Below are 56,045 nucleotides of genomic sequence, written 5' to 3'. Positions count from 1 at the left end.
CGCAGCCGGTGCGCCAGCTGGCCGGCGGCGCCGCGCTCGCCGGCCTCGACATGCGCGCGCAGTTCGCCGAAGGTCTGCGCCTGGCCGTCGGCGAAGCGGATGAACAGCTCGCAGAAGCGCTCGACGCTGCCGGCGAAGCGCGGCAGGGTCGATTTCAGGTCGATGCCGGGCAGGTGCGGCAGCGATGCAGGCAGCGCCGGCTCGGCGTTTGCCGTCGCGGGCGTGTGCTGGCCGCGCTGCGTTACCCGCGACAGGGTCGCCACCAGCGCGTCGACGTCGATCGGCTTGGCCAGGTGCGCCTGCATGCCCGCGTCGAGCGAGCGCTGGCGGTCCTCGTCCATCGCATTCGCGGTCATGGCGACGATCGGCAGGTCCAGGCCGGCGGCGCGGATCGCGGCGGTCGCCTCGAAGCCGTTCATCACCGGCATCTGCAAGTCCATCAGCACCACGTCGAAGGCGGCGTCTTCCTGCAGCATGCTCAGCGCGGCGCGGCCATTGGCGGCGATCTCGAGCGTGGCGCCGGCGTGGGCCAGGATGAAGCCCGCCACTTCCTGGTTGATCTGGTTGTCCTCGACCACGAGCACGCGCAGGCCGCGCAGGGCGCCGGCCAGCGGCGCGCCGGCGGGGACCGGATGCGCCGTCCCGGCGCCGCCCAGCAGCCGGTCCACGGCCGCGCGCAGGCTGGCGCGGGTAAAGGGTTTGCCCAGCACGGCCGTCACGCCCAGCTCGTCGGCCAGCTCGGCATAGCGCTCGGTGTCGGGGTCGGGCGCCAGCAGGCAAAAGCGCGGCGCAGGCACTTGCGCCGCGCGCACGGCCGAAATCAGGGGCAGGCCGTCCAGGCCCGGCATGGCGCTGTCGACGAAGGCGATGTCGTAGCGCGCGCCGCGCAGCGCCTCGAGGGCGGCGGCGCCATCCGGCGCCGTGTCCACCCGCCAGCCGAAGGCGGCGCAGGCCGCGGCCAGGGCGGCGCGCGCGCTGGCGTTGTCGTCGGCCACCAGGACGCGCAGGGCGTCGTCTTCGGGGGCCGGCGCCTCGGGCGCGGCTTCCAGCACCGGGAACGACAGCGCGAAGCGGAAGGCGGCGCCGGCGCCGGGCACGCTGTCCAGGCGCAGGGCGCCGCCGGCCAGCTCCACCAGCCGGCGCGCGATCGACAGGCCCAGGCCGGCCCCGCCATACTTGCGCACGGTCGAGCTGTCAGCCTGCGAGAACACTTCGAAGATGCCGGCCTGCACCTCGGGGGCGATGCCGATGCCGGTGTCGCGCACCTCGAACGCCAGGCGCGCCTGGCCGTCGGCCTCGCCGCGCAGCGCGATCGACAGCACGATTTCGCCGCGCTCGGTGAACTTGACCGCATTGCCGACCAGGTTGAGCAGCACCTGCTCGAGCCGCACCGGATCGCCTTCGAGCAATGGCGGCAGGCGCGGATCGACCGCGAACGCCAGCTCCACGCCCTTGGCCCAGGCGCCGGGGCCGTGCAGCACCGCGATGCTGGCCAGGATCGCGTCCAGGCGCAGCGGGATGCGCTCCAGGGTCAGCTGGCCGGCTTCGATGCGCGAGAAGTCGAGCAGGTCGCTCAGCATGCCCAGCAGCGAGCGGGCGGCGGTGCGCATGCGCGCCACGTAGCCGCGTTCGCGCTGGCCCAGCCGGCCTTCCTCGAGCAGGCGCGCCAGGCCGACGATGGCGTTCATCGGCGTGCGCAGCTCGTGGCTCATGTTCGCCAGGAACTCGCTCTTGGCGCGGCTGGCCTGTTCGGCCAGGCGCAGCGCCGCCTCGAGCTGGACGCCGGTCGCGCGCAGCGCCGCCTCGGCCGCGACCCGGGTGCTGATGTCGCGGATCGTGGCCTGCATCATGCCGACGCCGCCGATGTCGACCCGGGTCAGCAGGATGTCGGCATGGAACACGCTGCCGTCGGCGCGCAGGTGCAGCCACTCGAAGGCGTCGCGGCCCTCGTCCAGGGTGCGCCGCATGTGCTCCAGCGCCACCTCGTTGCTCGGGCGGCCGTCGGCCTGCAGCAGCGGCGACAGGCTGGCCGGCGACTCGTCGAGCAGGGCGGCCGGGGTGGCGAAGCCGAACAGGTCGGCCGCCGCCTGGTTGGCGCTGACGTAGCTGGCGCCGTAGGCCAGCAGCAGGTGGGCGTCGCCGGCGGCCTCGAACAGGGCGCGGAACATCTCCTGGTGGTCGCGCTCGCGCTGCAGCTGGCGCTTGCGCTCGGTGACGTCGAGCACCACCGCGTTCACGCCCATCAGCCGGTGGTCGGGGCCATACACGGGGAAGTAGCTCGAGATCCAGTGCCGCGTGCTGCCCGGCGCCGATGGGGCGTCGCCGGTGGCCTCGATCTCGACCAGCGGCCGGCCGCTGGCGATCACGCGCCGGTAGTTCGCTTCGAACTCCTCGCCGATCGGCCCCAGCAATTCGGGCAGGCTGCGGCCGGCGTGGTCGCGCGCCGGGCGGCCGTTGATGTCGGCCAGGTAGTCGTTGACCATCACCACCCGCAGCTCGGTGTCCATGAAGCACAGGCCGACGGGGATCGAGGCATACACCGTTTCCAGCTGCGCCTTGGAGCGCTCCAGCTCTTGCGTGCGCTCGGCCACCAGCGTCTCGAGGCCGCGCCGGTGTTCCTGCAGCTCGGCGTCGACCCGGCGCAGCGCGTGCGCCACCGTCTCCACCTCGCGGATGCTCGATGACGGCAAGACCAGCGGCTCGCCGCGTCCGAGCCGCTCGGCGGGACCGGCCAGGCCCTGCACGGCGCGCGCGATCGAGCCGCCCAGGGCCCAGGCCAGGGCCAGGCTGATCGCCAGCAGGACGGCGATCACGGCCACCGTCTTGGCCATCGACTGCCCCAGCAGTTCGCCGGCCGCGTTGTACGGATAGCGGATCGTCACCACCCAGCTGTGCTCGGGCGCACGCGCGAAGGCCGCGTAGCCCGGCGCGACGCTACCCCGCGGCAGTTCGACGATGCCGGCGCTGCTGCGCGTCACGGCCGTGGCCAGCGCCGGCTCCATCGGCAAGCCCAGGTGCTGGCCGCCATCGGCGCTGCGCGAGATGGTCAACAGGTGGCGGTCGTAGATGCCGGCGATCCAGCCCTCCGGCAGGTGCTGGCTGTCGAGCAGCTCGGCCATGCGGCGCGGGCGCAGGTGCACCGACAGCACGAAGCGCACCTCGCCCTCGTGCCAGATCGGCACCTCGACCGACAGCGCATACTGGCTGCCGTCGTCCAGCCGGTGCAGGCCGGACGCCACGGTGTTGCCGGTCATGGCCACACGCCGGATGTCGTCCTCGTTGCCGGCGCGCGGCAGCGGCGCGCCGATGGGGTAGCGCGTATTGATCAACGGCATGCCGTTCGGCAGGCTCAGGACGAAGGCCTGGGCCGGGAAGTCGGGCCGCAGCAGGCTCTTGGCCACCCCGTGGATGGCGACCATGTCGCCCCTGGCCATCATCGCCGTATTGGCCAGCACCCGGGCGGCGGTTTCGCCGCTTTCGATGTCGCGGTCGACCGCCGCCGCCAGCACCTCGGCCACCGTCTGGGCGTCGCGCGACACGTGGGCGCGCTCGCGCACGGCGGCGTCGCGCGCCAGGGCGACGTAACCGACCAGGATCGGCAGCGCGCAGGCCAGCACCAGGATATAGAGCTTGGCGCGGATCGAGGGCAGCGAAAAACGGGCAAACGGCAAAGACGACTCCTGGTTTCAACACGGTAACGGGGCGCAGCTGCCATGTTAGCTGGCCCCATCCATGGCGCATAGCGCCTGTTTTGATTGCCACCATGCATCGTCTTCACTCTGCAACATGCTGGATCGGCCATCTTGTCCGGATAGAAAGCCATGAGCTCAGCGGTCGATGCCGGATTGTTACCGTTAGGCGTGGGCAACGAGGCGAAATCGAGACAGTATCGCGCGCCAGCACGATGCCGATAATCACTATTGTTCCCTCAGGCATTAAAATCCCTCTTGCAAGAATTAACCCAAGGGATGGTATGGCAAGGCCAGAGAAAGTCCGCCTCGGCGAAGTGCTGATGCAGCAGAAACTGTTGAGCGAAGAGCAACTGCAGCAGGCGCTCGCCGACCAGAAGCGCACCGGCCGCAAGCTCGGCCGGGTATTCGTCGAAAGCGGCTTCGTCACCGAAGACCAGATTTCGGGCGCGCTGGCGCGCCAGCTCGACATCCCTTACCTGAACCTGAAGTTCTACAACATCAACGCCGACCTGGTGCGCCTGCTGCCCGAGACCGCGGCGCGGCGCTTCCGCGCGCTGGTGCTGGAAGACCGCAGGGAGACGATGCTGGTCGGCGTATCCGACCCGACCGACCTGTTCGCCTACGACGAGATCGCGCGCCTGCTTAAAAAAGGCGTCGAGCTGGCGGTGGTCAACGAGACCGAGGTCCTGGGCGCGATCGACCGCATCTACCGCCGCACCGGCGAGATCACGGGCCTGGCGCGCGAGGTCGAGGCCGACCTGGGCGACGCCTCGATCGATTTCGGCGCGCTGGCCGCCAATCCGGGGCTCGAGGAAGCGCCGATCGTCAAGCTGCTGCAATCGGTGTTCGACGACGCGGCTCAGGTGCGCGCATCCGACATCCACATCGAGCCGCAGGAAGGCCGGCTGCAGATCCGCTTCCGTATCGACGGCGTGCTACACCTGCAGACCGAGGCCGACCTCAAGGTCGCCACGCCGCTCGCGCTGCGCCTGAAACTGATGGCCGATCTCGACATCTCCGAGAAACGCCTGCCGCAGGACGGCCGCTTCGCGGTCAAGGTGCGCAACCAGCGCATCGACGTGCGTATCTCGACCATGCCGACCCAGTACGGCGAATCGGTGGTCATGCGTCTGCTGAACCAGGTCGCCGCCCACCTGCGGCTCGACGCGATCGGCATGCCGGCGCGGCTGGTCGAGCGTTTTCGCGCCATCGTCGCCCGACCCAACGGCCTGGTGCTGGTGACCGGGCCGACCGGCAGCGGCAAGACCACGACGCTGTACAGCGCCTTGTCCGAACTGAACTCGGTCGAGAAAAAGCTCATCACGGTCGAGGATCCGGTGGAATACCGCCTGTCGGGCATCAACCAGGTGCAGGTCAACGACAAGATCGAGCTGTCGTTCGCGCGCGTGCTGCGCTCGGCGCTGCGGCAAGACCCGGACATCGTGCTGGTTGGCGAGATGCGCGACCAGGAAACCGCCGCCATCGGCTTGCGCGCCGCGATGACGGGCCACCTGGTGCTGTCGACGCTGCACACCAACGACGCCGCCTCGACTCCGCTGCGCCTGATGGACATGGGCGTGCCGCGCTATATGGTGAGCGGTTCGCTGCAGGCGGTGCTGGCCCAGCGCCTGGTGCGCGTGATCTGCGAGAGCTGCAGCGTCGACTACCAGCCGGCCGCCAACGAGATCGACTGGCTGCGCGCCGAACTGGGCGAGCATGCCGCGACCACGCGCTTTTATCACGGCAAGGGCTGCTCGCACTGCAACGGCACCGGCTATCGCGGCCGCACCGGCGTCTATGAGTTGCTGGAGATGACGCGCGCCGTCACCGACGCGGTCAACCATCCGGATCCGGGGCACTTCCTCAAGGTCGCCCACACCGAGATGCGCGGCGAGACCCTGCGCCGCCACGCGGTGAGCCTGGCGGTGCAGGGGCGTTCGACCATCGCCGAGGCGATGCGGGTCAGTAACCAGATGGACGACTGATCTCGAAGCCCATGCCATATTTCGCCTACAAGGGCCGCAACGGACGCGGCGAGCAGGTAACGGGCGTGCTCGAAGGCGCCGACAGCGGGGCCGTGGCCGACCAGCTGTTCGGCAGCGGCGTCACGCCGATCGAGATCACCGTCACCCGCAAGCGCGCCACGACCGGTGGCCCGGGCTGGCGCGAGCGCCTGTTCGAGAAGAAGGTCACGTCGATGGACGTGCAGCTGTTCAGCCGCCAGATCCATACCCTGCTCAAGTCCGGCGTGCCGATCATGCGCGGCCTGGCCGGGTTGCAGGAGTCGGCGATCAGTCCGGCGTTCGGCCGCGTGATCAAGGACCTGCGCGAGTCGCTGGACGCGGGCAGGGAATTGTCCGCCGCCATGATGCGCCATCCGCGCTGCTTCTCGCCGTTCTACCTGTCGATGGTGAAGGTCGGCGAGATGACGGGACGCCTGGAAGAAGTCTTCCTGCGCCTGTTCGACCACCTGGAATTCGACCGCGACATGCGCGAGCGGGTCAAGACGGCGCTGCGCTATCCGAGCTTCGTGGTGATCGCGATGGTCATCGCCATGGTGGTGGTCAACATCTTCGTCATTCCGCAGTTCGCCTCGGTGTTCAAGTCGTTCGGGTCCGAATTGCCGCTGATGACGCGTGTGCTGCTGGCCACCTCGGGCTTCACGGTCAAGTGGTGGCCGGCCATCGCCGGCGCCATGGCGCTGGCCTGGTTCGGGTTCAGGGCCTGGACCCGCACCGCGCAGGGGCGGTTGGCGTGGGACCGCCACAAGCTGCGCCTGCCGATCGCCGGCAAGATCATCCACAAGGGGACGATGGCCCGCTTCGCTCGCAGCTTCGCGCTGTCGATGCGCAGCGGGGTGCCGATCGTGCATGCGCTGACCGTGGTGTCGCAGACGGCCGACAACGCCTATCTGAGTTCGCGCATCGAGCAGATGCGCGACGGCGTCGAGCGCGGCGACAGCATCCTGCGCACCTCGACGGCGGCGAACGTGTTTACGCCGATCGTGCTGCAGATGATCGCGGTGGGGGAAGAGACCGGGTCGATCGACGACCTCATGGATGAGATCGGCCAGATGTACGAGCGCGAGGTCGACTACGAGCTCAAGACGCTGTCGAGCCAGATCGAGCCGATCCTGATCACCTTCCTGGGGGCGATGGTGCTGGTCCTGGCGCTGGGGATCTTCATGCCGATGTGGGACCTGGGGCAGGCGGCGATCCATCCGAAATAGGCGCACGCGGTGCGCGCTGTTGCAAAAAGAACGCATCGGCTTGAGTAAACTTAAAATTCCATCAATGAAACATTGCCTTTAAGCGATCCTTTTGCTCTCAAGACATCAAAGTTGCAGTTTCTCACGGTAGAATTGAGCAGCAAGTACATGTTCAGCAGGACGGCCACTCGTCCCCACCACCGTAACGGAGAAAAAAGAATGAAAACCAGTTTCAACAAAAAGGCGCAGAGTGGTTTCACCCTGATCGAACTGATCGTGGTGATCGTCATCCTGGGCATCCTGGCCGCGACCGCGCTGCCAAAGTTTTCCGGCCTGAACGGCGATGCGCGCATCGCGAGCCTGAATGCGGTGAAGGGTTCGCTGGCGTCGACCTCGGCCATGCTGCATGGCCGTGCCCTGATCAACCCGAATCCGCAGAACGGCGTGTTCCAGATCGAAGGCGGCATCAACGTTCCGATGGGAACCACCGGCTACGCGAATGCATCGACCGAGCTCGCTGCCGCCGCCGGATTGAGCACCGATGACTACACCGTCGCCGACGAAGGCACGGTGCTGAAAATCACGCCGAAGAGCGTGCCTTCCGCGCTCGCGACGACCTGCCATGTCACTTATACGGAAGCCGCCAGCGCCAATGCCGCGCCGGTCATCGCCCTGGCCAACAACCTGAAGTGCGAGTAAGTTTCGCCTGATGCACGACGGGCGCTGCGATTGCAGCGCCTTTTGTTTATGGACAGCCCGCGTGCTTGTGCTTTCTGACCACACTCGGCGGCCAACTTGCGCTGGATCAGCGATTTTTTACGATTCCGGCGCGTGCGTCTTGTCTATAATCAAGTCTTCAAAAGCCGACAATGTACGATCACCGACACAGCTTGCATGCGTTTGTTTAAGAAAGCGAAAAGAAGGGATGGCTGGCTGACCGTGGCGCTCCATCGCGATGGCATGGCGCTTGCAAGCGTCGAGCGTCATCCGGATGGCAAGCCGCTGGTGCATCTGGCCCAGTTCCTTCCGGGATCGACCGGAGCCGACGCGCTCGAGAAGGCCGGGCGCGACGTGCAGGCGCATCTGCGCCACTGCATCGCCTTGCTGTCCGGCGGCGAATACCAGATCCTCAACGTCGAAGCGCCGAACGTGCCGCGCGAGGAAATGAAGACGGCGATCCGCTGGCGCCTGAAGGACATCCTCGATTTTCCGGCGCTCGAGGCCACCATCGACGTGCTCGACATCCCGCTCGACGCCAACGCGCGCGCCCAGCAATCGATCTTCGCGGTCGCCGCCCGCAACACCGTGATCCAGCCGCGCCAGAAGCTGTTCCTCGACGCCAAGGTCGACCTGCACGCGATCGACATCCCCGAGATGGCCCAGCGTAACGTGTCGGCCATGCTGGAGCCGGAAGGGCGCGGCGTCGCCATGCTCTCGTTCGGCGACGACGGCGGCCTGCTGACCGTGTCGTATCGCGGCGAACTGTACCTGGCGCGCCGCTTCGACGTCACCCTGGCCCAGCTGCTCGAGCCGGACCACGAGCGCAAGCACCAGGCCTTCGACAAGATCACGCTGGAGCTGCAACGCTCGCTCGACCATTTCGAGCGCCAGTACTCCTTCATCAGCGTTGCCAAGCTGGTGCTGGGACCGTCGGCCGTGAGCGGCCTGGACGAGTACCTGTCGAGCAATCTGTACACGCCGGTCGAGACGCTCGACCTGGCCACGCTATTCGACCTGTCGCGCACGCCCGCGCTGGCGGACCAGGCGCAGCAGCAGCGTTTCTTTCTCGCGATCGGCGCCGCGCTGCGCGAAGGCGAGGCCGCATGAAGCAACAGATCAACCTGTTCAATCCGGCCTTCCAGCCGCAGAAGCAGGTACTGTCGAGCGCCACCATCGCGCTGGCGGTCGGCGCCGTGCTCGCCGGCGTCGCCATCCTCGCCGTCATCGGCAAGATGGAAACGGCCGAACTGCGGCGCCAGGCCGACAGCGGCGCCGTCCAGCTCGAGAAACGCCAGGCGCGCCTGGCGTCGGCCAACCGCGAATTCGTCCCGCGCCAGAAGGATGCGACGCTGGAGGCGCAGATCGCCGAGGCCAACACGCAACTGGCCGCGATGCGCCACATCTCCGGTGCGCTGTCGCGCGGCGAACTGGGCGACACGGGCGGCTTCGCCGGCTATTTCAGGGCGCTGGCGCGCCAGAGCGCGCAAGGCCTGTGGCTGACCGGCGTGACGGTCGGCGCCGGCGGCGCGCAGATCGGGATCAAGGGCCGCACGGTCGATCCGGCCATGGTGCCGGGCTACCTGAACCGCCTGACCCATGAGCCGCTGATGCAAGGCAAGTCGTTCGCCAGCCTGCAGATCGGCGAAGCCGCGCCGCTGCAGGTGCCGGATGCGGACGGCAAGCCCGCCACGCGCCCGGCGCCCTACATCGAATTCAGCCTGCAATCGGTGCCTGAGGAGCAGGGCAAATGAAGGAGCGGATCCTGACCCTGCGCGCGCGCATCGACGCGCTGTCGCTGCGCGAACGCGCCCTGGTGTGCCTGGCGGCGTGCGCGCTGCTGGCCTTCCTCGGCCACGCGCTGGTGCTGGCGCCGATGGAAGCGGCCCAGGAGGCGCTGCGCGCCCAGATCGCCCAGCAGCGCAGCGGGATGGCGGCCATCGACGAGGCCATCACCGGCCGCGTGCAAGCCTTCCAGCACGACCCCGACGCGCAAGCGCGCACGCGCCTGAATGCGCTGCGCCAGGAGATGGGCCAGCTTGGCGACCAGCTGCTGGCCATCGAGCACGGCCTGGTGCCGCCCGAGCGCATGGGGCCGCTGATCGACGGCATCCTGCGCGCCAACGGGCGCCTGAAACTGGTGTCGATGCGCACCTTGCCGGTCGAGCCGCTGGCGGGACCGGGAACGCCGGCGCCGGCGCCCGCGCCGGCCGCCGCCCCCTTGCTGTACCGCCACGGCATCGAAGTCACGGTGCGCGGCAATTATCTCGACATGGTCGACTACATGAGCGCACTCGATGCGATGCCGACCCGGATGTTCTGGGGCCGCGCCCAGCTCGACGTGGAGGAGTATCCCGCCGCGCGCCTGACGCTCACCCTGCATACCCTGAGCCTGGACCGACAATGGATGAAGCTGTGAAGAACCTGTTCCTGACCGTGCTGGCCTGCCTGGCGCTGGCCCAACCCGCGAGCGCGCAGGCGCTGCTCGACCCGACCCGCCCGCCGCCGGGCATGGACCGGATCGCGCCGCAGGCCACCGCCGCCGACGATGCGCCGCGCCTGCAATCGGTGCTGATCGCGCGCCATGCGGGCGGCCGTCACGTGGCCGTGATCGACGGCGAGACGGTGCGCCTGGGCGAGACCTTCAAGGGCGCGCGCGTGGCGCGCGTCAGCGCCAACGAGGTCGTGCTGGTGCGCGGCAGCGAACGCCAGGTGCTGCGCATGGACGCGCCGCTGCCGGGCATGACGCCGGCCGCCAAATGACAAGGGATTCCACCATGACGAAGCTTTTCGCGACTCCCTGCGCGCTGGCCGCGGCGCTGTTGCTGGCCGCTTGCCAGAGCGCGCCGCCGAACGCCACCTACGACGCCATCGCCCAGGAGATGGCCAAGGCCAACAGCCAGCCGGCGCCGCGCCCGGCGGTCGACGATGCGGTGGCCAATGCGCTGCTGCCGCCGGCCGCGACCCTGGCCAGCCAGCTGCCGAAAGCGCGGCCGGCGCTCGAGGAGCGCTTCAATGTCGCCTTCAACAACGTGCCGGCGCAGCAGTTCTTCCGCTCGATCGTGGCCGGCACCCGCTACAACATGCTGGTGCACCCGGACGTGAGCGGCAATATCAGCGCCAACCTGAAGGACGTGACCCTGGTCGAGACGCTGGAAGCGGTGCGCGACATGTACGGCTACGACTACAGGATCGATGGCGCGCGCATCAGCATCCGTCCGCTGACCATGCAGACCCGGATGTTCCAGGTGAACTACCTGACCGCCAGCCGGCGCGGGATGTCGAACACGCGCGTGTCCTCGACCTCGGTGGCGGACGCCGGCAATAACAGTAACAACGGCGGCAACAACAGCGGCGGGATGGGGCAGGGCTTCGGCAACCAGGACGGGCAGAACGGCCAGAACGGCCAGAACGGCCAGAACGGCAACAACCTGAACGGCCAGCGCCAGCTCAACAGCACCGACGTCCAGACCCGCTCCGACAACGACTTCTGGAAAGACCTGAAGGAATCGATCGTCGCCATCGTCGGCACGCTCGAAGGCGGACGCAGCGTGGTGGTCAGCCCGCAGTCCGGCGTGCTGGTGATCCGCGCCATGCCGGACGAATTGCGCAACGTCGATGCCTACCTGAAGGCGACCCAGCTGTCGGTGGACCGCCAGGTGATCCTGGAAGCGAAGATCCTCGAGGTGGAACTGTCCGACAGCTACCAGAGCGGCATCAACTGGGCCTCGTTCGCTTCGTTCCGCGGCGGCACCGCCAACCGCGTCTCGGGCGGCATGATCGCGCCCGGCGCGAACCTGGCGCCGCTGCCCTACGGCGGCGGCCAGCCGGCCGTGATCAACAACGGCTCGGGCCTGTCGGCCAGCACCGGCTTCTCGCTGTCGAACGCGGCCAGCGCGGCCGGTTCGCTGTTCGGCTTCGCCTTCCAGACCAATAACTTCGCGGCCCTGATCACCTTCCTGGAGTCGCAGGGCAGCGTGCACGTGCTGTCCAGCCCCCGCATCGCGGCGATCAACAACCAGAAGGCCGTGCTCAAGATCGGCACCGACGAATTTTTCGTCACCGGCATTACCAACAACATCAACACCACCAACAGCAGCACCATCGTCAGCCCGAGCGTGACGGTGCAGCCGTTCTTCTCGGGCGTGGTGCTGGACGTGACGCCGCAGATCGACGATAAAGGGAATATTCTGCTGCACGTGCACCCGTCGGTGAGCCAGGTCACGACCGTCAACAAGGACGTCGACCTCGGTTCTGGCGGCACCCTGCGCCTGCCGCTGGCGGCGTCGAGCACCTCGGAGCTCGACAGCATCGTGCGCGGCCGCGACGGCCAGGTGGTCGCGATCGGCGGCCTGATGCGCCAGGCCTCGAGCGGCGACACCGACCAGCTGCCGGGCGCCGACAAGATCCCGCTGCTGGGCAATCTGTTCCGCAACAAGAACCGCACGAGCCAGAAGCGCGAGCTGGTGGTGCTGATCAAGCCGACCATCGTCGAAGGGGCGAGCGACTGGAGCCAGGACATGCTCGACGCCGGCCGCCGCATCGAACAGCTCGATCCGCGCAGCCGCGGCCGTACTTTGGACGCGGACTGATGTACGCGGCGCACTTCGGCCTGCGCGAGCTGCCGTTCGGGATCACGCCCGACACCAGCTTCTTCTTCGGCAGCCCGCGTTCGCAGGAAGCGCTGAACACGCTGCTGGTGGCGACCCGCGGCGGCGAAGGCTTCATCAAGATCACCGGCGAAGTCGGCACCGGCAAGACGCTGTTGTGCCGCAAGTTCATGGCCACGCTGGGCGAGGGCTTCGTCACCGCCTACATCCCGAATCCCTACCTGGAGCCGCGCACCCTGATGCTGGCGCTGGCCGACGAGCTGGAAATCCCGCTCGAGCGCGACGTCGACCAGCACCAGCTGCTCAAGGCGATCAACCTGCGCCTGCTCGAGCTGGCCGGGCAGGACTTGCGTGTGGTGCTGTGCCTCGACGAGGCGCAGGCGATTCCGGTCGAAAGCCTGGAGGCCCTGCGCCTGTTGACCAATCTCGAGACCGAGAAGAGAAAGCTCCTGCAGATCGTCCTGTTCGGCCAGCCGGAACTGAACCGCAAGCTCGAACTCGCGTCGATTCGCCAGCTGGCCCAGCGCATCACCTTTCATTACCACCTCGGTCCGCTGAGCCGCGACGACCTCGATTTCTATGTGGCGCACCGCCTGCGCGTGGCCGGTTTTACCGGCGCGCGCCTGTTCTCGGGCGCCGCGATCCGTGGCTTGTATAAAGCCAGCGGTGGCGTGCCGCGCCTGGTCAACATCATGGCGCACAAGGCGCTGATGCTCAGCTACGGCCAGGGCAAGCAGCAGGTGATCAAAAGCCACGTGGCGATCGCCGCGCGCGACACGGTGGGCGTGACGCGCACGATCTGGACCTGGTTGCTAGCGGGCGCCGTCGTCGCCGGGGCGGCGGCCGGCTTGGCCTGGGCGTTGGCGCTATGAGCCTGATCAACAAGATGCTGCAAGACCTCGATGCGCGCGCCGGCCAGCCCGGCGCCGCGCCGCTGCCGGCCGACGTGCGCCTGGCGCCGGCGCCCGAGCCGAGGGCGAGGTGGATGCGTGGCGCGCTGGCGGGCGGGGCGGTGATCGCCGCCGCCGCTGCCGGCGTGATCGGCTGGCAGGACATGGGCGAGCCGCAGGCGCCGGTGGCTGCGGCTGCGCCGGCGCAGCCTGCGGCGCTCGCGCTGCCGGTGGCGGCGCCGGTGCCAGTGGTGGACGTTGCGCCGCCACCACCGCCGCCTGCGCCGCAGTCCGTGCCGGAGCCCGAGCCGGAACCGGCGCAGGCTCCGCCAGCACCGCCCAGGGACACCGCGCGTGCGTCGGCCAGGGCCGCGCCCGCGCCCGCGCCACGCAAGCCGGCGGCGCCCGCCGTCGTGGGCGGCCGCAGCGAGACGGCGGCGCAGCGCACCGAGAACACCTACCGGCGCGCGTTGCTGGCGCTGGAAGACGGCCGCGTCACCGAGGCGATCGCGACCCTGCAGGCCGCCCTGAAGCTCGATCCGCGCCATGAGGCGTCGCGGCAAACGCTGGTGGGCCTCCTGATCGAGGCCAGGCGGCCGGACGAGGCGATGCGCCAGCTGCAGGCGGCGCTGGCCCTCGATGCGCGCCAGCCTTCGCTGGCGATGTTGCTGGCGCGCCTGCAGCTGGAGCGGGGCGGCCCTGCGCTCGACACCTTGACGCGCACCCTGCCGCATGCGGCAGGCAATGGCGAGTACCACGCCTTCCTGGCCGGCGTGCTGCAGCGCGAAGGCCGTCATCGCGAAGCGGCCGGGCATTACCAGGCCGCGCTGCGCACCGCGCCGGGCAATGGCGTGTGGTGGATGGGCCTGGGCATCTCGCTGCAGGCCGAGAAGCGCGATCCGGAAGCGGTGGCGGCGTTCTGGCAGGCGCTGGGCAGCGGGACGCTGTCGCCCGAACTGACGGCCTTCGTCGAGCGCCGCCTGGGACAGCTCGAGCGCTAGCGGCCGGCCATTCATGTTGTTGTGATAGCATCGCCGGGTTCGTTTCATCCCTGGCATTTATTTGCAAACTCACGTGGCCACATCGACGCAGTTCGTCCCTCCAGCGGCGCCATGGCGCATGCGCATGGCGTTAGCGCTGTCCGTGCTGCTTCATGTGCTGTTATTGGGCATTCCCATGGAAGGGGAAGTCTTCGGGCTGTCCGGCCTGCGCTTCCCGTGGGAAGAGCGGCGGCTGGCGGCGCGCGATCTGCAGATCGTGCTGGCGCCCGCGGCGCCCGCTGCCGCGCCAGCGCCGATCCCGGCGCCTCCGACACCATCCGCCCCTGTTCCACGCAAGCCGGCGGCGGCTGCGCTGCCAGCAAGCGCGCCGGTCCCGCCGCCGGCAGCCGAGCCCCCCGCCCCAGCGCCATCCCGCAGCGACGCCATTGCAAGGGTGGCAGCCGATCCCGAACCCGAACCCGAACCCGAACCCGAACCCGAACCCGATCGCGACGCCGCGGAGCAGGCGCGCGAGGTCGAGCTGATCGCGCTCGCGCGTGAGCAGGCCGAACGCGAGGCGAGCGCGCGCGTGGAGGCCGAACGGATCGCAGCGCGTCGGCGGGAAGAGGCGCGTCTCGAAGCCGAGCGTCTCGAAGCCTTGCAGCAGGCGCAGAAGGCGGAACAGGAGGCGGCGGCGCAGCGCGAGGCCGCGCGCCAGGAAGCAATCCAGCAAGAGCAGGCGCGGCAGGAACAAGCTAGGCAGGAACAAGCGAGGCAGGAACAAGCGAGGCTTGACCAAGCGCAGCGCGAACAGGAACGTGCAAGCGAGGCCCAGGCCCAGGCCAGCCAGGCGGCGGCGCAACAGGGGCCGGGCGATCGGGGCCCTCCCGCGCAACTGGCGCCACGCGCCGAACGGCTGCGCGCGATCGCCGAACAGCTCTCACGCGAAGCCGCCGGGCGCGACCGTGCGGGCAGTGCGCCGGGTGTGCCGCCACCCACGGTCAGCGGCCTGCGCCGTGGCTGGCTGTTCGGACGCGCCGACCCCAACCAGGACCTGGTCCTGTATGCGCAAGCCATGGGCCGCAAGATCGAATTGAACCGGACGCTGGACATGGTGCGCGAAGCGGTGAAGCAGCCGCATACGCAGCCGGTCGTGACGGTGGCGGTACGCGCCGACGGTTCGGTGGAGAAGGTCACGTTCGAGACGTCGAGCGGGGTGCCGGCGATCGACGACGGCATCCGCAGGATCATCGCGAGCCAGGCGCCATACGGTCCGTTCCCGCCGGCGCTGGCGCGGCAGTACGACGTGGTCGAGATCCGGCGCACCTGGCTGTTCGACGTCGCCGTACGCTTGCAATAAATGTCATAAAGTTGCTTGACAAGAACTCGTCGTGATCCTAAAGTGATATCACTTTGATGTTATTTACACGAGGAGACAAGCATGCACGCAGCACATACGCGCCGTGAATCGGCGTTTTCGTCGGCAAATGGCTATCTGGCGGCCTGCGCCGGGATCGTCCTGCTGCTGTTGTCCGCCTATCTCTTCAAGAGGATGGCCGAGTCGTCGGACGGCTTGTGGTTCCTGCTCGCCAGCGTGGTGGTCGGCATCGGGGGCCTGTTGCTCCTGAGCGGCCTCTACATGCTGCAGCCGAACGAGAGCGCGATCCTGACCCTGTTCGGCAAGTACATCGGCACCGACCGCAGCGAAGGGTTGCGCTGGGCCTTCCCGTTCTACGTCAAGCGCCGCCTGTCGCTGCGCGCCCGCAACTTCAATGCGCCGACGCTCAAGGTCAACGACAAGCGCGGCAACCCGGTCGAGATCAGCGCGGCGGTGGTCTGGCGCGTGCGCGACACCGCCCAGGCCGTGTTCGAGGTGGACGACTTCGAGCGCTATGTGTCGATCCAGGCCGAAGCAGCGCTGCGCCACCTGGCGTCGCAGTATGCCTACGACGAAGGCGAAGACCTGGCCCCGGGCGAGACCACCTTGCGCGCCGGCATGGACGTGGTGGCCGATACGCTCAAGGGCGAGCTGCAGGCGCGCTTCGAGGCGGCCGGCGTCGAGGTGCTCGACGCCAAGCTGACGCACCTGGCCTATGCCGCCGAGATCGCGCAGGTCATGCTGCGCCGCCAGCAGGCCGAAGCCATCATCAGCGCCCGCGCTAAAATCGTGCATGGCGCCGTGAGCATGGTGGAGACGGCCCTGAAAGGCCTGTCCGAGCGCGGCATCGTCGAGCTCGACGACGAGCGCAAGGCGGCGATGGTCAGCAATCTGCTCGTCGTGCTGTGCTCGGACAAGGAAACCCAGCCGATCGTGAATACCGGCACCCTGTACAACTAGCAGCGAAACGGCATGGCAAGTCCCGGCAAAAAAGCGTTCCCCCTGCGGATCGATCCAGCCCTGTGGGAGGAACTGCAGCGTCTCGCGGCGCGCGACCTGCGCAGCGTGAACGCGCAGATCGAGTTCCTGCTGCGCGAGAGCCTGGCCCGCCGCGGCGTGAAAGTCGGGGAAGCAAAGACCAGAAGTGGTGAAGATGAAACGTAGTTCGAGCGGTGGCCTGGTCTATTCCACCGAGAGCGGGCGCATGTGCCCCGACTGCCGGCAGCCGGTCGCCGCCTGCGCCTGCTCGGCCGCGGCGCGTGTGGTCGGGGACGGCGTGGTGCGCGTCTCGCGCCAGTCGAAAGGGCGGGGCGGCAAGACGGTCACGCTGGTCAAGGGCGTGGCGCTCGATCCGGTTGCGCTGGCGCTGCTGGGCAAGCAGCTGCGCACGGCCTGCGGTTCGGGCGGCACCGTCAAGGATGGCGTGATCGAAGTCCAGGGCGACCATTGCGAGCTGGTGATGGATACGTTGACCAGGCTGGGTCACGCGCCGAAACGGGCCGGGGGCTGAGCTGCGGCGGCGGCCCGCCCGCCGGGCAAGAGCGGTCAAGAGGGCAGCCATGTGCTAAAGTGACATGATTGCTGGTTGCGGACGCGACCGGCACGCCTTGATCCGCGCATGGCGGACGAGGCGGCGCGTATTCCCCCGGTCAAAGCGACCCAAATAATAAACCCCGGGTGTCCCATGAATCTGTTCGAACATTTGGCTGTCCTGGCGCTGCTGGTGCTGGCGGCCGGCTTCCTGTCGTTGACCGAGATCGCGCTCGCCGGCGCACGCAAGATCAAGCTGAAACTGCTGGCCGAGGCCGGCGACGAGCGGGCCCAGAAGGTGATGTCGCTGCAGGCCCAGTCGGCCGACTTTTTCGCCGCGTCGCAACTTGGCCTGAACGCCATCGCCATCCTCGGCGGCATCCTGGGCGAGGGCGCCCTGCGGCCGTTCTTCCTCGACTGGCTGTCGCTGTTCTACAGCGGCCCGGGCCGCGACAACGTGGCCTTCGCGCTCTCTTTCGTGTTCGTCACGACCCTGTTCGTGCTGTTCTCGGACCTGATGCCCAAGCGCCTGGCGATGATCGCCCCCGAGGCCACGGCGATGGCCGTGATCCGCCCGGTGCTGTTCGTGATCCGCCTGTTCCGGCCATTTTCCTGGGCGCTGAACAAGATCGCCAATATGCTGTTCCGCCTGTTCGGGGTCGACATGACGCGCGAAGACCGCATCACCTTCGACGAGATCTCGGCCGTCGTCGAAGCCGGCGCCCAGGCCGGTGTGTTGCAGAAGCAGGAGCAGCACTTCATCGAGAACGTGTTCGAGCTCGAATCGCGCACGGTCACCTCGACCATGACGACGCGCGAGAACGTCGTGTTCTTCGACCTGACCGAGCCCGAGGAAAGCATCCGCCAGAAGATCGCCAATCACTCGCTGTCGAAGTTCCCGGTGTGCGACGGCGTGATCGACCGCGTGGTCGGCTATGTCGACACGCGCGACATCCTGGTGCGCCTGCTGAGCAAGCAGACCAGGTTCCAGCTGAGCGAACTGACCATCCGCACGGCCCTGATCATCCCGGACACGCTGACCCTGTCCGAGATGCTCGACCGCTTCAGGTCGAGCAAGGAAACCTTCGCCATCGTCATCAACGAATACGCCTTCGTGGTCGGCGTGATCACGCTGAGCGACATCATGGTCACCGTCATGGGCCGCTGGGGCAGCCCGCTCGAAGCCGACCAGCAGACCTTGCAGCGCGACGACGGCTCGTGGCTGATCGACGGCAGCACGCCGGTGGCCGACATGAAGCGGGTGCTCGACCTGCAGTCGCTGCCCGAGGAAGAACGCTACGAAACGGCGGCCGGCTTCATGATGTACATGCTGCGCAAGGTGCCCAAGCCGACCGACAGCGTCGAGCATGAGGGCATGCGCTTCGAGGTGGTCGACGTCGACCACTACCGGATCGACCAGTTGCTGGTGAAGCGCCTGGAACGCGCCGACACGTCGCCCCTGTCGGTGGGTTCGCTGACCGACTAGGCAGGGGCGCCGGCGTCACGGCTGAGCCGTGCGTCAATATATCGCGCGCTTTGGTAGCCTGAGCTGGTCCGGCTCGCACGTGGATGCGGGCCGCCACCAACCACAGGAGCCCTTACATGTCTATCCGCAACCTGCTTTCTTCGATCCTGATCGGCGCCGTCGCCAGCGCGCGCTCGATGACGCCCATGGCCACCATCGCCACCGCGCGCCTGGCCGGCCGCGGCACCTCGGGCGACCTGTTCCTGCTGGACCGCCCGACCTTCAAGTATGGCGCGCTGGCGATGGGCGTCGGCGAGCTGCTCGGCGACAAGATGAAGAGCGCGCCCGACCGCACCGTCTTTCTCGGCCTGCTGGCGCGCGTGATGAGCGCGGGGATCGCCGGCGCGGCCTTGGCGCCGAAAGGCAGGGAAAAGGCGGGCGCCGCGGCCGCGGTGGCCACCGCCGTGCCGTTGGCCTACCTGACCCTGGCCGGGCGCAAGCAGGCGATGGCGCGCATCGGCCAGACCAGGAGCGGCTTGATCGAGGACGCGCTGGTCGTGGCCGCCGGCGCCGCGATCGTGGCGATGGCCACCAAGCCGCAGCGCGGCTACTGAGTCCTACAGGCGGCCGAGGCGCTCCAGCGCCAGTTGCAGCGTCGCGTCCTTCTTCGCGAAGCAGAAACGCACCACCCGCGATTCCTTCGGCTGGCCGTAGAAGGCCGACACCGGAATCGCCGCCACCTTGATCTCGGTGGTCAGCCAGCGCGCGAAATCCGCCTCGGACAGGTCGGACACGGCGTCATAGCGCACGCACTGGAAATACGTCCCATCCGACGGCAGCAGGGTAAAGCGCGAGCCGGCCAGGCCGGCGCGGAACAGGTCGCGCTTGGCCTGGTAGAAGGCGGGCAGGTCGCGCCACGGCGCCGGGTCTTGCAGGTAGGCCGCGATCGCGTGCTGCATCGGCGCCGTGACGCAGAATACGTTGTACTGGTGGACCTTGCGGAACTCGGTCATCAATGCCGCTGGCGCCGCCACATGGCCGATCTTCCAGCCGGTGACGTGGAAGGCCTTGCCGAAGCTCGACACCACGAAGGCGCGTTCGGCCAGCCTTGGGTCACGCGATACCGACGCATGCGGCTCGCCGTCGTACACCATGTGCTCGTAGACCTCGTCGGACAGCACCAGGATGGAAGTGCCGTCGACGATCGCCGCCAACGCATCGAGGTCGGCCTGGCGCAGGATGGTCCCGGTCGGGTTGTGCGGCGTGTTCACCACGATCATGCGCGTGCGCGGCGTGACCGCGGCGGCTACCTCATCCCACGGCACGCTGAATCCGGCCTCGTCGAAGCGCATCGCCACCGGCGCCACCACGCCGCCGGCCAGTGCGATTGCCGGCGCATAGCAGTCGTAGGCCGGCTCGATGACGATCACCTCGTCGCCCGGATGCACGACCGCGAGGATCGCCGTGTGGATGGCCTGGCTGGCGCCGACCGTGACGGTGATCTCGGTGTTGGCGTCGTAGCGGTGGCCGTAGGTCGCCTCGATCTTGGCGGCGATCGCCTGGCGCAGCACCGGCATGCCGGTCATGGGCGCGTACTGGTTATGGCCGGCGCGCATCGCCTCGGCCACCAGTTCGACCAGCTTCGGGTCGCAGGCGAAGTCGGGGAAGCCCTGGCCGAGGTTGACGGCGTCATGCTCGAGCGCCAGTTGCGACATCTGGGTGAACACGGTGGTGCCCACTTGGGGCAGGCGGGAGACCAGGGGAGGGAGGCTCATGGGCGTAGGCGGGTGGTGATGATGATGTTGGATAGCTTATTCTAGCTTGCCTTCGGCTCTGGCCTTGAGCCAGGCCTCGGGCAGCATGATGCGAAACAGGCCGGCCTGCGCCGTCTTGCGGCCCAGCTTGAGCAAGGCCTTGTCCTTGCTGATCAGGACCGCAGCGCCGGCGTCGCGCGCCAGTTCCATGAATTTCTGGTCGTCGCGGTCGGTGCACACCGGCAGGCGGATCGGCTTCGCTTCCGGCGCGACCAGGCGCAGCAGGGCGTCGAAGCGGGCCGCGGCCCGTTCGCGGCCGGCCTCGTCCAGCGGCAGATGCGGGTAGCGCAGCACGGCGAGGTATTCATCGCGGCATTCGGCGCGCGTGATCGCGTCGACCTGCTTCGTCTCGATGGCCGCCAGCAGCTCGGCCCAGCGCGGATCGTGGAACACGAACAGGTCGAGCAAGACGTTGGTGTCGATGACGATGGATTCTGCTGGAGCGGTTATCATGTAGCTTGTTTATTTGCGGAAAATTTTTGTTCGTTCATGCTGATTGTCCTGTCCCCCGCCAAGTCGCTCGATCTCGAATCGCCCCTGACCACCAAGCAACATACCACTCCCGACTTCATCCCGCAGGCCGCGGAACTGATCGAGGTGCTGCGCGATTATTCGCCGGCCCGGATCAGCGAGCTGATGGACCTGTCGGATGCCCTCTCGGTGCTGAACGTCGGCCGCTACGCCCACTGGCAGCCCGACCATGCCGAGGCGCGCCCGGCCATCATGTCGTTCAACGGCGACGTGTACACCGGCTTCGACGCCCCGAGCCTGGACGCGCAAGGGCTCAAGTACGTGCAGCGCCATGTGCGCATCCTGTCGGGCCTGTACGGCCTGCTGCGGCCGCTGGACCAGATGCATCCTTACCGCCTCGAGATGGGCACCAAGCTGGCCAACGCGCGTGGCAAGGATCTGTATGCGTTCTGGGGCGAGACCATCACCCGGGCGCTGAACCGCCAGCTGGCCGAGACCCGGTCCACGGCGCTGGTCAACCTGGCCTCGACCGAGTACTTCAAGTCGGTCAAGCCGAAGCTGCTCGATGCGCCGGTGATCGAGCCGGTGTTCCAGGACTGGAAGAACGGCCAGTACAAGATCATTTCGTTCTTCGCCAAGCGCGCCCGCGGCATGATGGCGCGCTATGCGGCCGATCGCGGCATCACCGATCCGGAGCAGCTCAAGGAATTCGACGTCGACGGCTATGCCTATGAGCCGGGCGCTTCGAAGGAGCGCGCGTGGGTGTTCCGCCGCCGGATCGACGCCTGAGCGAGGCCCGGGCCGAAAGGACCGCCGGCGCTGGACGGCGCCGGCGCTGTGATCTTATTCGACCGCGTCCTTCGGCGATGGCTTCGGCCCGCTCTTGGCCCAGAACTTCCACCATGGCGCCTCGCCGCGCGCGTTCGGATTGATGAAGTAGCTGTTCGGATAGTTGAGCAGGAACACGCGCTGGGTATCGTCGCGCAGCAGCGGCATGCCGAGCTTGTCGTAGCTGCGCATCATGATGAACAGCGCTTCTTCGCGCGCCGGCGCGTCGCTGTAGTTGGTCACCGCATCCTGGGCGCGGTTGAGCGCCGCCAGGTAGGCGCCGCGGCGATAGTAGTAATTGGCGACGTGCACTTCGTACTGCGCCATCGCGTTGATCAGGTAGCTCATGCGCTCGATCGAGTCTTGCGCATATTTGCTGTTCGGGAACTTGTCGACCAGGGCCTTGAAGGCGGCGAAGGCTTCGCGCGTCGCGCGCGGATCGCGTTCGGTCGGGTCTTGTTCGTAGACGAAGCTGAAGAAGCCGAGCTGGTCGTTGAAGTTGACCAGGCCGCGCAGGTAATACATATAGTCGACCTGGGCATGGTTCGGGTGCAGCTTGATGAAACGCTCGACCGCGGCCAGCGCCTCGGCCTGGTCGCCCGCTTTGTAGTGGGCGTAGGCGATCTCCATCTGCGCCTGCGTTGCATAGACGCCAAACGGGAAGTTGGTTTCGAGCCGCTGGAACAGCGGAATTGCGGCTTCGTAGTGCCCGCCGGCCATCTCATCGCGCGCCTCAGCGTATAATTTCTCCGCCGACCAGTTTTTGGATTCGTCGGCAGGCTTCGGCAGAACACTGCATGCCGAGAGGCCGACGAGGGCGCAAGTTGCGACCAACACAGACAATTTTTTTTGCATAGCTTTTTGCAGAGAAGTTTTACCTAGATTCAACGAACGGCTGATTATAGCCGATGGGACTGACGTGATATTAACTCCTGCGCCGGATTCGGCGGATTTACCTATTGACCCTGACTTTGACGATGAACTGGAGGCCGGGTTCGCCCCCGCGCCCGGCATCGACCTGTCGCCGATCACGCTGGCGCTGCAAGAGGAACACTGCGGCCAGCGCCTCGACAAGGTGGTGGCCGGCCTCGTGCCCCAGTTCTCGCGCAGCCGCCTGCAGCAATGGTTCGAAAGCGGCCACATCACGGTTGACGGCAAGCCGGCGCGCGGCAAGGACACGGCCTATGGCGACGAGACGATCGTCGTCGAACCGCAGGCCGCGCCCGAGGACACGGCGTTCGCGCCGGAGCCGATGGACCTGAACATCGTCCACGAGGACGACGACATCATCGTCATCAACAAGCCGGCCGGCCTGGTCGTGCATCCCGGCTCGGGCAACTGGAGCGGCACCTTGCTCAACGGCCTGCTGCATCACTGCCCGCAACTGGTGGGCGTGCCGCGCGCCGGCATCGTGCACCGCCTGGACAAGGATACCAGCGGCTTGATGGTGGTCGGCAAGACCCTGGCCGCCCAGACCGACCTGGTGCGCCAGCTGCAGGCGCGCACCGTCAAGCGCGAATACTTCGCGCTGGTCTGGGGCACGCCGCGCGCCTCGGGCACCATCGACAGCCCGATGGGGCGCGACGCCAAGGACCGCGTCAAGATGGCGGTCTCGAACAGCCCGTTCGCCAAGCCGGCGATCACCCATTACGAGCGCGTCGTCACCGGCGAGCTCGATCGTCGTCCGGTGTCGCTGGTGCGCTGCCGCCTCGAGACCGGCCGCACCCACCAGATCCGCGTCCATATGCAGTCGCTGGGCTTCGCGCTGGTGGGCGACGCCGTCTATGGCAAGCGCCACCTGACGCCGGTCTTCCACCGCCAGGCGCTGCAGGCGCGCCGCCTCGGCCTGGTGCATCCGGGCACCGGCGAGCAATGCGAATGGACGGTGCCGCTGGCCGACGACTTCGCCGCGCTGATCGCCCAGGCGGGCATCGAGGAGCCGCAGGACGGCGACGTCAAGAACGAGATCGACGACGAGGATGACGACGACGGCGTCGTCACCTACCGCGTATGACGCATCGAGCGCTTGGCGCCGCCGACCTGGTATGGCCGGACTGGCCCGACCTGCCGGCCTCGATCGGGGCGCTGGCCACCAGTCGCGATGGCGGCATCAGCGCCGCGCCGTATGACGACGGCAAGGGCGGCGGTGGCCTGAACCTGGGCCTGCACGTGAACGACGACCCGGACGCCGTGCGCGCCAACCGCGAGCGCCTGCAAGCCTGGCTGCCTGGTCGTCCGGCCTGGATCGCCCAGGTGCATGGCGCCGACGTGGTCGATGCCGTGAAGGTGGGGCCGGAGCGGCCGGTGTGTACCGGCGACGCCAGCACGGCGACGGCGCCGGGCATCGTGTGCGCGATCCTGACCGCCGACTGCCTGCCGGTGCTGTTCGCCGACCTCGATGGCAAGGTGGTGGGCGCGGCCCACGCCGGCTGGCGCGGCCTGGCCGGCGGCGTGCTGGGCGCGACCGTGAGCGCCATGCGCGCGGCCGGCGCCGGCGAAATCACCGCCTGGATGGGTCCGGCCATCGGTCCCGACGCCTTCGAGGTGGGGCAGGACGTGGTGGACGCCTTCGTGGCGGCGATCCCGGGGGAGGCCACGCGCGCCTGCTTCCGTGACTATCCTGACCGTCCGGGTAAATACCTGGCCGATATGTTCACCCTGGCGCGCCTGATGCTGGCGCGCGACGGCGTCGAACGCGTCCATGGCGGCGGCTTGTGCACCGCCAGCGCGCCCGAGCGCTTCTATTCCTACCGCCGCGACGGCGTCACCGGCCGTCAGGCCAGTTTGATCTGGATCAAGTGACAGATCGGCATCCTGGCCGATACTGCTCAGTCGCCGTCACCATCCGCATCCGATGGGGCGGCGGCATCCCCGGTTCCACCGTTCTCCCCCGGTTTGCGCGGGCCCTGCGCCGCCGTTCGGCTACGCTGCCGACGCCGCTTTGCGCCAGTGAGATAAAAAAGAATGGATAATGGCACTGCGCAATAAAAAACGAAGGTCATGATCCCGCCGACCACCGTCGGTTCGGTCGCCGCCATGAGCACGACAACATATATCCAGGCGATGGCGACGATCCACATGATGTTCTGTTTTTTTGGTTGAAGAGACGAGATTCTAACAACGGATGCCCACATGAACATGCCTGACCCGCAAGCTGTCGCCGCAACCTGGCTGTCCCAATTCACCGATCCCAAGGCCTGGGAGGGCTGGATGAAGATGGCGCCCATGACGCCGCCGCCGGCCTCGGCCAATCCGCTAACCGGTTTCCTGAAAGACGTCGGCGCCGGCATCGACCCGCTCAAGCTCGAATCGATCCGCGACGACTATCTCAAAAAGGGCGCCCAGCTGTGGCAAGATTTTGTGTCGGGCAAGACGCCCGAGCTGCATGACAGGCGCTTCTCGGCTTCCGAATGGACGGCGCATCCGCTGTCGGCATTCTCGGCCGCCTCCTATCTGCTCAATTCCGAGTTCATGCTGGCGCTGGCCGACGCGGTCGAGGCCGGCCCACGCGAGCGCCAGAAGATCCGGTTCGCGGTCCAGCAAATGGTCGACGCCATGTCGCCCGCCAATTTCTTCGCGACGAATCCGGAAGCGCAGAAGAAGATGATCGACACCAAGGGCGAGAGCCTGACCAAGGGCATGGCGAATATGCTGGCCGACCTGCAGAAGGGCCGCATCTCGCAATCGGACGAATCCGCCTTCGAGGTCGGCCGCAACGTCGGCAACACGCCAGGCCAGGTGGTGTTCGAGAACGAGCTGTTCCAGCTGATCCAGTACACCCCTGGCACGCCGACCGTGCGCAGCGTGCCGCTGCTGATGATCCCGCCGTGCATCAACAAGTTCTACATCCTCGACCTGCAGCCCGAGAATTCGCTGGTGCGCTACGCGGTGGAGCAGGGCAATACCGTGTTCATGGTGTCCTGGCGTAATCCGGACCGCAGCCAGGCGAACCTGCGCTGGGACGATTACGTCGAAACCGGCGCGATCCGCGCGCTGGACGTGGTGGGCGACATCACCGGGCAAGAAAAGGCCCATGTGTTCGGCTTCTGCGTCGGCGGCACGATCGCCGCCACCGCGCTGGCGGTGCTGGCCGCGCGCGGCCGCCAGCCGGCCGCCAGCCTGACGCTGCTCACGACCTTGCTCGATTTTTCCGATACCGGCGTGCTCGAAGTGTTCGTCGACGAGGCCCAGGTGGCGCTGCGCGAACAGACCCTGGGCGGCGGCGGCCTGATGCCGGGACGCGACCTGGCGACAACGTTCTCGGCCCTGCGTCCAAACGACCTGGTATGGAACTATGTGCAGCAAAACTATTTGAAGGGCAAGGAACCGCTGGCCTTCGACCTGCTGTACTGGAATGCCGACAGCACCAACCTGCCGGGGCCGATGTTCTGCTGGTACCTGCGCAACACCTACCTGGAAAACAAGCTCAAGAATCCGGGCGCATTGACGGTGTGCGGCGTGCCGGTCGACCTCGGCAAGATCGATGCGCCGGTGTTCATGTACGGCTCGAAGGAAGACCATATCGTGCCATGGCAGGCGGCGTATGCCTCGATGGGGCTGCTCAATCCGAAGAAGCCGAAGGCGAACCGTTTCGTGCTGGGCGCGTCGGGCCATATCGCCGGCGTCATCAATCCGGCGGCGAAGAACAAGCGCAGCTACTGGGTCAACGACGAGGTTGGCAAAGCGGGCGGAAAAGCCGGCGGAAAGTCGCGACCCAGGGACGATGCCGCCTGGTTCGACGGCGCGGTCGAGCACAAGGGGAGCTGGTGGCCGGAGTGGGCAAAATTCCTGGCGCAACACGGCGGCGCCGAGGTGCCGGCGCCAGAGACGCCCGGCAATGCGCAATACACGGCGCTGGAACCGGCGCCCGGCCGCTACGTCAAGGCGCGTGCCGATTGACGGCGGGAGTGGTTTGTTGACAGAAAAGCTAATACAGTGAATAAACTGGTAATTGCTGCACCTGCGTCAATTGCATGGTATGGTGTCTGCTGTCCGTTTACTGCCGACCTGGCAGCGGGGGGGGCAGGAGACGAACCGGCCATGCCGGCGCACACAATTCTAAGTACGAGGCTCACGAAGCCGCGGCGCAACCTATGGAACGAGAGATGAGCAGTGTGAAGAAAAGTACGGAACGCCTGATCAAGAAATACCCGAACCGTCGCCTGTACGACACGCAGACCAGTTCATACATTACGCTGTCCGACGTCAAACAGCTCGTGCTCGACGCCGACGAGTTCACCGTGGTCGATGCCAAGAGCAATGAAGACCTGACCCGTAGCATCCTGCTGCAGATCATCCTCGAAGAGGAAGCCAACGGCGTCCCGATGTTCTCGAGCTCGGTCCTGGCCCAGATCATCCGCTATTACGGCCACGCGATGCAGGGCATGATGGGTTCTTACCTGGAAAAGAACGTGCAAGCCTTCACCGACATCCAGAACAAGTTCACCAGCAACGCCGCCGGCGCGCTCGAAGGCAAGCCGTTCAGCCCCGAGATGTGGACCCAGTTCATGAACGTCCAGGGCCCGATGATGCAGGGCATGATGAACAACTACATCGACCAGAGCAAGAACCTGTTCCTGCAGATGCAGGAGCAGATGCAGAACCAGAGCAAGGCAATGTTCGGCGCTTTCCCGTTCCCGGGCATGCCGACCAATCCGACCGACAAGAAATAAGCGCGTCGCACAGCGCTGCAACACAGCGGCCCGGCGCTCCCACCGGGCCCCCGGGTTCAGGTACAATCGCGGATTGCCCAAATCATTTGTTGTCCGCCCATGCCTGAACTCCGTCGTAATCCTTCTGCCAACTCCAGCAGCATCGCGGCCGCCGCGAAAGCCCCAGCCATCGTCATCCCGACGCCAGCCGCGGGTGTGACTGCGCCGAAGGTCGGCTTCGTCTCGCTCGGCTGCCCGAAGGCGCTGGTCGATTCCGAGCAGATCCTGACCCAGCTGCGCGCCGAAGGCTACCAGACCGCCAAGTCGTACGACGGCGCCGACCTGGTGATCGTCAACACCTGCGGCTTCATCGACGCCGCGGTGCAGGAGTCGCTCGACGCGATCGGCGAGGCGCTGGCCGAGAATGGCAAGGTGATCGTCACCGGCTGCCTGGGCGCCAAGAAGGATGCCGCGGGCGACGACATCATCACCAAGGTGCACCCGAAGGTGCTGGCCGTGACCGGCCCGCACGCCGTGACCGAGGTGATGGAATCGGTGCACCTGCACCTGCCGAAACCGCACGACCCGTTCATCGACCTGGTGCCGGACCACGGCGTCAAGCTCACGCCCAAGCACTACGCCTACCTGAAGATTTCCGAAGGCTGCAACCACCGCTGCAGCTTCTGCATCATCCCGTCGATGCGCGGCGACCTGGTGTCGCGCCGCATCGACGAGGTGCTGCTCGAGGCTGAGAACCTGTTCAAGGCCGGCGTCAAGGAACTGCTGGTGATCTCGCAGGACACGTCCGCCTACGGCGTCGACGTCAAGTTCCGCACCGGCTTCTGGAACGGCCGTCCGATCAAGACCCACATGACGCAGCTGGTCGAAGCGCTGGGCCAGCTGGCGCGCCAGTACGATGCGTGGGTGCGCCTGCACTACGTCTATCCTTACCCGCACGTCGACCAGGCGATCCCGTTCATGGGCGACGGCCATGTGCTGCCTTACCTCGACATCCCGATGCAGCATGCGCATCCCGATGTGTTGAAGCGCATGAAGCGCCCGGCCAGCGGCGAGAAGAACCTCGAGCGCATCCTCAACTGGCGCAAGATGAACCCGGACCTGACGATCCGCTCGACCTTTATTGCCGGCTTCCCGGGCGAGACCGAGGCCGAGTTCGAATACCTGCTGGACTTCCTGAAGGAAGCGCAGATCGACCGCCTGGGCTGCTTCGCCTATTCGCCGGTCGAAGGCGCGACCGCCAACGAGCTGGCCAATCCGGTGCCCGAAGAAGTGCGCGAGGAGCGCCGCGCGCGCGTGATGCTGCTGCAAGAGGAAATCTCGGCCAAGCGCCTGCAGGCGAAGGTCGGCAAGACCTTGCGCGTGCTGGTCGACGAAGTCGGCCCGCGCGAAGCGATCGGTCGCTCGGCCGCAGATGCGCCGGAAATCGACGGCGTGGTCCACATCAAGCGTCCGCTGGTGCCGGGCAAGCAGAAGCTGGCGGTCGGCCAGTTCGCCGACGTGGTCGTGACCCGCGCCGATGCCCACGACCTGTGGGCCAACCCGCTCTGAAGCATTCATCACAACCCCGGCGCGCGAGTCCTATGAACGAGAAGTCGATCCAGACCACCCTGATCCATAGCGACTACGTCGCGCCGAGCGGCTTCGATGCCTTCCCGCCCGGCATCCACCGCGCGTCGACGGTGCTGTTTCCGAACACCGCGGCGATGCGCTCGACCGAGTGGCGCGACAAGCAGGCGTATACCTATGGCCTGCACGGCACGCCGACCACGTTTACGCTCGAGGCCAAGCTGGCCGAGATCGAAGGCGGCGCGCATTGCTTGCTGACGCCCTCGGGCCTGGCGGCGATCGCGATGGTCGACTTCGCCTTGCTCAAGAGCGGCGACGACGTCCTGCTGCCGGATAACGTCTACAACCCGAACCGCGAGCTGGGACGCTGGCTGACCCAGGACTTCGGCGTGTCGGCGCGCTACTACGACCCCATGATCGGGGCCGGCATCGCGGAGCTGATCCGGCCGAACACGAAGTTGCTGTGGACCGAGGCGCCGGGATCGGTGTCGATGGAAGTGCCGGACCTGCCGGCCCTGTGCCAGGCGGCCCATGCGCGCGGCGTGGTCGTCGCGCTGGACAACACCTGGGCGGCCGGGCTGGCGCTGCGCGGCTTCGACCACGGCGTCGACATCGTCATGCATGCGCTGACCAAGTACCAGTCGGGCGGCGCGGACCTCTTGATGGGCGCCGTGATCACGCGTGACAGGGCGCTGAACGACCGCATCGCCCAGGCGCATATGCGGCTCGGCATGGGCGTGAGCCCGGACGACGCCTACCTGGTGCAGCGCGGCCTGCCGACGATGAAGCTGCGCTTCGAGCGCCACGACGCCAGCGCGCGCGAGTTGGCGGCCTGGTTCAAGGCGCGCCCCGAAGTGAGCAAGGTGCTGCATCCGGCGTTCGAGGATTGCCCTGGTCACGCGTCCTGGAAGCGCGATTTCACGGGCGCCGGCGGACTGTTCTCGGTCGTGTTCGATCCGCGCTTTGATGAGGCCCAGGTCGACCGCATGGTCGACGCCTTGACGCTGTTTGGCATCGGCTACAGTTGGGGCGGACCGAACAGCCTGGTGATGCCGTACCGGATCAAGAGCCTGCGCGACAAGTGGGTCGATCCCGGCGTGCTGGTGCGCTTCAATGTTGGCCTGGAAGAGCCAGGCGACCTGATCGCCGATCTGGAACGGGCGTTCGGCCAGCTGTAAACTGGAAATGGGGCCTGGTCGGCCCCATTCGTTTTTAAACCGGCATTGCCCGGTTACTGTTCAGGTCGAGGAAGCCGCGCACCAGGCGGTAGGCCTTCCATACCCAGACCACGAACCACAGCAGGTAGGCGATCGGAATGCCGATCACGGTCATGAACAGCACGCCGCCGACCGCCATCCAGGCCACGTACCACCAGAACGAGCGGATCATCCAGGTGTGATGGCTGTGGACCATCGTCCCCGCGGTTTCCGGGCGCTTGATGTAGTTGATGATCACCGGGACGATCGACAGCATCCCGAGCGAAAAGAAGAACGTCAGCGCATGGATGACGTACAGGATGCGCGCCCACTGCTTGTTGTCCTCGACGCCTCGTTCCAAAACCAGTTCTTGCGACATAATGGCTCCTCATAAGGACGGGATCGGCCCCGTTCGTTGCCATTGTAGCAGCGTCGATCGCGCAGGCCCGGGTCATGCCGGCCGGAATCACGAAGGATTCAGCCTACATGTTGCTGGACCCAGGCCGCGAGCCGCCCCGCATCCATGGCGCCCGACTGGCGCGCGATCTCGCGTCCGCCCTTGAACAGCGCGAGCGTCGGGATGCTGCGGATCGCGAAGCGTGCGGACAGGTCCTGCGAGCGCTCGGTATCGACCTTCAGCAGGCGCACCTGTGGCTCCAGGCGCTGGGCGGCCTGGGCATACGCCGGCGCCATCATCTTGCACGGGCCGCACCATTCGGCCCAGAAGTCGACCAGCACCGGGATGTCGTTGCGGCCCACGTGGCGCTCGAAGCGGGCGCTGTCGACGTCCAGCGGACGGCCGCTGAAGATGGCTTGCGAACATTTGCCGCAAGTAGGGGCGTCCTGCAGGCGCGCCTGCGGCATGCGGTTGACCGCATCGCAGTGCGGGCAGACGACGTGGAGCGGGTCGCTCATGGGTGTTCTCCTTCGGTGTGCGATGACGGTATTGTAAGCGGCGCCGCGCAATCCCGTCGCCGCCCCAGCCATGCGCCGCGCCCGGCCCGACTTGCATAGAATCGGGGAAACGACACGACCACGATAGTCCCATGCCTCAAACCGAATCGCCCGGGCGCCTGCTCGTCGGCTGCGCCGGCTGGAGCCTGCCCAAGGCTTGCGCCGACGCTTTTCCCGTCGAGGGAAGCCACCTGGAACGGTATGCCGCCGTTTTCCCCACGGTGGAAATCAATTCCTCGTTCTACAAGCCGCACAAGCCGGAAACCTATGCCCGCTGGGCCGCGAGCGTCCCGGACGACTTTCGCTTCGCCGTCAAGGTGCCGCGCGCCATGACGCACGAGGCGCGCCTGCTCGAGGTCGACGAGCAGCTCGACCGCTTCCAGCGTGAGGCCGGCATGCTGGGCGACAAGCTCGGCTGCCTGCTGGTGCAGCTGCCGCCGCGCTTCGGCTTCACCGACGCGCCGGCGCATGCCTTCTTCGATGGCCTGCGCGCGCGCTTTGCCTGCAGCATCGCCTTCGAGGCGCGCCATGCGAGCTGGTTCTCGCAGCCGGCCACGGACTTGCTGCGCGAGTGCGGCGTGATCCGCGTGATCGCCGATCCGGCCGCCGGCCAGCCGGGACCGCACGAGCCCACCAGCGACAGCGAGGTCTACGTGCGCCTGCACGGCACGCCGCGCATCTATTACTCGCGCTATCCGCAACAAGAGATCGCACGCTGGCGCGCCGAATTCGATGCGCTGGTTTCCCAGGGGCGCAAGGTATGGTGCATCTTCGATAATACGGCGGAAGGCGCGTCCGTCCCGAATGCGTTGGAATTGATGCACGGATAGGTCGTGCAGGTAAATTAGGATTTTGCGATACTGCTGGCATCATGGTGACCGCGACTTTTCGTTTCTATCAGGAACTTAGCGAATTCCTGCCGCGCGAGCGGCGCGGCCGCACCTTCGCCGCCGATTGCGCGCGCCGGTCGACCACCAAGCACATGATCGAGGCGCTCGGCGTGCCGCATACCGAGGTCGAGATGGTGCTGGTCAATGGGGCCGAAAGCGGTTTCGACCGGATGCTGGAAGATGGCGACCACGTTGCCGTGTATGCGCGCTTCGCGCTGCTGGAAGTCGGCCCGCATGGCGGCGTGGGGCCGGAGCGGCTGCGCGAGCGCGCGCGCGAGCGCATGCGCTTCGTCGCCGACGCGCACCTGGGCGGCCTGGCGCGCCTGCTGCGCATGGCCGGCTACGACACGCTGTATGACAACCATTACCACGACGACGACGTCGCGGACCTGGCCGAAAACGACGACCGCATCGTCCTGACGCGCGATCGCGAGCTGCTCAAGCGGCGCTCGATCGTGCACGGCTGCTATATCCACGCCCTCGATCCGCCGCAGCAGCTGCGCGAGCTGTTCGGGCGGCTCGACCTGGCCGGCGGCGCGCGCCCGTTCTCGCTCTGCCTGCACTGCAACCTGCCGCTGCGCGCGGTCGACAAGGCGAGCGTGCTCGATCGCCTGCCGGCGTCGGTGCGCGCGCTGCACGACAGCTTCACCACCTGCGACAACTGCCTGCGGGTCTACTGGAAGGGTTCGCACTACCAGCGCATGGCGGCGCTGCTGGCGGCGCTCGGCCAGCGCAGCGAAGGCCCCCTGGACGACTTTGCCGATGTAGAATCGCCGGAGGAATCCGACTTCCATCCGTGAGCGTGACTACCTCTGCCGCAGCCTCATCCCATTCTCCGGCGTTGACCGCCGGCATGCCCCTGCGGGTCGAATGCCCGCCGGGCGCCTGCGTGTGCGAGCGCGAACGGGTGCTGGCCGACCCGGCGGCCGACCAGCGTCCCCTCCTGATCACGCGCCAGCAAGAGCAAAAGCTGATCGAGCGCATCGAACGCGTCGACAGCTATGCCGACCTGCGGCACGTGCAAAACCTGATCCGCAAGAACGTCGGCAGCGAGCTGCGCATCGCGCCCGGCCCCAACGAGGTGCGCACCGTGCGCGGCATCCTGATCGTGCTCGAGGAGCGTCCGGGCCTGTGCAAGAAGCTGCGCCAGTCGGTGCCGGCGGCGGTGCGGCGGCGCCTGGCCGAGCGGCCCGAGATCGCCTGGGCGATCCTCGATGCCCATGACCTGTTTGGCGCAGGCTGACGCGGAATGGGTGCGCTGCGGGCCTGGCCTGTACGCGAACCGTCCGGCTCTTATACAATCGATGACAGAGCGGCATCGGCCGCCCGTGAACCACCGCGCGCGGTTTTGTTCCTGCGCGCAGCATCCTGGAGAATCCCATGTCGGGCTATAGCATCAATATTGAAGAAAAAACGCTTGCAGGAAACAACTTCCGCGAAGTGCTGTACACCACCAAGCGCAGCCAGCTGGTCATCATGACGCTGCAGCCGGGCGAGGAGATCGGCCTCGAGCACCACGATGGCCACGACCAGTTCATCCGCGTCGAAGCGGGCGAGGGTGTGGCGCTGCTGGACGGCGAAGAGCACAAGCTGGAAGACGGCGTCGCCGTGGTGATTCCGGCCGGCACCGAGCACAACGTCATCAATACCTCGAAGACCGAGCCGATGCGTCTGTACACCCTGTACACCCCGCCGGAGCACCCGGATGGCATCATCCACGCCACCAAGGCCGAAGCGGACGAGTACGAGCGCCAGCACGGGCATTGATGCTCAGTAGGCGACAGAACACCGGGAGGGCAGCGAGCCGCTCCCGGCGCTCGCCCTCGTCGTCATGACAGGCCCAGGTCCAGACTGAGCCTGGTGACAATGACGTAGGTGAGAAGTGCCAGCCCCAGCAGCGACAGCACGAAGATGGCGGCTACCTTGGCCGCCGCGCGCAGCACCGCGCGCCTCTCCTCGATCTTCCCTTTCTTCCCCTGGTCGTAATGCCACTTGATGGCGAAGAACATGCCCGTGCCCAGCACGAGTCCCTTGAAGATGACGAAGACGACAGGGATCCATTCCATGATGTTGAGTACTTCCCGGCTATTTACTTGACACTGAATCGAGGAACGCGGCCTCGGGTCGTTGATTTGTATGGCGTAGGTGCCAGCATGTTGAGGCATACTACTTGAAAGCAATCTCCATACATCGAGACAAAATGTCCCAGTTGAAAGCCATACAAGATGATCAGGCGCCAGGCTGGTTGCCGCGCTTGGCCGTGCACGGCGGACCCCGGTTCTTACAGATTGCCGATGCCTTGCAGGCGGCGCTGGTGGATGGATCGCTGAAGCCGGGCGATCGTCTACCGCCGCAGCGCCAGCTGGCAGCGCAGTTGCACGTCGATTTGACGACGATCACGCGCGCCTACGATGAAGCCAGGCGCCGCAACTTGCTGGAAGGTCGGGGCGCCCGGGGCACGTATGTCGCGGCGCCGAAAGTCGAACTGAATCCGATCCTCGACCTGAGCATGAACACGCCGCCGCCGCCGGCTGGCGTGGACTTCGACGATTTGATGAAGCAAGGGTTGTCCCAGGTGTTGATGAGTGCGGACAGTGAATTGCTGATGACGTATCACCTGGGCGGGGGCAGCGACGCCGACCGCAAGGCCGGCGCGACATGGCTCGCACCGATGTTTGGGCAGCTGGATCCCGGCCAGCTCGTCGTCTGTCCGGGTGCGCAAGCGGCCATCGCCGCCGCCATCCTGGCGCTGACGGAGCCCGGCGCCGTCATCCTGGCGGAGCCGATGACGTATCCCGGCTTGCGCGCCGCGGCGACCCAGTTCGGCCGCCATATCGTCGCGGTGGAAGCGGACCGGCACGGGATGGTGCCCGGGATGCTCGAGGAGGCGTGCCGTCGGCATCGGCCCGGGCTGGTCTACCTCAATCCCACGCTGCAGAATCCGACCGCCATCACCATGCCGGAACGCCGGCGCAAGGAACTCGCCGCGATCGCGCAGCGCTGCAATGTGCGCATCCTCGAGGACGATCCCTACTGGCTCCTGGCCGACGCTGCGCCACCGCCTGTCGCCACATTCGCCCCGCAACAGGTGGTCTACGTCTCGACCCTGTCGAAATGCCTGACGCCCGGCTTGCGTGTCGCTTTCGTGCTGATTCGCGATCCGCACGAACGTGAACGTTTCCTGGCCGCGCTGAGATCATTCGCGCTGATGGTCGGCCCCTTGAGCGCCGCGCTGGCGACCCAGTGGATCCTCGACGGTTCGGCCGAGGGATTGATGCACGGCGTGCGTAACGAGGCGCGCCTGCGCCAGCGGATGGCGCGGGATATCCTGGCGGGGCGCGATCGCGGCCTCGGTGACGGCCTGCACGTCTGGCTCGAGTTGCCGTCGTACTGGAGCTCCTCGCAGCTGGCGCGGGCGGCCGACAGCGAGGGCATCGCGGTCACGCCGGCGGAAACATTCGCCACCGGCGGCGCAGCCGTGAACGCGATCCGCATTTCCCTGGGCAGCATCAAGGACCGTGGACGTTTGCAGGCGGGTCTTCAACGGCTGTCTCATCTGCTTGCGCGGCGGCCGGAGTCGTTCAGCGCTGCCGTGGTTTGACTGCCCAGGCAACAACGATCATTGAGCCGGGCATAAAGGCGACAAAGCCGGCATGCGCCGGCTTTGTTTCTTCTTTGTTGCTTACCAGCCGTAAGGCCAGCGCGTCCCGATACTCGCACCCCAGCCACGATGGCGGTGACCATGCCAGCTGCTGCGGCCGAAGTCGAAGCCCAGGCCGATCGAGATCGGCGGATACCAGTAGCGCGGCTGCTCGACGACCACCGGCTGCGGCACATAGACCGGCTGCTGCTGCACCCACACCGGTTGTTGCTGCACGACCACCGGTTGCTGGGTGCGATAGACCGGCGTCACCGACGTCGTCGTCCAGCCCGAGCCTGGCGCCGCAGTGGCGATCGGCGTCGAGGTGACGACCCCGCCCTGGCCGGAGGCCGCGACCTGGGCGCCGGTGCCGACCGGCACCGGGGTGACGGACACGACCCGCCATTGGCTGGGATCGGACGGTTGCGCGTAGGTATACGTCGGGCCGGGCGCGGCGCAGCCGGCCAGCAGGCCGAGTGACCCGAGAATGATGGCGATATTTTTCATGGCGGTCCTCCTGATATTGCCATCATACGGGCTACCCTGGCAGTGTGCTTATGCAATTACACCCTGTTACATGGCGCCCCGTCGCGGCAGGGCGCTAGGCGCCCATCAGCGACGACAGCGCCGCCAGCGGCACCGCCGCGGCCAGCGCCTCGTACCCGACGTCGTTCGGATGCAGTCGGTCGCCGCTATCGTACGCGGCGCGCAGCCGCTGCGGATCGTTCGGATCGCGCAGCGCCAGGTCGACGTCGGCCAGCAGGTCGAACGGCAGCGCGCTGCGCATCCAGGCATTGGCCGCCTGCCGCACCGCCTCGCGCGCCGGGGTGTAGTAGACGAAGCCGAGGAAGGGCGGCAGGGTCGCGCCGAGCACCGGGATGCCGTGCAGGTGGGCGCGCGCCACCAGCTGCAAGTAGCCGGCAATCAGGTCGTCGACCGGGATCGGCGCCGACGACGGGCTGTAGACGATGTCGTTGATGCCGATCAGCACCGCCAGCCCGCCTACGCCGGCGGTGGACAGCACGTCGCGGTCGAAACGCTCCAGCAAGTCTTTGCCGGCCAACAGGGCGGTGGGCGTATCGGCCAGCATGCGGTTGGCCGAGATGCCGCGGTTGACGACGCCGATGCGATTGCTGCCGAGCTCCAGCTGGATGCGGCGCGCCAGGAAGTCGGGCCAGCGCCGGTTGCCGTTCGAGGTGCTGCCCACGCCGTCGGTGACGGAGTCGCCCACCGCCACCAGCACCGGCGCCGCGCGGTCGACGTCGACTTCGGTGAGGAAGGGCCAGGAGGCGAAGGCGCGCTGGACCGGGAGCGAGGCCTGGGCGCCGAAGTCGCCCGTGGTCGAGGCATAGCTGGCCTGGTAGGCGGCGTTATGGATCGTGCTCGCCTGCACCGTGCCGGGGAAATACAGGCTGATCGCGAGGTCGGTGAGCGGCGCCACCGGCAGCGAGACCGGATCGGACACCACCGGCGCGCCGGCTGGAATCGTGACCGCGGTGCGCCCGCCGAAGGTGAGCTGGCGGCTGGTGCCGGCGGTGACGACGGCGCCGCCGGCGCGCAGGCCGACGTGGGCCCCGGTCAGCCGCAACGCGGTATCGCCCATCTCGTTCGACAGCCGGATGCGGATGCGGTTGCCGCCGAGGCTGGTGCGCACGATCAGGCGCAAGGTCTGGTTGGTGAAGGTCAGCAGCGAGGCGGACGGCGGCGGGCCGGCCGGCGCGCAGCCCCAGCACGCGCTCCAGCGCTCGGGCAGGCCCGCCTGGGCCTGCACGTCGGCCATCGGCGCGGCCAGCGCGCCCGCCAGGGCCGGCGCGCCGAGCAGGATGCGTCGTCGGCTCTGGTCGACGCCATGGCCGGCCTCGAGCTGCGACGGGGAAGGAGTGACAGGGGAGTCGGAAGCACTGGAATCCGGAAGGGACATGGCGGGCTCCTGAGTAAGGTCGAGAACTGGCGGTCGCGGTACGCGCGCCAGTCCACGATAGCGCAGAGCGCATGCGACGCGGGTACGGTCGCTTATATTGTTTGCGCTGCGTCGTGCGGATTTCTGATGGGCAGGGTTGCCAGCTAAAAATCAGCAGATGCCCAGGAACAGCAATGCAGAAAGGTCAGGCGAGAATGTTCAGCAAGCCGTCCAGGCCCGAGAAATTGAGGGCGACATTGGCCTGCTCGCGCACCACCGGCTTGGCGCGGAAGGCCACCGACAGGCCGGCGACGCCCATCATCCTGAGGTCGTTGGCGCCGTCGCCCATGACGATCGCCTGCGCTGGATCGATGCCGAGTTCCGCGCACACGCGCAGCACCGTGCGCTTCTTTTCCTCGGCGTCGACGATGCCGCCTAGCACGCGGCCGCTCAGCCTGCCGTCGATGACTTCGAGCACGTTGGCGTGGGTGTGGTCCAGGCCCAGGCGCGGCTTGAGACGGTCGGTGAAGAAGGTGAAGCCGCCCGACACCAGCAGGGTCTTGAGGCCGGCCGCCTGCACCGCCTGCAGCATCGCTTCGCCGCCCATCGAGATGCGCAGGCGTTCGTCGTAGACGCGCTGCAGCGCGCCCGCGTCCAGGCCCTCGAGCAAGGCGACGCGCCGCGTCAGGCTCTCCGAAAAATCGAGCTCGCCGCGCATCGCGGCCTCGGTGATCGCGGCCACCTGCGGCTTGAGGCCCTGCATGTCGGCGATCTCGTCGATGCACTCGATGGTGATCAGGGTGGAATCCATGTCCATCGCCACCAGCCTGAAGTCGGCCAATGTGCGGCCGGCCGCGATGAAGGTGGCGTCGACGCCGGCCTCGAAGGCGGCGGCGTCGATCTCCTGCCTGAGCGCGGCGCTGTATTCGACGCCTTCGGCGCGCAGGCAGCGCGCGCCGAGCGCGGTCAATCGTTGCGGCTTGGCCAGCCGCGCCAGGCGTTCGAGAGTCTGTTGGTCAGCCTGCGGTCCTTGCAGCACCAGGTTCGTGGTCATGAATGTCGTTCTCGTCAGGCGAGCAGTTGTTTGATGGTCTGTTTGATCTGGTTCACGCGCGCCGCCAGGTCGGGCATGCTGGCCGTGATGCGCAGCTTGTCCTGGCCGGCCAGCTTGACCTGGCGGTTCTTCTGGATCAGCGTGATGATCTTGATCGGGTCGATCGGCGGCTGTTCCATGAACTGCAGGCTGGCCGCCTCGCCATGGGCGTCGATCTTGACGATGCCCACGCTCCTGGCCGCGATGCGCAGGCGGTGCGTCTCGACCAGCGCCTTCACCGCATCCGGCATCTTGCCGAAGCGGTCGATCAACTCCTCTTGCATGCCGTCGATGCGGTCCTGGCTCTCGCAATTGGCCAGGCGCTTGTAGATCGACAGCCGCTCGTGCACGTCGCCGCAGTAGTCGGCGGGCAGCAGGGCCGGCACGTGCAGGTTGATCTCGGTGGTCGACGACAGCGGCGCCGCCAGGTCCGGCTCCTTGCCGGCCTTGAGCGCGCGCACTGCCTCGTTGAGCATGTCGGAATACAGCTGGAAGCCCACTTCGAGCATCTCGCCGGACTGGTTCTCGCCCAGCACCTCGCCGGCGCCGCGGATTTCCAGGTCGTGCATGGCGAGGTAGAAGCCGCTGCCCAGTTCTTCCATCTGCTGGATCGCGTCCAGGCGGCGCTGCGACTGCTTGGTCAGGTTCGACAGGTCGTTCACCAGGAGGTAGGCATAGGCCTGGTGGTGCGAACGGCCGACGCGGCCGCGCAGCTGGTGCAGCTGGGCCAGGCCGAACTTGTCGGCGCGGTGCATGATGATCGTGTTCGCGGTCGGCACGTCGATGCCGGTCTCGATGATGGTCGTGCACAGCAGGATGTTGAAGCGCTGGGCCACGAAGTCGCGCATGACCTTCTCGAGGTCGCGCTCGTGCATCTGGCCGTGGGCCACGCCGATGCGCGCCTCCGGGAGCAGCTCTTGCAGCATCGCGCGGCGGTTCTCGATGGTGTCGACTTCGTTGTGCAGGAAGTAGATCTGGCCGCCGCGCTTCAGTTCGCGCAGGCAGGCTTCGCGGATGATCGAGCCGTCTTCGCTGCGCACGAACGTCTTGATCGCCAGGCGCTTCTGCGGCGCGGTGGCGATGATCGAGAAATCGCGCAAGCCTTCCAGCGCCATGCCCAGGGTGCGCGGGATGGGCGTGGCGGTCAGCGTCAGCACGTCGACCTCGGCGCGCAGGGCCTTGAGCGCCTCTTTCTGGCGCACGCCGAAGCGGTGTTCCTCGTCGATGATCACCAGCCCGAGGCGCGTGAATTTCACGTCAGGCGACAGCAGTTTATGGGTGCCGATCACGATGTCGAGCGTGCCGTCGGCCATGCCCTTGATCGCGTTGTTGATCTCCTTGCCGGTGCGGAAACGCGACAGCTCGGCGATCTTGACCGGCCAGTCGGCGAAGCGGTCGGCGAAGGTCTGGGCGTGCTGCTCGGCCAGCAGGGTGGTCGGGGCCAGGATCGCGACCTGCTTGCCGCCCATGACGGCGATGAAGGCGGCGCGCAGCGCGACCTCGGTCTTGCCGAAGCCGACGTCGCCGCACACCAGGCGGTCCATCGGCCGGCCCGAGGTCATGTCCTTGATGACGTTGTTGATCGCCTCCGCCTGGTCCGGGGTCTCGTCGAAGCCGAAGCTCTGGGCGAAGTTCTCGTAGTCGATGCTCGAGTACTCGAACGAGTGGCCCTGGCGCGCGGCGCGCCGCGCGTACAGGTTCAGGAGTTCGGCGGCGGTGTCGCGCACCTGCTCGGCGGCCTTGCGCTTGGCCTTTTCCCATTGGCCCGAGCCGAGCGTATGCAGCGGCGCGTCCTCGGGCGAGGTGCCGGAATAGCGCGAGATCACGTGCAGCTGCGAGACCGGCACGTAGAGCTTCGTGTCCTTGGCGTATTCCAGGTGCAGGAACTCGGTCTCGCCTTCGCCCAGGTCCATGCTGGTCAGACCCATGTAGCGGCCGATGCCATGGTTGATGTGGACCACCGGATCGCCGATCTTGAGCTCCGACAGGTCGCGCACCATCGACTCGACCTGGCTGGTCGCTTCCTGCTTCTTCTTGCCGGCGCGCCGGCCCGAACCCGCATACAGCTCGGTTTCGGTGATGAAGACCAGGTGGCCCGATTCGGCGTCGAGCAGCTCGAAGCCGGCCTGCAGCGGCGCCACGCCCAGCGCGAGCCTGGCGTCGCTCTGGCGGAAGCCCTCGAAGCCCTCGACCGGCGCCAGCTCCAGCCTGTATTCGCCGAAGTACTGCTGCAGGGTCTCGCGGCGGCCGGCCGAATCGGCGCAGATCATCACGCGGGTGTCGCTGCGCTGCAGGTAGGCGCGCAGATTGGTCAGCGGATCGTCCAGGCGCCGGTTGACGGCGATGTCGGGGATCGGCGCCGACAGCTCCGAGGCTGGGGCGGCCGGATCGCGCGCGATATTCCAGCGGCCGTGCGGCTTGATGCAGGTGAAGAACTGCTCGGCGCCCAGGAACAGCTCGTGCGGCTCCAGGATCGGACGCTCACGGTCGCTCTTGAGGAAGCGGTAGCGCGACTCGGTGTCGAGCCAGAAGCGCTGGATCGCCGCGTCGATGTCGCCCACCAGGGCCACTGGAGCATCGCCCGGCAGGTAGTCGAACAGGTTGGCCGTCTCTTCGAAGAACAGCGGCAGGTAGTATTCGATGCCGGCCGAGGCGATGCCGTTGCCGATGTCGCGGTAGATCGGCGAGCGGGTCGGGTCGCCCTCGAACCGCTCGCGCCAGCGGCCGCGGAAGGCGGTGCGGGCCGCGTCGTCCATCGGGAACTCGCGGCCCGGCAGCAGGCGCACCTCTTTCACCGGATACAGCGAGCGCTGGGTGTCGGCGTCGAAGGTGCGGATCGATTCGATCTCGTCGCCGAACAGGTCGAGCCGGTACGGCAGCACGGAACCCATCGGGAACAGGTCGATCAGGCCGCCGCGCACCGAGTACTCGCCGGGCGACATCACTTGCGACACGTGGGTATAGCCCGCCAGCGTCAGCTGGGCCTTGAGCTTCGCCTCGTCCAGGCGTTCGCCCTGGCGGAAGAAGAAGGTGTAAGCGGCCAGGAACGAGGGCGGCGCCAGGCGCACCAGCGCCGTGGTGGCCGGCGCCACCAGCACGTCGCACTGGCCGTTGCGGATCTCGTGCAGGGTGGCCAGCCGTTCCGACACCAGGTCCTGGTGCGGCGAGAACGCGTCGTAAGGCAGCGTTTCCCAGTCGGGCAGCAGGTGGCAGGACAGCTTGCCGTCGGCAAACCAGGGGATTTCGTCGAGCAGGCGCTGGCCGTCGCTCGCATTGGCGACGACGACGGTGAGCATCTGGCCGTTGGCCTTCAGGGCCAGCGCGGCGGTGGCGAGGGCATAGGCGTCGGACGAGCCGTGCGCCAGCGGCAGGACGAAACGGTGACCTGGCTTGGGGAGGTGCTTCTTGAGATCGAAGGGCATGCAGCGTGCTGTTACGTTCGCGTCAAAAGTAGGCGTCAATTATAGACGAAGGCGCAATGGATCGCCTTCACGTGCGCCCCGACGCTTGCATCGACCCCGTTAACGTAATATTCTAAGTTACGAAAAAGCCCGATAAGGAATCCAATGTCCCATTTTCACGATCCGGCGATGGTGGCGCGCTACCACGAAGGCCCGCCGAAATTCGTCCCCGGCTTCGCCGACATGCAGCGCATGGCGCGGGTCCTGCTGGCCGAGCGCGCGCCGTTTGATGCGCGGGTGCTGGTGCTGGACGCCGGCGGCGGCCTGGAACTGAAGGCGTTCGCGGACGGCCAGCCGGCGTGGACCTTCGACGGCGTCGATCCGTCGGCCGCGATGATCGAGCTGGCGCGGCAACTGGTCGCGGCGCACGGCGACCGGGTGCGCCAGCCTGGCGGTGCTGGCCTCGGGGGCGTGCTCCGCGGCTGGATCTGCCGCGCCTGAAGAAGCGCAGTGGTTGTGGTCGGGCTGAAAGTCGCGCATGATCCTGTTTCCACAAAATAAATACAGGAGACCTTCATGCGCGCAGGCCTGGCCGCCGTATCCCTATCGATCGCATCCATGCTGCCCGCGCTGGCGCATGCGGCGCCGCCCGTCGACCTGGTCTTGTTCGACGGCGCGCCGCGTCAGGGCGTGACCATATCGGCGGTCGCTCCCGATACCGAGCATGTCCTGCTGGGCGAACGCGTCGACGCCGCTGCGGGCATCCGCGACACATTCCCCGGCAGCGCGATCGAACTGGCGCGCGGCGAAGGGCCGGGCGGCGGCAAGGCCTTGACCCTGCGCTGGAACAGGATCTGGAAAAGCGGCGTGCGCTTTGCCGGTCCGCCGTTCGACCTGCGGCCCTACCTGGCGGCCGGCACCCTGGCCTTCGACCTCAAGGTCGATGCGCTGGACCAGGGCGGGATCCTGTTCCGGGTCGGTTGCGGCGACGACTGCGAGCGCCACGTGTCCTACGTGTTGCCGGGACGCGCGGCCCAGGGCAAGGGCTGGCAGCGCATCGTGCTGTCGATGTCGTGCTTCGCGCGCGACGGCGACGATTTCCGGTCGGTGACGCGCCCCTTCCTGCTGGAGGGCACCGGCAGCGGCCAGGTCGGCGTCGCCAATGTGGCGTTCTCCCGGGCCGGCACGCCCAATACCCCATGCCCCGACTGGCGCACGGTGGCCGTCACGCCCGACACCCTCAACGAATCGTGGTCGACCGACTGGTGGCTGCCGCGCCACCGCCAGAAGCTGGACGAGGCCAGGCGCATGGTCTTCGAAGGCCGCAGCCCGCAGCTGGTCTTCATCGGCGATTCGATCACCCAGGGCTGGGAAAAAGAGGGCGCGCAGGTGTGGCAGCAGAACTATGCGCGCCACCATGCGCTGGCCCTCGGCTTCGGGGGCGATCGCACCGAGAACGTGCTGTGGCGCCTGCAGCACGGCGAAGTGGATGGCATCGATCCGAAGGTGGCGGTGCTCCTGATCGGCACCAACAACACGGGGCATCGGCGCGACTTCCCCGCCATCACGGCGGCCGGCATCGCGCGCAATCTGGAAGAACTCAAGAAGCGCCTGCCGCGCACCCGCATCCTGCTGCTGGCGATCTTCCCGCGCGATGCAAAGGCGGACGGCCCGCTGCGCCGCCTGAATGAACAGGTCAATGCGCGCCTGCCGGCGCTGGCCGACGGACGCCAGGTGTTCTACCTCGACGTGAACAAGGCGTTCCTGGCGCCGGACGGCAGCCTGCCGGCGAACGCGATGCCGGACTGGCTGCACCCGAACGAGGCCGGCTATGCCATCTGGGCCAGGGCTATGCAGCCGGAGCTGGAGCGCCTGCTGGCGTTGCCTCGGCTGTAGGCGCTGCGGACACCGTATCGGCCGCGCGCCGGTTCGCGATCCCGAACGGCACGTGCACCATCGGGATCGTGGCGCCGGGTCCGGAGTCGAGGTGGGCGAGCTGGTCGTCGAAGAAGATATGCGGCTTGAACACCGACAGCACGCGGCTCTTGTCCATCCCACCCAGGAAGAAGGTCTCGTCGGCCGACACGCCCCAGCTGCCCAGGGTGGTGACGACGCGCTCGTGCGCCGGCGCGCTGCGCGCCGTGATGATGGCGATGCGCACGATGCGGCGGTAGTCCGGATCGTCGCGCTCGGCGTCTTTTTCGAGCTGCTGCAGCATGGCCAGCTTGCGGAACATGCCGGCCAGCGGGCCGGGCTGGTGAGGGCGCGCCACGTGCAGCGTTTCGTGGGCGTGGAACTCGCCCAGGCCGTCGCGCTTGTAAACCGTCTCGGATTCGTCGTCGGCCAGCACGCCGTCGAAGTCGAAGGCCACCCGCAGTTCGATGTCGTCTTCCTCGTCGGCGATGCGCGAGGGCAGCACCAGGCCGGCCGGATAGTCGACCTCGATCGCGCTCTTGACGTCTTCCTCGTTCGCGCTCAGGAACAGCGCGGCGTTGAAGGCCGGCAGGTAGGGGTAGGGCGATTTGCCGGTCATGAACACCGCGCGCGAGATATCGAGCCCGTAGTGGGCCATCGAGCGCATCACGCGCAGCCCCGTCTCGGGCGAGTTGCGCGAGAACAGGACGACTTCGACCGGCGCCTGCTGCGGGAAGCACTTGTTGATGCTGAGGAAGCGCCGGATGAACGGAAAGGCCACGCCGCGCGCCAGCACGACGTCGCGCTGGCGTTCCTGGTAGGCGCGGTACTCGTCGGGCCCATGTTCGAGATAGACCTGGTGCGATTCGGACAGGTCGAACAGCGCGCTGGAGGCGACGCCGATCACGAGTTTTTCTTCGATGGGAAAGGGCATTCAGGCGTCCTGTCGGTCGGATTGTTCGAGGAGTCGGTCGTAGACGTGGCGCGCCTCGGGCGGCAGCGCGAGCACGGCGCGCACGAACAGGGGCTGGCCGCCCATGGCCAGCATCTGCAGCTTGGCCAGCCGGTCGGCGTCCTGCAGCAGGGTCGGCAGGGCGCCGGCGTCGCCGGGGTGCGCGATCGCGTGGCCGATCGCCGGCGGCAGTTCCCACTCGCCGGCGATACGGGCCGAGATCAGGCGCGCCGCCGCCACCAGGCGCGCGCCGAAGTCATCGGCGTCGGGCAGGGCGCCCGGCGGCACCAGCTGCTCGACCACGCGAAAGGCCACCATCAGCCCGACGTTGTGCATCAGGCCCGCCAGGTAGGCCTCGAAAGGATCGGCCCCGTGACGCGGCGCCAGCAGGCCGGCGGCCTGCGCGCACAGTTCGGACTGGCGCCACAGCGGCGGCGCGAGCAGCCGCAGCAGCGGTCCGGCCTGCTGGCTGATGATCGGTCGAAAGGCGACCCGCGCCAGCAGCATGCGCAAGCCGTTCTGCCCCAGCAGCAGCACCGCGCCTTCGAGGCTGCGGATGGGGGACGCGGGCTGGTAATAAGGGCTGTTCACCTCGCGGATCACCTCGGCGACCAGCACCGGGTCCTGGGCCACCTGGCGCGCCAGCGCGCCGGCGCCCGTCGCGCCCTCGCGCAGGCTGCGCAGCAGTTGCGGAATCACGGCGGGCACCCGCGGCACCAGCGCCGCCGCGCCGTGCGGATCGCGCGCCAGGCGCGCCAGCTCGTCGAGCACCGGGCCGTCGGGGGCGGGACGCCCTGTCACGTGCGGGCCGGCGAGCCAGTGGAAGAAAGCGAGATCGAGGTCGAATTGCGCCAGTGTCGGATCGTCGGCGGCGGCGCCGGGACGATTTCCTGCGATGTCGGCAGGAACGGCGATCGGTACGCCCGCTTCGCGCGTGCCGAACAGGCGGGCGAGCCAGCGTTTCATGGGCGTGCGAAGTTCAGCGAAGAGGGCATGGTTCCATTCTACAGCGAACAGCAAACGGCCCGGCCGCCGCTTGCGCGGCGCCGGGCCGTTTGCCGTGACAGCGCTTACTGGCCGTTGTTCGAGCCGGTGGTCGTGTGACCGGTATTGGTCGGGGTCGAGGCACTGCCGGTGGCGTTGGCCGGACCGGTATTCTGCACGTCGTTCGGGCTGATGCCCATCTGTGCATCGACGGTCGGGTTGCCGGTCGAACCAGCCTGGGTCGTGCCCATGGACGAGGAACCGCTGGTGGTGCCGGTCGAGTCGGTGGTGTTGCAGGCGGCCAGGGCAAAGGCCATCACGCCGCCCAGCAGTACGGTCTGGATCGTCTTCATCGTGCTTCTCCTTGATTGGTGAGGTTGCTCATCATGCGAGGTCAGCCGTACACATGAAATAGGAAGACAACGTCAATACCTGTAGGATCAGGCTCACGCATAGTAAGCCGATTCAGGCGCCGCGACTCAGCGGCTGACGGGCATATCCGTGGTTTGCTGGTTGTTGCTGGTGGTGCCCGCGGCGGCATTGACGCCGCTGGCGCCGTTCGCGCCCGAATTCCAGCTGTTTGCGCCGCCGTTGGTGCTCGGGGTTTGCACCCCGCTGCCGGTGGTCGCGCCGGTGCCGGTGCTGCCGCGCATCGAATCGGTCGTGGTGTCGGTCGTGTTGCAGGCGGCCAGGCCAAATGCCATCATGCCGGCGAGAACTGCGCTTTGAACGGTGCGTTTCATGGTGTTCTCCTTGGGTACTTGAATGTTTGTATTCTCGCGACGACGCCGCTACGCGAGAATAGGAACACATCGGATACCCCTGTAGGAATCCACCCTATCAGGCCGTGGCTGTTTCCATGGCGAGCCAGTCGAGCAGTTCCGCCGCCGGCAATGGCCGGCTGAAATAATATCCCTGCACCTTGTCGCAGCGCTGTTCGCGCACCACGTCGAGCTGCGAGCGGGTTTCGATGCCTTCGGCCACAGTCTTCATGCCCAGGCTCTGGGCGACCTTCACGGTGGCCTCGATCAGCACCCGGTGGTGCGAGCTGGTGTCGGCCTGGCACACGAAGGAGCGGTCGATCTTGACCGTGTCCACCGGCAGCAGGTGCAGGCTCGACAGCGACGAGTAGCCGGTGCCGAAGTCGTCCAGCGCGAGCTTGACGCCGAGCGCCTTGAGCTCGTGCAGGCGCAGTTGCGTGTCCTGGTCCTGGGCCGCGAGGCTTTCGGTGACTTCGAGCTGCAGGCTGGCGGCCGGCATGCCGGTCGCGGCCAGCACGGCGGCGACGCTGTCGACCCAGCCGGCCTGGCCGAGCTGGGCGCGTGACAGGTTGACCGCCATCAGGCCCGGCGCCGCGGCGCCAAGGCGGGCCTGCCAGTCCATGAAGTCGCGGCAGGCGCGCGCCAGCACGAAGTCGCCCAGCGCGCCGATCAAGCCGCACTCTTCCGCCACCTGGATGAATTCGATCGGCGGCACGATGCCGCGCTGCGGATGGCGCCAGCGCACCAGCGCCTCGACGCCGGCGGCGCGATCGACGCCGCCGTCCGGCAGCAGGCGCACCACCGGCTGGTAGACCACGAACAGCTGTTCCTCGGCCAGGGCCTGGCGCAGGTCGGCCTCGATGTCGGCGCGCCGCGCCGCGCGCTCGCGCATGCAGGCTTCGAACACGGCATGGCGGTTGCCGCCGGCGCGCTTGGCCTCGACCATCGCGATGCCGGCGTCGCGCAGCAGGCTGTCGGGATCATGCTCATCGCGCATATCGAGCGCCGCCGCATCCGGCCCCCAGGCCAGCCCCAGGCTGGCGCTGCACACGATCTCGTGGCCGCCGATCACATAGGGATGGGCGAGTGCTTCCAGCAGGCGCAGCGCGACCCGCTCGGCGTCGTGCCGCGCGCGCAGGCCGTCCAGCACCACGACGAATTCGTCGCCGCCGATGCGCGCCGCGAGCTGGCCGCTGCGGGCGGCCGGCTCGATCATCGTGGTGGGCGGGCGCAGGGCGCCGCGCAGGCGGTCGGCGATGTGCATCAACAGCTGGTCGCCGCCGGCCTGGCCCAGGCTGTCGTTGAGCTGGCGGAAGCGATCGCAGTTCAGGGTGAGCACCGCGAAGCCGAGTCCGTCCTGCGGCCGTGCCAGCAGGCGTTGCAGCTCGTCGCGCACCGCCGCGCGGTTGGGCATGCGGGTCAGGCTGTCGGTGCGGGCGGCGCTGCGCAGGCGGCGCGACAGCATCTCTTGCTCGCGCTGGACTTCGAAGGTGGCGTCGGCCACGGTGGCCATCAGGCGCTCGGGGTCGAGCTTCGTCAGGTTCAGCGATAGCACCTGCAGCGAGCCGCTGGCGGCGTGGTGCACGCCGACCGGCAGGCGCAGGCCTTCGCAGATCATGCCGGAAGGTTCGATGAAGGCCTCGACCATCGCCGGCAGCTGCGGCGCGACCGGCGCCAGCAGGTCGAACAAGTTGTCCAGGCCGGCGTCGGTGGCGAGCGGCATCAGGAGGTTCGAGGCCATCGGATTGAGCATCTCGACCGTGCCGTCGAGCGTGGTCTGCGCCAGGCCGATCGGGGCCCGGTACAGGAACTGCACCAGCGTTTCATACGCGTCGCCTGGCTCATGCTGCATGGGCGTTCTCCTGGCGGCGTGCAGCCGTGTCTTGTGGTTTGCCGAGATCGCGCAGAATCAGGCAATAGGCGGGGCAGCAGGCGGCGCCATCGAGCTCGCCGGGCAGCGGCTCGCGCTCGGGCAGCGGCGCCACCAGCGTGCTGCCCCAGAACACGGCGCCGTCGGCGCGCAGGCGGCGGCCCTCGTCGAACGACCAGCCGCTGGCGTCGGCTTCGCGCAGGCGGTCCTGGCGGTATTCGAGCGCGATCGTGTCAGGCGGGTAGAAGATCGTGAACGGCCGGCCGACGGCCTCGGGGCCGAAACCGGTGACGCGTCCGACACTCGCGTTCCAGTCGCACAGCCGGCCCTGCAGGTCCAGACTCGCCAGAGCGTAATCCTGGACCCCGGCCAGGATGGCGCTCAGCCAGGCGTCGTTCTGGCGCAGCCGGCGCTCGCGCCGCACCTGTTCGGTGATGTCGTTGATCACCGCCATCACGCGTTCGGGATCGAGCTTGAGCAGGGTGAGCGCCAGGATCTGCGGCGCGCGCCTGGCGCCGGCGCCGGCTTCCAGGTAGACGTGCAGGCCGTCGCAAATCTTGCCGTAGGGTTCGCCATGCTGGGCAGTGCGCTCGCGCAGCTCGGGCGCCACCCGGGCCAGTGCCGTGAACAGGTTGTCCAGGCCGCCGTCGTGCGACAGCGGCATCAGGAGCTGGGCCGCGACCGGGTTCATCATGGTGACGTCGCCCTGGACGTTCGTCTGCACCAGGCCCACCGGCGCCAGGTACAGGAACTGGATCAGCGCCTCGTGCTCGGCGCCGAAATCGGGTGCATCGCGGCTCATCCAGGCTTACCGTGGCTGGCGCTGGACCAGCACGTAGCGCCGGCTCCCGCCCGGGTTCGACAGCAGGCGCAGCGCGACCTTGACCGGACGCATGCGCAGGGTCAGGACGTAGTCGATCGTGGCGTCCAGCACGCTGTTGTCTTCCTGGGCGTCTTCGAAACGCTGCGCCACCATGAAATTGTTCATGCAGGGCGCGACGTTCGTGAACAGGGGCTGGCCCAGCACCCGCTGGGGCGACAGGCCGGCCGCCTGGGATTCGAAGGCGTTGTACAGCGTGACGTTGGTGTCGGCGCCGAAGCCGATGACGCCGAAGTCGAGCGCGTCGAGTTGTTCCGGCGTGCATTGGTCGAGGCGCGCAGCCAGGTCGGGCGCGTCGAACGCGAGGGGCGTAACGGTCATGGTGTCGGAAGCCGCGACGCGGCTATTGAATATGAGAAACAGATGTTGGCATGTGAAAAGGCGCGGTGTCAATCGTGCGCGCCTTCGTCGCGTCACATTTTCGGTTGGTGTGCCGTTCCGACACACCCGGTACTTACAGATCGACCAGGTTGTCGAATCCGCCGAAGAACATGCGCTTGCCGTCGAAGGGCACGCCGCCCGGCTTCATCATGTCGGCCATGCGCGGGTCTTGCATCACTTTTTCCAGCACGGCGTCGCGGTGGCTGCGCGATTCATACACCGCCCAGGCCAGGATGACGGTCTCGCCGTCCTCCAGCTTGACGCTCTGCGGGAACGAGGTGTGTTCGCCCGGCTTGACGTCGTCCGCGATCCATTCGCGGTATTCGAGCGCGCCGTGGTCGCGCCATACGCTGCCCGACAGCTCGGCCTGGGCCCGGTACTGGTCGAGTTTCGATTTGGGAAGGGGAAGAACAAAACCGTCGACATACGCCATGATGATCTGCTATCGAAAAGGTGCCTAAACGTGCGCACCGTTCTCTTCCTGCCCCGAGCCGTCCTGTTGACCGTGCTCGTACCTGACAGGCGTGACTTTCCCGCCTGCCGCTGGAACCGCTCCAGCGGCAGTGCCATGCGTTGCCGCATGACTCGCCTCGGGTAGCGCCGTTCTCACCACGAGGGCGTCGGTGGCGAGCCGTTGCAGATTGATCGCGGCGTTCACATCACGGTCGTGACGGACACCGCAGGCGCAAATCCAATTGCGCTCACCGAGTTTCAACCCGGTGTAATGCGCGCCGCATGTCGAACACAGTTTGCTGGATGGATACCAGCGATCCGCCAGCACCAATAACGTGTCGTAACGTTGCGCCTTGTACTGGAGCTGACGCCGGATCTCGTAAAATCCAACGTCAGCGATCGCACGCGCCAGCCGATGGTTGGCCAGCATGCCGCTCACGTTCAGGTCCTCGATCGCTATCGCTTGGTTTTCGCGGCACAGTCGAGTAGTGAGCTTATGGATGAAATCGGTGCGTACGTGCGTGATGTGCGCATTTAGGCGCGCCAGCGCATGCGCATCCTTTTGTCGGTTGCGCGACACCGGCAAACGTACCCCTTTCGGGATCGCGCCCGTGATCCCGGCACCGGCCTTCGCTGCTTTCAGCTTGCGTGCATGGCGCCGCGAGCGGATGCGCAGGCGCCGCTGGCTTGCACGTAGCGGCCGTGGGGCCGCGATCTTCTCGCCGCTGGACAGAACGGCCGCGGCGCTCACGCCAAGATCGACCCCAACCACGCCATCGCCCTGACGCTGCAGACGGGCCAGTTGCTCCGGTAGCTTGACCTGCACGGCCAGATACCAATGGTCGGCTTCGCGCGATATGCAGGCGCCCATGACCTTGCCGGGAAACCGCAGGACCTCGGCCAGCAAAACCTCTCCAATCTTTGGCAGCACGGCGCATTTGCCCTCAAAACGAATCTTGTCGTTGGCAATATAAAACGCGTCCCGGCAGCGGCCTTTCCGTTTAAACCTCGGTAGATACGCCTTCTTGCCGGCTTGCCGTTGCTCGACGTAGCGACGCCAAGCTCGCTGAAGATGCGCGAAAGGCTGTGCATGCGCATCGCGGTGGATTGTTCGCAACCACGGTTTGCCTTCGGCGTCGAGCCAGTCCGGGTGGGCATACTTGATCCCATTGAACTGCTTTTTCAGTTTCATGGCATCCGGCCGCTGGCCCAGCGCGGTTTGCCGCTGCCACTCGGCCAGCGCCCAGTTCCAGACCTTGCGCGCCGTCCCTGCCGCACGTACGAAATAGTCGCGCTGCTCGGATGTGGCTTCAAGCCGGATGCGATGTGACAGCAACATTGCGCACATCCTTGTTCAATGCAACATCCAACTGGCGGCGATAGTTGCGCAGCCCATCTAAACGACTTGAAAAGCAATGCACGATGGTCATCATGTCTTGCACCATTTCCTGCTCGGGGGACAGGCGCTCCTGATTCAGTACGAGAAGCTCGCAGCCATGCACGTGCGCTATGTGTTCGAACCATTCGTACCCGAAGCGCGTCAGGCGATCCCGATGCGCCAGCACCAGGGTGCGGACCTCGCCTCGCCCGATCGCGTCGGTCAGCTCCAGCAAGCGCGGGCGCTTGAAATTGAGCCCGCCGCCGATCTCTTTAATGAACTCGACATTTGCCAGTCCACGGGCTGTGCAAAATTCTTCCAGAACCCGGCGCTGATTGCGTAAATCAGGCTTTTGCGCAGCGCTAGACACCCTACAGTAAGCGATGATCCGGTATGGCACCGGGCGTGACTGCAAGCCGATCCGCTCAGCAATCTGCGTTTCGCTATAGAGGCGCAGGCCGGTTGGGCTGCGCGCTAATGGAGAGAACGTGCCACAGCGATCCCAGCGTTGCAACGTCTTGGGTGTCACGCCAAGCCGGCGCGCTGCCGCGCCGGTCTTCAGCATCATTTCCATGGTGTTCTCGCATGTACGCTTACGTAGATTCAGACACCATCATTGTGACTAGAGTTCCGCTCCTGTGAGGTGATGCATGAAGTGATGCGTGAGGTGTTGCTGAGAGAGTGTTGCTGAGAAGGTGTTGCTGAGAAGGTGTTGCTGAGAAATTGTGCGAACCGCACCCGTGCCGGCCGTCGGACTGCTGGCCGGGAACTGGTGAGATTACCACATGGATTACCACATGGATTACCACATGGGGTTTTGCGCGGGTGGTGGATTTGACGGCGCTGGCCCGGCCGCTGGCGCAGGGGCCGGCGCCAGCGGCGGACCTACCTGCGGCGCCACCTGCGGCAGAGCCTCGATGGCCGGCCGTTCGTCGAACGGCGAGGCGTCGGGCGGCACTTCCTGGCTGCCGGGCGGGATGTCCAGCGGCTGCTCGACGGGCGCCTGCTCGATGTCGATCGTGCGCGTCTCGCCGGCGTCGATGAATTCAGGGTAGATCCAGTCTTCGCCGTCGTGCACCACGTCCTCGGGCGGGGTGCGTTCCACGGGTGGCGCCTTGGCCAGCGCCGCCCGCATGTAGTCGATCCAGATCGGCATGGCGAGCGTCGAGCCGAACTCGCGCCCGCCCAGCGAACGCGGTTCGTCATAGCCCATCCACGACACCGCCACCACATTGCCCGCATAGCCGGCGAACCAGCCGTCGACGGCGTCGTTGGTGGTGCCGGTCTTGCCGGCCAGGTCTTGCCGGCCCAGCTGTCTGGTGGCCCCGGCGGCGGTGCCGAAGCGGGCCACGTCGCGCAGCATGCTGTCGACCACGAAGGCGTTGCGCGCGGTGATTGCGCGATTGGCTTCGTTCTTCGCTTGGGGCGGCGCGGTCGCGAGGATGACGGCGCCGTTGCCGTCCTGGATGCGCGCGATCAGGTAGGGCTTGACCCGGTAGCCGCCGTTGGCGAACACCGCATAGCCGCCGGCCAGCTGCAGCGGCGTGACGGCGCCGGTGCCGAGCGCCATCGTGTAGTTCTTCGGGTGGCGCGCCAGGTCGAAGCCGAAGTGCTCCAGGTACTGGTGGGCGAAGTCGACCGACACGGCGCGCAGCACGCGCACCGTCGGCACGTTCTTCGATTTCACCAGCGCCTGGCGCAGCGTGACCTCGCCGTCGAACACGCCGTCGTCGTTCTGCGGCGTCCAGGGCGTGTCGAGCGTGGCGCCGGGCAGCTCGATCGGCTCGTCCAGGATGCGGGTGGTCGGCGAATAGCCTTTTTCCAGCGCCGCCGAATACACGAAGGGCTTGATGCTCGATCCCGGCTGGCGCCAGGCCTGGGTCACGTGGTTGAACTTCTGCAGGTTGTAGTCGAAGCCGCCCACCAGCGCATGGTAGGCCCCGGTGTCGGCGTCGATCGCGACGAAGGCCGCGGCCACTTGCGGCACCTGGGTGATCGCCCAGTCGCCATCCTTGCCTTTGCTGATGCGGACGATGGCGCCCGGGGTGATCCTGACGTTCTCGCGCGCCTTGGCGGACAAGGCATTGGCCGCGAACTTGAGCCCGGCGCCGCGGATGGCGACTTCTTCGCCCTCCAGTGTATCGACCAGCACTTCCTGCGGGCTCGCCTCGAGCACGACGGCCGGCAGCAGGCCGTCGCTGCCGGGGCGCTTCTGCAGCGCGTCGACGATCGCTTCCTCGCGTTCCTCGGCGTCGAGCGGCAACACGATGCGCGCTTCCGGGCCGCGGTAGCCATGGCGCTGGTCGTAGGCCAGCACGTTGCGCCGCACCGAGTCGTAGGCGGCGTTCTGCTCGGCCGCGAGGATGGTGGTGGTGACGGTGATGCCGCGCGTGTACGAGTCTTCGCCGAACTGCTGGTAGACGGCCTGGCGCGCCAGCTCGGCCACGTATTCGGCGCGGGTGTCGAAGGACTGGCCGGCGTCGTGCTTGACGCGCAGCGGTTCGGCCAGGGCCTGGCGGTACCGGGCTTCATCGATCTCGCCCAGTTCCAGCAGGCGCTTGAGGATGGCGTACTGGCGCGCCTGCGCGCGCTTGGGATTGGACACCGGATTGGTGCGCGCCGGGTTCTGGGGCAGGCCGGCCAGCATCGCGGTCTCGGCCAGCGTGAGCTGGTCGAGCGTCTTGCCGAAATAGCTGCGCGCCGCGCTCGAGAAGCCATACGAGCGCTGGCCCAGGTAGATCTGGTTCATGTACAGCTCGAGGATCTGGTCCTTGGTGAGCGAGTCCTCGATCTTGTAGGCCAGCGCGATCTCGGTGAGCTTGCGCGCGATGGTCTTCTCGTTGGTGAGGAAGAAGTTGCGCGCCACCTGCATCGTGATGGTCGACGCGCCTTGCCGGAAGCCGCCGCGCAGGTTGGCGCGCGCCGCGCCCAGCGCGCGGATGAAGTCGATGCCGCCGTGTTCATAGAAACGCGTGTCCTCGATCGCCAGCACGGCGGTCTTCATCATGGGAGGGATCTTCGCGATCGGCACGAAGTCGCGGTGCTCGACGCCGAACTGGCCGATCAGCACATTGTCGGCCGTGTAGATGCGCAGCGGGATCTTGGGACGGTAGTCGGTCACGGCGTCGATCGGCGGCACCTTGGGCAGGATCGCCGTCGTCACGTAGACCACGGCGCCGGCGCCGACCAGCAGCACGGTTGCCAGCACGATCAGGATGAACGCACGAAGGTGTTTCATGCGGATTGGGTGTCCGGACTTCTTGTCGGTGTCGCTCACTGCCTTACTCTCGCTATTGCGCCATATTTACGGCCATGAGCGGGCGATTATAATCGCTTTCAATCGGCGCTTTCTTTCCGTTCGTGCATGTGCGATATTCTCGCTTTGGTCCGCCGCCGGCATGGCGGGCCGCATCCGTAACGAAGGAATTCCATGCCATTCGACTCGAAACCGGTGGGCTTCAAGCCCTACATCCCCGCCACCGCCCAGCTGCCCGAGATGACCCCGCGCGCCCTGATCATGGGCGTCATCCTGGGCATGATCTTCGGCGCGTCCTCGCTCTACCTGGTGCTGAAAGTGGGCCTGACGGTCAGCGCATCGATCCCGGTGGCGGTGATCGCGATCACCCTGTTCGGCATGGCGAAGAAGCTCGGCGCGCGCGAATCGACGATCCTCGAGAACAGCGTGGCCCAGACCGCCGGTTCGGCCGGCGAATCGCTGGCCTTCGGCCTGGGCGTGACCATGCCGGCCATCATGATCCTCGGTTTCGACCTCGAGATCTCGCGCGTGATGCTGGTCGGCGTGCTGGGCGGCCTGCTCGGCATCCTGATGATGATCCCGCTGCGCCGCACGCTGATCGTCGACCAGCACCGCGAACTGAAATACCCGGAAGGCACGGCCTGCGCCGAGGTGCTCAAGGCCGCCGCCACCGACGTCTCGCGCGAGGCTGCCGGCGAAGTGCGCGATTCGGCGAGCGCGGAAGGCAGCGAGGCCATGAAGACGGCGAAGCGGCGCGCGATGCTGATCTTCGGCGGCTTCGGCATCGGCATCCTGTATAAGACCCTGAGCGTGTCGTTCAAGGGCTGGCGCGACACCATCAACTTCGAGTTCGGCGCGCCGCTCAAGACCGGCAGCATCGGCGCCGAAGTCTCGCCCGAACTGGTGGGCGTCGGCTACATCATCGGCCCGCGCATCGCCTACACGATGGCGGCCGGCGGCGTGCTGGCCTCGCTCCTGCTGGTCCCGATGATCAAGTTCTTCGGCGAGCTGGCGACCGTGCCGCTGTCGCCAGCCACGATCCCGATCCGCGACATGACGGGCGACGACATCCGCGCCTCGTACATCCTGTATATCGGCGCCGGCGCGGTGGCGGCCGGCGGCCTGATCTCGCTGGCGCGCTCGCTGCCGACGATCTGGAACGGCCTGCGCGGCGGCCTGGCGGGCGTGAGGCAGGGTTCGAAAGGCGACGAGTCGCTGCGCACCGACCGCGACATCCCGATGAAGTGGGTGATGATCGGCTGCCTGGCCATCATCGCCATCATCTCGCTGGCCGCGCCGCTGCACATGAACGTGCTGGGCG

Annotated in this window: 54 protein-coding genes (2 of these 54 cut by a window edge); 31 read left to right on the top strand and 23 right to left on the bottom strand. The window is 67.1% G+C overall.

What is annotated here, in order from left to right:
* Positions 1-3,671: the 5' portion of a response regulator gene (locus ABIB42_RS05805; RefSeq protein WP_429248037.1), read on the bottom strand. Its footprint begins 433 nt before the window's first position; 3,671 of the gene's 4,104 nt are visible here — the first part of the coding sequence; the start codon lies at positions 3,669-3,671; the stop codon falls past the left edge of the window.
* A gap of 302 nt (positions 3,672-3,973) precedes the next feature.
* Between ABIB42_RS05805 and ABIB42_RS05800 the strand changes: the two genes are divergently transcribed.
* The 16 genes from ABIB42_RS05800 (at position 3,974) to ABIB42_RS05725 (ending at position 19,084) form a co-directional block, all read left to right on the top strand.
* Positions 3,974-5,677 carry a GspE/PulE family protein gene (locus tag ABIB42_RS05800; protein ID WP_273161427.1) on the top strand — a complete coding sequence of 568 codons (1,704 nt, stop codon included), beginning with the start codon at positions 3,974-3,976 and terminating at the stop codon, positions 5,675-5,677.
* Between the two features lie 11 nt (positions 5,678-5,688).
* Positions 5,689-6,921 (top strand): type II secretion system F family protein, encoded by a 1,233-nt coding sequence (locus ABIB42_RS05795; protein ID WP_429248036.1) that lies wholly within the window; start codon positions 5,689-5,691, stop codon positions 6,919-6,921.
* 198 nt (positions 6,922-7,119) lie between these two features.
* Positions 7,120-7,599 (top strand): type II secretion system protein, encoded by a 480-nt coding sequence (locus tag ABIB42_RS05790; RefSeq protein WP_005670133.1) that lies wholly within the window; start codon positions 7,120-7,122, stop codon positions 7,597-7,599.
* Positions 7,600-7,794: 195 nt separating this feature from the next.
* A complete protein-coding gene (locus tag ABIB42_RS05785; RefSeq protein ID WP_005670136.1) occupies positions 7,795-8,727 on the top strand; it encodes a hypothetical protein in 933 nt (310 codons plus the stop codon).
* On the top strand, positions 8,724-9,371 hold the full coding sequence (locus ABIB42_RS05780) for a hypothetical protein (protein WP_184237599.1): 648 nt from the start codon (positions 8,724-8,726) through the stop codon (positions 9,369-9,371). The genes ABIB42_RS05785 and ABIB42_RS05780 overlap by 4 nt, the downstream gene beginning before the upstream one ends.
* Complete coding sequence (gspM, locus tag ABIB42_RS05775) at positions 9,368-10,036, top strand: type II secretion system protein GspM (RefSeq protein ID WP_184237597.1); 669 nt, start codon at positions 9,368-9,370, stop codon at positions 10,034-10,036. Before ABIB42_RS05780 ends, gspM begins: the two co-directional genes overlap by 4 nt.
* The gene (locus ABIB42_RS05770; protein WP_071363103.1) at positions 10,021-10,380 is read left to right on the top strand and encodes a hypothetical protein; all 360 of its coding nucleotides are present in this window, start codon (positions 10,021-10,023) and stop codon (positions 10,378-10,380) included. The genes gspM and ABIB42_RS05770 overlap by 16 nt, the downstream gene beginning before the upstream one ends.
* Positions 10,381-10,394: 14 nt before the next feature.
* Entirely contained in the window at positions 10,395-12,209 is a 1,815-nt protein-coding gene (gene mshL, locus ABIB42_RS05765; protein WP_005670146.1) for a pilus (MSHA type) biogenesis protein MshL, read from the top strand.
* Entirely contained in the window at positions 12,209-13,099 is an 891-nt protein-coding gene (locus tag ABIB42_RS05760) for an ExeA family protein (RefSeq protein WP_005670148.1), read from the top strand. The genes mshL and ABIB42_RS05760 overlap by 1 nt, the downstream gene beginning before the upstream one ends.
* Positions 13,096-14,118: a tetratricopeptide repeat protein gene (locus ABIB42_RS05755; RefSeq protein WP_219863841.1), complete on the top strand. Its 1,023-nt coding sequence runs from the start codon at positions 13,096-13,098 to the stop codon at positions 14,116-14,118. Before ABIB42_RS05760 ends, ABIB42_RS05755 begins: the two co-directional genes overlap by 4 nt.
* 124 nt (positions 14,119-14,242) lie before the next feature.
* Positions 14,243-15,457 carry a TonB C-terminal domain-containing protein gene (locus ABIB42_RS05750; RefSeq protein ID WP_169331343.1) on the top strand — a complete coding sequence of 405 codons (1,215 nt, stop codon included), beginning with the start codon at positions 14,243-14,245 and terminating at the stop codon, positions 15,455-15,457.
* An 81-nt stretch (positions 15,458-15,538) separates the two neighbouring features.
* Positions 15,539-16,435, top strand: a complete 897-nt coding sequence (locus ABIB42_RS05745) for an SPFH domain-containing protein (protein WP_005670155.1) — start codon at positions 15,539-15,541, stop codon at positions 16,433-16,435.
* 12 nt (positions 16,436-16,447) lie between these two features.
* Positions 16,448-16,639 (top strand): hypothetical protein, encoded by a 192-nt coding sequence (locus ABIB42_RS05740; protein ID WP_005670157.1) that lies wholly within the window; start codon positions 16,448-16,450, stop codon positions 16,637-16,639.
* Positions 16,629-16,985: a translation initiation factor Sui1 gene (locus ABIB42_RS05735; protein WP_005670158.1), complete on the top strand. Its 357-nt coding sequence runs from the start codon at positions 16,629-16,631 to the stop codon at positions 16,983-16,985. The genes ABIB42_RS05740 and ABIB42_RS05735 overlap by 11 nt, the downstream gene beginning before the upstream one ends.
* A 174-nt stretch (positions 16,986-17,159) precedes the next feature.
* Positions 17,160-18,491 carry a hemolysin family protein gene (locus ABIB42_RS05730; RefSeq protein ID WP_005670160.1) on the top strand — a complete coding sequence of 444 codons (1,332 nt, stop codon included), beginning with the start codon at positions 17,160-17,162 and terminating at the stop codon, positions 18,489-18,491.
* Between the two features lie 116 nt (positions 18,492-18,607).
* Positions 18,608-19,084 carry a hypothetical protein gene (locus ABIB42_RS05725; RefSeq protein WP_184237574.1) on the top strand — a complete coding sequence of 159 codons (477 nt, stop codon included), beginning with the start codon at positions 18,608-18,610 and terminating at the stop codon, positions 19,082-19,084.
* Between the two features lie 3 nt (positions 19,085-19,087).
* Here ABIB42_RS05725 and ABIB42_RS05720 read toward each other — a convergent pair whose 3' ends face one another.
* Complete coding sequence (locus ABIB42_RS05720) at positions 19,088-20,245, bottom strand: pyridoxal phosphate-dependent aminotransferase (protein ID WP_219863843.1); 1,158 nt, start codon at positions 20,243-20,245, stop codon at positions 19,088-19,090.
* 36 nt (positions 20,246-20,281) lie between these two features.
* The gene (locus tag ABIB42_RS05715; protein WP_005670167.1) at positions 20,282-20,737 is read right to left on the bottom strand and encodes a putative toxin-antitoxin system toxin component, PIN family; all 456 of its coding nucleotides are present in this window, start codon (positions 20,735-20,737) and stop codon (positions 20,282-20,284) included.
* Positions 20,738-20,773: 36 nt separating this feature from the next.
* Here ABIB42_RS05715 and yaaA point away from each other — a divergent pair, with 36 nt between their 5' ends.
* On the top strand, positions 20,774-21,544 hold the full coding sequence (gene yaaA / locus ABIB42_RS05710; protein WP_005670169.1) for a peroxide stress protein YaaA: 771 nt from the start codon (positions 20,774-20,776) through the stop codon (positions 21,542-21,544).
* Between the two features lie 54 nt (positions 21,545-21,598).
* Here the strand turns inward: yaaA and ABIB42_RS05705 are convergent, their stop codons facing one another.
* Positions 21,599-22,438 (bottom strand): outer membrane protein assembly factor BamD, encoded by an 840-nt coding sequence (locus tag ABIB42_RS05705; protein WP_005670171.1) that lies wholly within the window; start codon positions 22,436-22,438, stop codon positions 21,599-21,601.
* 64 nt (positions 22,439-22,502) lie between these two features.
* Here ABIB42_RS05705 and ABIB42_RS05700 point away from each other — a divergent pair, with 64 nt between their 5' ends.
* Entirely contained in the window at positions 22,503-23,597 is a 1,095-nt protein-coding gene (locus tag ABIB42_RS05700) for an RluA family pseudouridine synthase (protein ID WP_005670173.1), read from the top strand.
* Positions 23,594-24,385, top strand: a complete 792-nt coding sequence (gene pgeF / locus ABIB42_RS05695) for a peptidoglycan editing factor PgeF (RefSeq protein ID WP_005670175.1) — start codon at positions 23,594-23,596, stop codon at positions 24,383-24,385. The genes ABIB42_RS05700 and pgeF overlap by 4 nt, the downstream gene beginning before the upstream one ends.
* A 26-nt stretch (positions 24,386-24,411) precedes the next feature.
* Here the strand turns inward: pgeF and ABIB42_RS05690 are convergent, their stop codons facing one another.
* Entirely contained in the window at positions 24,412-24,717 is a 306-nt protein-coding gene (locus tag ABIB42_RS05690; RefSeq protein ID WP_085986727.1) for a hypothetical protein, read from the bottom strand.
* Here ABIB42_RS05690 and phaC point away from each other — a divergent pair.
* The 4 genes from phaC (at position 24,716) to ABIB42_RS05670 (ending at position 29,999) form a co-directional block, all read left to right on the top strand.
* Positions 24,716-26,482 (top strand): class I poly(R)-hydroxyalkanoic acid synthase, encoded by a 1,767-nt coding sequence (phaC, locus tag ABIB42_RS05685; RefSeq protein ID WP_219863845.1) that lies wholly within the window; start codon positions 24,716-24,718, stop codon positions 26,480-26,482. The genes ABIB42_RS05690 and phaC overlap by 2 nt on opposite strands.
* A 206-nt stretch (positions 26,483-26,688) precedes the next feature.
* The gene (gene phaR / locus ABIB42_RS05680; RefSeq protein WP_005670179.1) at positions 26,689-27,255 is read left to right on the top strand and encodes a polyhydroxyalkanoate synthesis repressor PhaR; all 567 of its coding nucleotides are present in this window, start codon (positions 26,689-26,691) and stop codon (positions 27,253-27,255) included.
* 99 nt (positions 27,256-27,354) lie between these two features.
* Positions 27,355-28,803 (top strand): 30S ribosomal protein S12 methylthiotransferase RimO, encoded by a 1,449-nt coding sequence (rimO, locus tag ABIB42_RS05675; protein ID WP_221434644.1) that lies wholly within the window; start codon positions 27,355-27,357, stop codon positions 28,801-28,803.
* A gap of 32 nt (positions 28,804-28,835) precedes the next feature.
* A complete protein-coding gene (locus ABIB42_RS05670; protein ID WP_219863847.1) occupies positions 28,836-29,999 on the top strand; it encodes a cystathionine beta-lyase in 1,164 nt (387 codons plus the stop codon).
* Positions 30,000-30,033: 34 nt separating this feature from the next.
* Here ABIB42_RS05670 and ABIB42_RS05665 read toward each other — a convergent pair whose 3' ends face one another.
* Entirely contained in the window at positions 30,034-30,396 is a 363-nt protein-coding gene (locus tag ABIB42_RS05665; RefSeq protein ID WP_005670185.1) for a DUF4870 family protein, read from the bottom strand.
* A gap of 98 nt (positions 30,397-30,494) precedes the next feature.
* The gene (gene trxC, locus ABIB42_RS05660) at positions 30,495-30,932 is read right to left on the bottom strand and encodes a thioredoxin TrxC (RefSeq protein WP_005670187.1); all 438 of its coding nucleotides are present in this window, start codon (positions 30,930-30,932) and stop codon (positions 30,495-30,497) included.
* A 131-nt stretch (positions 30,933-31,063) separates the two neighbouring features.
* Between trxC and ABIB42_RS05655 the strand changes: the two genes are divergently transcribed.
* The 4 genes from ABIB42_RS05655 to ABIB42_RS05640 all read left to right on the top strand — a co-directional run bounded on the left by ABIB42_RS05655 (position 31,064) and on the right by ABIB42_RS05640 (position 33,628).
* Complete coding sequence (locus tag ABIB42_RS05655) at positions 31,064-31,801, top strand: DUF72 domain-containing protein (RefSeq protein ID WP_219863848.1); 738 nt, start codon at positions 31,064-31,066, stop codon at positions 31,799-31,801.
* Positions 31,802-31,842: 41 nt separating this feature from the next.
* Entirely contained in the window at positions 31,843-32,661 is an 819-nt protein-coding gene (locus ABIB42_RS05650) for a Mut7-C RNAse domain-containing protein (RefSeq protein ID WP_219863851.1), read from the top strand.
* A 53-nt stretch (positions 32,662-32,714) separates the two neighbouring features.
* Positions 32,715-33,104, top strand: coding sequence for a hypothetical protein (locus tag ABIB42_RS05645; protein ID WP_071363920.1), 390 nt, complete (start codon positions 32,715-32,717; stop codon positions 33,102-33,104).
* A 137-nt stretch (positions 33,105-33,241) separates the two neighbouring features.
* Entirely contained in the window at positions 33,242-33,628 is a 387-nt protein-coding gene (locus ABIB42_RS05640; RefSeq protein ID WP_005670194.1) for a cupin domain-containing protein, read from the top strand.
* Positions 33,629-33,690: 62 nt separating this feature from the next.
* Here the strand turns inward: ABIB42_RS05640 and ABIB42_RS05635 are convergent, their stop codons facing one another.
* Positions 33,691-33,927 (bottom strand): hypothetical protein, encoded by a 237-nt coding sequence (locus ABIB42_RS05635; RefSeq protein ID WP_005670196.1) that lies wholly within the window; start codon positions 33,925-33,927, stop codon positions 33,691-33,693.
* Positions 33,928-34,061: 134 nt separating this feature from the next.
* Here ABIB42_RS05635 and ABIB42_RS05630 point away from each other — a divergent pair, with 134 nt between their 5' ends.
* Complete coding sequence (locus ABIB42_RS05630) at positions 34,062-35,462, top strand: PLP-dependent aminotransferase family protein (protein WP_219863853.1); 1,401 nt, start codon at positions 34,062-34,064, stop codon at positions 35,460-35,462.
* Positions 35,463-35,543: 81 nt separating this feature from the next.
* Here the strand turns inward: ABIB42_RS05630 and ABIB42_RS05625 are convergent, their stop codons facing one another.
* The 4 genes from ABIB42_RS05625 to mfd form a co-directional block, all read right to left on the bottom strand.
* Positions 35,544-36,008 (bottom strand): hypothetical protein, encoded by a 465-nt coding sequence (locus ABIB42_RS05625; RefSeq protein WP_071363084.1) that lies wholly within the window; start codon positions 36,006-36,008, stop codon positions 35,544-35,546.
* 94 nt (positions 36,009-36,102) lie between these two features.
* The gene (locus tag ABIB42_RS05620) at positions 36,103-37,422 is read right to left on the bottom strand and encodes an SGNH/GDSL hydrolase family protein (protein WP_005670203.1); all 1,320 of its coding nucleotides are present in this window, start codon (positions 37,420-37,422) and stop codon (positions 36,103-36,105) included.
* Between the two features lie 184 nt (positions 37,423-37,606).
* On the bottom strand, positions 37,607-38,455 hold the full coding sequence (gene serB, locus ABIB42_RS05615) for a phosphoserine phosphatase SerB (protein WP_219863854.1): 849 nt from the start codon (positions 38,453-38,455) through the stop codon (positions 37,607-37,609).
* 14 nt (positions 38,456-38,469) lie between these two features.
* On the bottom strand, positions 38,470-41,916 hold the full coding sequence (mfd, locus tag ABIB42_RS05610) for a transcription-repair coupling factor (RefSeq protein WP_184237544.1): 3,447 nt from the start codon (positions 41,914-41,916) through the stop codon (positions 38,470-38,472).
* 144 nt (positions 41,917-42,060) lie between these two features.
* Here mfd and ABIB42_RS05605 point away from each other — a divergent pair, with 144 nt between their 5' ends.
* Both ABIB42_RS05605 and ABIB42_RS05600 read left to right on the top strand, forming a co-directional pair.
* Positions 42,061-42,396 carry a class I SAM-dependent methyltransferase gene (locus ABIB42_RS05605; protein ID WP_005670209.1) on the top strand — a complete coding sequence of 112 codons (336 nt, stop codon included), beginning with the start codon at positions 42,061-42,063 and terminating at the stop codon, positions 42,394-42,396.
* Between the two features lie 75 nt (positions 42,397-42,471).
* Positions 42,472-43,791, top strand: coding sequence for a GDSL-type esterase/lipase family protein (locus ABIB42_RS05600; RefSeq protein ID WP_005670211.1), 1,320 nt, complete (start codon positions 42,472-42,474; stop codon positions 43,789-43,791).
* On the opposite strand, the gene ABIB42_RS05595 is transcribed toward ABIB42_RS05600, so the two are convergent.
* The 11 genes from ABIB42_RS05595 to ABIB42_RS05545 form a co-directional block, all read right to left on the bottom strand.
* The gene (locus tag ABIB42_RS05595) at positions 43,745-44,743 is read right to left on the bottom strand and encodes a 5'-nucleotidase (RefSeq protein ID WP_273161436.1); all 999 of its coding nucleotides are present in this window, start codon (positions 44,741-44,743) and stop codon (positions 43,745-43,747) included. The genes ABIB42_RS05600 and ABIB42_RS05595 overlap by 47 nt on opposite strands.
* Complete coding sequence (locus ABIB42_RS05590) at positions 44,744-45,727, bottom strand: HDOD domain-containing protein (RefSeq protein ID WP_273161437.1); 984 nt, start codon at positions 45,725-45,727, stop codon at positions 44,744-44,746.
* Between the two features lie 104 nt (positions 45,728-45,831).
* Complete coding sequence (locus ABIB42_RS05585) at positions 45,832-46,098, bottom strand: hypothetical protein (RefSeq protein ID WP_005670219.1); 267 nt, start codon at positions 46,096-46,098, stop codon at positions 45,832-45,834.
* A 126-nt stretch (positions 46,099-46,224) separates the two neighbouring features.
* A complete protein-coding gene (locus tag ABIB42_RS05580) occupies positions 46,225-46,488 on the bottom strand; it encodes a hypothetical protein (protein WP_184237529.1) in 264 nt (87 codons plus the stop codon).
* A 97-nt stretch (positions 46,489-46,585) separates the two neighbouring features.
* Entirely contained in the window at positions 46,586-48,358 is a 1,773-nt protein-coding gene (locus ABIB42_RS05575; RefSeq protein ID WP_005670222.1) for a putative bifunctional diguanylate cyclase/phosphodiesterase, read from the bottom strand.
* Complete coding sequence (locus tag ABIB42_RS05570) at positions 48,348-49,178, bottom strand: PAS domain S-box protein (RefSeq protein WP_005670223.1); 831 nt, start codon at positions 49,176-49,178, stop codon at positions 48,348-48,350. The genes ABIB42_RS05575 and ABIB42_RS05570 overlap by 11 nt, the downstream gene beginning before the upstream one ends.
* Positions 49,179-49,184: 6 nt before the next feature.
* Positions 49,185-49,577 (bottom strand): PAS domain-containing protein, encoded by a 393-nt coding sequence (locus ABIB42_RS05565; RefSeq protein ID WP_005670224.1) that lies wholly within the window; start codon positions 49,575-49,577, stop codon positions 49,185-49,187.
* A gap of 133 nt (positions 49,578-49,710) precedes the next feature.
* Positions 49,711-50,070 carry a DUF1428 domain-containing protein gene (locus ABIB42_RS05560; RefSeq protein ID WP_184237523.1) on the bottom strand — a complete coding sequence of 120 codons (360 nt, stop codon included), beginning with the start codon at positions 50,068-50,070 and terminating at the stop codon, positions 49,711-49,713.
* 24 nt (positions 50,071-50,094) lie between these two features.
* Positions 50,095-51,429, bottom strand: coding sequence for an RNA-guided endonuclease InsQ/TnpB family protein (locus ABIB42_RS05555; protein WP_429248035.1), 1,335 nt, complete (start codon positions 51,427-51,429; stop codon positions 50,095-50,097).
* Positions 51,401-52,042, bottom strand: a complete 642-nt coding sequence (locus tag ABIB42_RS05550) for an IS607 family transposase (protein ID WP_005670227.1) — start codon at positions 52,040-52,042, stop codon at positions 51,401-51,403. Before ABIB42_RS05550 ends, ABIB42_RS05555 begins: the two co-directional genes overlap by 29 nt.
* A 228-nt stretch (positions 52,043-52,270) precedes the next feature.
* Complete coding sequence (locus tag ABIB42_RS05545) at positions 52,271-54,706, bottom strand: penicillin-binding protein 1A (RefSeq protein WP_429248034.1); 2,436 nt, start codon at positions 54,704-54,706, stop codon at positions 52,271-52,273.
* A 192-nt stretch (positions 54,707-54,898) separates the two neighbouring features.
* Here ABIB42_RS05545 and ABIB42_RS05540 point away from each other — a divergent pair, with 192 nt between their 5' ends.
* Positions 54,899-56,045: the 5' portion of an OPT family oligopeptide transporter gene (locus ABIB42_RS05540; protein WP_429248033.1), read on the top strand. The gene runs 1,124 nt beyond the window's last position; the window shows 1,147 of its 2,271 coding nt (coding positions 1-1,147); the start codon lies at positions 54,899-54,901; its stop codon lies beyond the right edge, outside the window.

The sequence above is a fragment of the Massilia sp. UYP32 genome (genome assembly GCF_050434365.1).
GTDB lineage: Bacteria > Pseudomonadota > Gammaproteobacteria > Burkholderiales > Burkholderiaceae_D > Telluria > Telluria timonae.
This window is presented reverse-complemented; position numbering and strand designations above follow the sequence as displayed.

Coding starts and splice junctions, on each gene's coding strand:
- ABIB42_RS05550 (WP_005670227.1), bottom strand. CDS start 52,042: ATGGAAATGATGCTGAAGACCGGCGCGGCAGCGCGCCGGCTTGGCGTG.
- trxC (WP_005670187.1), bottom strand. CDS start 30,932: ATGAGCGACCCGCTCCACGTCGTCTGCCCGCACTGCGATGCGGTCAAC.
- ABIB42_RS05600 (WP_005670211.1), top strand. CDS start 42,472: ATGCGCGCAGGCCTGGCCGCCGTATCCCTATCGATCGCATCCATGCTG.
- phaR (WP_005670179.1), top strand. CDS start 26,689: ATGAGCAGTGTGAAGAAAAGTACGGAACGCCTGATCAAGAAATACCCG.
- rimO (WP_221434644.1), top strand. CDS start 27,355: ATGCCTGAACTCCGTCGTAATCCTTCTGCCAACTCCAGCAGCATCGCG.
- ABIB42_RS05545 (WP_429248034.1), bottom strand. CDS start 54,706: ATGAAACACCTTCGTGCGTTCATCCTGATCGTGCTGGCAACCGTGCTG.
- ABIB42_RS05645 (WP_071363920.1), top strand. CDS start 32,715: ATGCCCCTGCGGGTCGAATGCCCGCCGGGCGCCTGCGTGTGCGAGCGC.
- ABIB42_RS05735 (WP_005670158.1), top strand. CDS start 16,629: ATGAAACGTAGTTCGAGCGGTGGCCTGGTCTATTCCACCGAGAGCGGG.
- ABIB42_RS05620 (WP_005670203.1), bottom strand. CDS start 37,422: ATGTCCCTTCCGGATTCCAGTGCTTCCGACTCCCCTGTCACTCCTTCC.
- pgeF (WP_005670175.1), top strand. CDS start 23,594: ATGACGCATCGAGCGCTTGGCGCCGCCGACCTGGTATGGCCGGACTGG.
- ABIB42_RS05740 (WP_005670157.1), top strand. CDS start 16,448: ATGGCAAGTCCCGGCAAAAAAGCGTTCCCCCTGCGGATCGATCCAGCC.
- serB (WP_219863854.1), bottom strand. CDS start 38,455: ATGACCACGAACCTGGTGCTGCAAGGACCGCAGGCTGACCAACAGACT.
- ABIB42_RS05655 (WP_219863848.1), top strand. CDS start 31,064: ATGCCTCAAACCGAATCGCCCGGGCGCCTGCTCGTCGGCTGCGCCGGC.
- ABIB42_RS05605 (WP_005670209.1), top strand. CDS start 42,061: ATGTCCCATTTTCACGATCCGGCGATGGTGGCGCGCTACCACGAAGGC.
- ABIB42_RS05560 (WP_184237523.1), bottom strand. CDS start 50,070: ATGGCGTATGTCGACGGTTTTGTTCTTCCCCTTCCCAAATCGAAACTC.
- ABIB42_RS05590 (WP_273161437.1), bottom strand. CDS start 45,727: ATGAAACGCTGGCTCGCCCGCCTGTTCGGCACGCGCGAAGCGGGCGTA.
- ABIB42_RS05630 (WP_219863853.1), top strand. CDS start 34,062: ATGTCCCAGTTGAAAGCCATACAAGATGATCAGGCGCCAGGCTGGTTG.
- ABIB42_RS05585 (WP_005670219.1), bottom strand. CDS start 46,098: ATGAAGACGATCCAGACCGTACTGCTGGGCGGCGTGATGGCCTTTGCC.
- ABIB42_RS05770 (WP_071363103.1), top strand. CDS start 10,021: ATGGATGAAGCTGTGAAGAACCTGTTCCTGACCGTGCTGGCCTGCCTG.
- gspM (WP_184237597.1), top strand. CDS start 9,368: ATGAAGGAGCGGATCCTGACCCTGCGCGCGCGCATCGACGCGCTGTCG.
- ABIB42_RS05650 (WP_219863851.1), top strand. CDS start 31,843: ATGGTGACCGCGACTTTTCGTTTCTATCAGGAACTTAGCGAATTCCTG.
- phaC (WP_219863845.1), top strand. CDS start 24,716: ATGAACATGCCTGACCCGCAAGCTGTCGCCGCAACCTGGCTGTCCCAA.
- ABIB42_RS05750 (WP_169331343.1), top strand. CDS start 14,243: ATGGCGTTAGCGCTGTCCGTGCTGCTTCATGTGCTGTTATTGGGCATT.
- ABIB42_RS05730 (WP_005670160.1), top strand. CDS start 17,160: ATGAATCTGTTCGAACATTTGGCTGTCCTGGCGCTGCTGGTGCTGGCG.
- ABIB42_RS05555 (WP_429248035.1), bottom strand. CDS start 51,429: ATGTTGCTGTCACATCGCATCCGGCTTGAAGCCACATCCGAGCAGCGC.
- ABIB42_RS05745 (WP_005670155.1), top strand. CDS start 15,539: ATGCACGCAGCACATACGCGCCGTGAATCGGCGTTTTCGTCGGCAAAT.
- ABIB42_RS05795 (WP_429248036.1), top strand. CDS start 5,689: ATGCCATATTTCGCCTACAAGGGCCGCAACGGACGCGGCGAGCAGGTA.
- ABIB42_RS05755 (WP_219863841.1), top strand. CDS start 13,096: ATGAGCCTGATCAACAAGATGCTGCAAGACCTCGATGCGCGCGCCGGC.
- ABIB42_RS05565 (WP_005670224.1), bottom strand. CDS start 49,577: ATGACCGTTACGCCCCTCGCGTTCGACGCGCCCGACCTGGCTGCGCGC.
- mshL (WP_005670146.1), top strand. CDS start 10,395: ATGACGAAGCTTTTCGCGACTCCCTGCGCGCTGGCCGCGGCGCTGTTG.
- ABIB42_RS05625 (WP_071363084.1), bottom strand. CDS start 36,008: ATGAAAAATATCGCCATCATTCTCGGGTCACTCGGCCTGCTGGCCGGC.
- ABIB42_RS05785 (WP_005670136.1), top strand. CDS start 7,795: ATGCGTTTGTTTAAGAAAGCGAAAAGAAGGGATGGCTGGCTGACCGTG.
- ABIB42_RS05575 (WP_005670222.1), bottom strand. CDS start 48,358: ATGCAGCATGAGCCAGGCGACGCGTATGAAACGCTGGTGCAGTTCCTG.
- yaaA (WP_005670169.1), top strand. CDS start 20,774: ATGCTGATTGTCCTGTCCCCCGCCAAGTCGCTCGATCTCGAATCGCCC.
- ABIB42_RS05705 (WP_005670171.1), bottom strand. CDS start 22,438: ATGCAAAAAAAATTGTCTGTGTTGGTCGCAACTTGCGCCCTCGTCGGC.
- ABIB42_RS05800 (WP_273161427.1), top strand. CDS start 3,974: ATGGCAAGGCCAGAGAAAGTCCGCCTCGGCGAAGTGCTGATGCAGCAG.
- ABIB42_RS05780 (WP_184237599.1), top strand. CDS start 8,724: ATGAAGCAACAGATCAACCTGTTCAATCCGGCCTTCCAGCCGCAGAAG.
- ABIB42_RS05635 (WP_005670196.1), bottom strand. CDS start 33,927: ATGGAATGGATCCCTGTCGTCTTCGTCATCTTCAAGGGACTCGTGCTG.
- ABIB42_RS05690 (WP_085986727.1), bottom strand. CDS start 24,717: ATGTGGGCATCCGTTGTTAGAATCTCGTCTCTTCAACCAAAAAAACAG.
- ABIB42_RS05665 (WP_005670185.1), bottom strand. CDS start 30,396: ATGTCGCAAGAACTGGTTTTGGAACGAGGCGTCGAGGACAACAAGCAG.
- ABIB42_RS05725 (WP_184237574.1), top strand. CDS start 18,608: ATGTCTATCCGCAACCTGCTTTCTTCGATCCTGATCGGCGCCGTCGCC.
- ABIB42_RS05580 (WP_184237529.1), bottom strand. CDS start 46,488: ATGAAACGCACCGTTCAAAGCGCAGTTCTCGCCGGCATGATGGCATTT.
- ABIB42_RS05715 (WP_005670167.1), bottom strand. CDS start 20,737: ATGATAACCGCTCCAGCAGAATCCATCGTCATCGACACCAACGTCTTG.
- ABIB42_RS05670 (WP_219863847.1), top strand. CDS start 28,836: ATGAACGAGAAGTCGATCCAGACCACCCTGATCCATAGCGACTACGTC.
- ABIB42_RS05720 (WP_219863843.1), bottom strand. CDS start 20,245: ATGAGCCTCCCTCCCCTGGTCTCCCGCCTGCCCCAAGTGGGCACCACC.
- ABIB42_RS05790 (WP_005670133.1), top strand. CDS start 7,120: ATGAAAACCAGTTTCAACAAAAAGGCGCAGAGTGGTTTCACCCTGATC.
- ABIB42_RS05640 (WP_005670194.1), top strand. CDS start 33,242: ATGTCGGGCTATAGCATCAATATTGAAGAAAAAACGCTTGCAGGAAAC.
- ABIB42_RS05595 (WP_273161436.1), bottom strand. CDS start 44,743: ATGCCCTTTCCCATCGAAGAAAAACTCGTGATCGGCGTCGCCTCCAGC.
- ABIB42_RS05760 (WP_005670148.1), top strand. CDS start 12,209: ATGTACGCGGCGCACTTCGGCCTGCGCGAGCTGCCGTTCGGGATCACG.
- ABIB42_RS05570 (WP_005670223.1), bottom strand. CDS start 49,178: ATGAGCCGCGATGCACCCGATTTCGGCGCCGAGCACGAGGCGCTGATC.
- mfd (WP_184237544.1), bottom strand. CDS start 41,916: ATGCCCTTCGATCTCAAGAAGCACCTCCCCAAGCCAGGTCACCGTTTC.